Raw genomic sequence first — 57,671 nt, forward strand, 5'->3', positions numbered from 1 at the left:
GCTCGAGGCGGCGGTCCAGGTCGCTCTGCGTCCGCATCGCGACCAGGAGCGGCACGTCGAGGGTGCGGGCGACGTCGTCGGGGGTGATGCCCTGGCTCGGGCCGCGCACGACCAGGCCGACCGCGCAGGCGTGCTCCGCGAGCACCGCCGTGACGCGGGACGCCGCGGCGCAGGCCCGCACGTCGGCCGGGACGACGAGCACGGTGAGGTCGGCCCTGGCCAGGGCGGTCGCGCCGGCCTCGGTGGGCTGGCGCGGCACGTCGCACACCACGGTGTCGCCCGCGCGCCGGCCTGCGTCGATCACCGCACGCAGCCCGGCGGCTCCGGGGCCGGGCCCGGTCCGGTCGCACGAGAGCACCGACAGGGTGCGGTCGCCCATCGCGGGGAGCGCCTCGTGCAGCGCGGCGGCGGGGACCCGACCGTCCATCACCGACAGCTCGGGCCAGCGCACCCCCAGCACGTCCTCGGCGCCGAGGAGCAGGTCGAGACCGCCGCCGAGCGGGTCGCAGTCGAGCAACAACGTCCGGCGCCCGTCGCGAGCGGCGCGCAACGCGACGGCCGCGGCGAGGGTCGATGCGCCAGCGCCGCCGCACCCGCCGGTGACGGCCAGCACGGCTCCCGGTGGCCCGCCGCCCTCGCAGGCCTCGGTGAACGCCGTGACCATCCACAGCTCGCCCTCGGGCAGCTCGACGATGTTGGCCGCGCCCGCCCGCAACCCGAGCTGCCACGCGTGCGGCGGCGGCGTACCGGCCGTGACCAGCACGATGCCGTCGCGGCGGGGGAACGGGAACCGGGCGCACCGCTCCGCGGCGGCGACATCGACCACGACCATCGAGGCCGCGGCCCACTGGCGGCGGGCGTCGGTCGGGTCGATCGCGCGGTGGACCTCGGCACCCGCAGCGGCCGCGAGCCGCAGTACGGCGTCGAGCAGGTCGGGATCGTCGACCATCACCAGTGCCCGTCGCGCGTCCATGGCTTCGCACCTCCCGTCGGCGCCGTCGGGTGGCGGCGCGCTGTTCGTCGCCAAGCGTGTCGGCCGCGAGGCTCGTGAGGGGCGATGCACAGACGACTGTGGACAGCTCTGTGGAGTTGTGGACTGATCGTCGGCGAGGTGGGTGTGGACGGGCGGATCGTCGGTGGCGCCTGGCACGATGCCGCGGGGACCACCGGCCCGGGCGGCCCGCCACACCGCGGTGCACGAATCCCCGCCTGCGCCGCAACGGGATCCCCGCGCCGGCTCGCCCGGACATGGGACGACCCCCGCCAGGGGGGAGTGGCGGGGGTCGTCGTTGGGTTCAGCCCCGGGGGGTCGAGCTGAACCACGGGCCCGGCGCGCGGGCCGGGTCAATCGTAGCCGGATCCGGGCCCCGATGTGTGTTCCTCTCGGGGATGTGCTTCACCCCGTCGGCGGACGGTGCCGCGCGGCGTGACGCGGGGTCGTCACGTTCATCTGGCAAGCTCCCGCGACGTGCCGGGACCGCCTCCTCACGTGCCGACGTCGGCGGCCTTCTTCGACCTCGACAAGACGATCATCGCGGGATCGAGCGCGCTCGCGTTCAGCCGGCCGTTCCGCAGCCACGGGCTCATCGGCAGGCGGGCCGTCCTGCGCAGCGTCTACGCCCAGATGATGGTGCTCGCGTCGGGCGCGGACGCCGACACGATGGACATGCTGCGCAAGCGCATCACCGCACTGTGCGCCGGCTGGGAGGTCGAGCAGGTGCGGTCCATCGTGGCCGAGACCCTGCACGAGATCGTCGAGCCGCTGATCTACGCCGAGGCGGCGGACCTGATCGCGGAGCACCACGCGGCGGGCCAGGAGGTCGTCGTCCTCTCGGCGTCGGGGCTGGAGGTCGTGGAGCCCATCGCCGCGCTCGTCGGGGCCGACCGCTGCTTCGCGACGAGGATGACGGTGCGTAACGGCCGCTACACGGGCGAGATCGACTACTACTGCTACGGCGAGCACAAGGCCGAGGCGGCGCGGACCATCGCCGCCGAGTGCGGGTACCGGCTGGCCGACTGCCGGGCCTACTCCGACTCGATCACCGACCTCCCGCTCCTCGCCGCGGTCGGCCATCCGACCGTCGTGAACCCCGACCGGGCGCTGCGCCGGGAGGCGGAGGAACGTGGCTGGCCGATCCTGACGTTCGCCGATCCGGTGACGCTCGGCTCGCGGTTGCGGGTGCCGCGAGCGACGACGGTGGCGGCGGTCGGGGTCGGCGCGGTCGCTCTCGCGGGAGTCGGGCTGATCGGCCGCCGGTCGTGGCTGCGGACCCGGCGCTGAACAGCGCGAACATATCTTGATACTGACCGGAGCGTGTGCGGTGCAGCCGCCAACCGGGTTCCGTAGGACCCCCTTTCGTCACCCGGAGTTCGTCTCACGGTGCACCCGATCCGACCCTTGATGTGCCTGCCGTCACGCACTACAAATGAGGTCACGGACCCCGGTCGGCCAGGGGCGGTACGGCAGAGAAGTAACCGTCCCCCCCGAACGGGCTCCGGGCACGAGCGCCGGGCACTCCACGCACAGCACGCCGCGGGAGGCATGTCGTCGTGGGCCTGCGTACCGGGACGCCGGACGCCGAGGCCGGAGCACGACACGTAGTGCACGCCTGGATCCTGGATGGTCGTGCGAGGAGGGCGGTACCCGCGAGGGTGCCGCCTTTCTCATGTCCGGACCCCGACGGACCAGTGCCTGGCCAGCGGACCGGACCGGTGCCTGGTGGACCGGACCGAACCGGTGCGTGGCCGGCGGACCGTGCCGGGTCTCAAGCCCGCGACTCCGCGATGGACGTCGCTTCCCGCGCGCCCGCCTCCCACTGCGCGCAGCAGTGCAGCACCCAGGTTCCCACGCCCTCGGCGCCGCCTGCGGCGAACGCGGCCGCGGCGCTCCGGTACTCCGCGAGCCGGCGCAGGTGCCCGACCTCCGGCACCACGAGGGACTTGGGGTCCAGCCCCGACGCGGTGGCGGCCAGCCGCGCGGCGGCCCGGGCGACCACCCCGTCGGCGGTACCGAAGGGCGCGAGTGCGAGCAGCTCGCCGTGCACGACGGCGACGAGGACGGGCGCGGGCACGGCCGTCGCACCCGTCACGAGGTCGGCCAGCAGCGACAGCCGGTCACCGGTCCCAGGGCGCGGCCTGCCGAGCTCATCGGGATGGCGCGGCACGGGGACCAGGTCGGCGGCGGCCAGGACGTGCAGCCGGGCGAGCGCCTGCAACGGGGAGGACTTCCACACCGGTACGAGCCGGGCGTGCTCGTCGGCCACCCGAACGGCCCCGGCGAGCAACGGGTCGGATACCAGGTCGGAGGTCGTCGGCGTCAGCGGCGCCCCGTCGATCGCCGCCGACGCCCGCGCCCCGCGCAGCGCGCCCTCGGCGGCGTTCGCGGGGAAACCCCGCCGGTTGGCAGGATGGTTGTGCACGGCGACGACGGCGTCGCGGACCCGGCCGACGGCGTCGGAGACACCTGGCAGGGTGACGAGGGGGGCCAGCGGGTCGGCGGTCGGGGACGGTGCCACCGGCACATGCTGTCACCCGGCCCGGGCCGAACGGGTCACGCGGTGTGGTCCCTGTCCCGACGGACAGTGCGCCCCTGTCGTAACCGACGGTGCGTCGCGCGCCCGCGCGCACTACCGTTCGGCCCGATGACGGTGACGTCGTCCGCGGCCCGCTGCGCCCGGAGCGACGCCCGGAGCCACGAGGAGGACCTGAGGAAATGGCCGAGTCCGGCGCCACGTTGAGCAACCTTTCCCACGAGGACCGCACCTTCCCGCCGAGCGAGGAGTTCGCCGCCCAGGCGAATGCGACGGCGGAGTGGTACGACCGGGCCGACGCGGACCGCGAGGCCTTCTGGGCGGAGCAGGCCGACCGGCTGACGTGGTCGAAGAAGTGGGACTCCGTCCTGGAGTGGGACGCCCCGTTCGCGAAGTGGTTCGTCGGCGGACAGCTCAACGTCGCCTACAACTGCGTCGACCGGCACGTCGAGGACGGTCACGGCGACCAGGTCGCGTTCCATTGGGAGGGCGAGCCGGGCGACACCCGCACGATCACCTACGCGGACCTGCAGCGCGAGGTCTGCAGGACGGCCAACGCGCTCACCGAGCTGGGCGTGGGCAAGGGCGACCGGGTCGCGATCCAGCTGCCGATGATCCCCGAGGCCGCGTTCGCGATGCTGGCCTGCGCGCGGCTGGGCGCGCTGCACAGCGTCGTCTTCGGCGGGTTCTCGCCGAGCGCGCTGCGCTCGCGCATCGAGGACGCCGAGGCGAAGCTGCTCATCACCTCCGACGGCCAGTACCGCCGCGGCAAGCCGGCGCCGATGAAGGAGAACACCGACCAGGCGGTCGCCGACACCCCGACGATCGAGCACGTGCTCGTCGTGAAGCGGACCGAGACCGACGTGCCGTGGACCGAGGGCCGCGACGTGTGGTGGCACGACATCGTCGACCGGCAGCCCGACACCCACGAGTACGAGTCGTTCGACTCCGAGCACCCGCTCTACATCCTCTACACGTCGGGGACGACGGGGAAGCCGAAGGGCATCCTGCACACCTCGGGCGGCTACCTCACCCAGGCGGCCTACACCCACCACGTCGTGTTCGACCACAAGCCGGGCGAGAGCGTGTACTGGTGCACGGCCGACATCGGCTGGGTGACCGGGCACAGCTACATCGTCTACGGGCCGCTGGCCAACCGGGCGACGTCGGTGATGTACGAGGGCACGCCGAACACCCCGCACGAGGGCCGGCACTGGGAGATCGTGCAGAAGTACGGCGTCACGATCTACTACACCGCGCCCACGTTGATCCGCACGTTCATGAAGTGGGGCAAGGAGATCCCGGAGAAGTACGACCTCTCCTCGCTCAGGGTGCTGGGCAGCGTCGGCGAGCCGATCAACCCCGAGGCCTGGATCTGGTACCGGGAGAACGTGGGCCGCAACAACTGCCCGATCGTCGACACCTGGTGGCAGACCGAGACCGGGGCGATCATGATCTCGCCGCTCCCGGGCGTCACCGCGGCGAAGCCGGGCTCGGCGATGCGCCCGCTGCCGGGCATCAGTGCCGAGGTCGTCACCGAGGAGGCCGAGCCGGTCGGGCCCGGCGGCGGTGGGTACCTGGTGCTCGACAAGCCGTGGCCGGCAATGCTGCGCGGCATCTGGGGCGACGAGGAGCGCTACCGCGAGACCTACTGGTCGCGGTTCGCGAAGCAGGGCTACTACTTCGCGGGCGACGGCGCGAAGTACGACGACGACGGCGCGATCTGGCTGCTCGGCCGCGTCGACGACGTCATGAACGTCTCCGGGCACCGCATCTCGACGACGGAGGTCGAGTCCGCGCTGGTCTCCCACCCGACGGTGGCGGAGGCGGCGGTCGTCGGCGCGTCGGACCCGACGACGGGCCAGGGCATCGTCGCGTTCGTCATCCTGCGCGGCGGGGTCGCCCAGGACGAGGCGAAGGGCGCCGACGCCATCAAGGCGCTGCGCGACCACGTGTCCAAGGAGATCGGGCCGATCGCCAAGCCGCGCCAGATCATGGTCGTCGAGGAGCTGCCCAAGACCCGGTCCGGCAAGATCATGCGTAGGCTGCTGCGTGACGTGGCGGAGAACCGGGAGGTCGGCGACGTGACGACGCTCGCGGACTCGTCGGTCATGGATCTGATCTCGGCCGGCCTGCAGGAAGGAAAGGGCGACGACTGAGTCACGATGGCCGCTGGCGAGGCTCGGCTTCCTCACCATCGGCCTCTTCGACGGTGCGGACCCGGGGCCGGGACACGAGAACACGCTGCGGACGATCGAGCTGGGCGAGCAGCTCGGGTTCGACAGCGCCTGGCTCCGGCACCGTCATCTGCAGTACGGGATCTCCTCGCCCGTCGCCGTCCTCGCGGCGGCGTCACAGCGCACGCGGCGGATCGAGTTCGGGACCGCCGTGACGCCGCTGGGCTGGGAGAACCCGCTGCGGCTCGCGGAGGACCTGGCGACGGTCGACCTGCTCTCGGGCGGTCGGCTGAACCCGGGGGTGAGCGTCGGCCCGCCGCGCAACCTCGACGCGGTCCGCGAGGCGCTGTACCCGGGGGTCGACGAGGACTTCGGCGACGCGCGTCTCGTCCGGCTGCTCCGGCTCGTCGCGGGCGAGCGCGCGAGCACGTTCTCCGGCACCGAGGGGTTCGAGGTCTACTCCGAGCGGGTCGAGCCGCACTCGCCCGGGCTGCGGTCGCGGATGTGGTACGGCGCGGCGAGCCTCGGCTCGGCACGCAGGGCCGGCGAGCTGCGGATGAACCTGTTGACCAGCAGCGTCGTCCGTGCGGAGGGCAACGAGGCGGCGGGGTTCGCGGCCATCCAGCGGAGCCAGATCGAGGCGTTCCGCCAGGCGCATCCCGACGGCGAGGCCGCGCGGGTGTCGCAGGGGCTCGTCGTCGTCCCGACCGACTCGGCGACGTCCGAGCAGCGCGCGAAGTACGAGGCGTACGCCGCGGCGCGGACCCCGCGCACGGCGCGCCCGCAGGGGCCGGCGGGAATGCTGTTCGCCCGGGACGTCGTCGGCCCGTCGGAGTGGATCGCCGAGCAGCTGCAGGCGCACGCGGCCTTCCAGCTCGTCGACGAGGTCGTGTTCGCCCTGCCGTTCAGCTTCGAGCCCGAGGACTACGTCCAGATCCTCACCGACATGGCGACCAAGCTCGGTCCGGCGCTGGGCTGGTCCCCGGCCGGCTGAGCGGTCCGGACCCGCGGGCTCCTCGGGCTCAGCCCGCGGAGTGCAGCCGGGCCAGGAGCGCGTCGGCGTCGGTCGTCCGGAGCATGTCCAGCGCCATCCGCGCGTAGCGACGCCCGATCTCCGCGGGGGTGATCGGCCCGCCGGGCCGGTACCACTCCGGCAACGACGTGCACATCGACGTGATCGCGCGCGCCGACAGCTCGGGGGAGGCCGTGGTGAACGCGCCCTCGGCGACACCGGCCTCGATGCACGCCTCGAGGCGCTTGCGTTCGGCGTCGCGCAGCCCGCGGATGCGGGCGTCGTCCGCGGGTTCGAGCGAGCGCATCTCGGCGGCGAGGATCAGCGCGAACGCCCAGCGCTGTGCGTGGTACTGCGCCGTGCACTCGACGAGCAGTGCCACCCGCTCGGCCGCCGTCGTCCCCTCCTCGGCCGCGGCCCGGGTGCGCCACGCGAGGTCGGTCATCGCCTCGTCGAGCAGCCGGACCAGGATGTCGTGCTTGCTCGTGCAGTAGTGGTAGATGCCGGAGACGCTCATGCCCGCCGCGTCGGCGATCGTGCGGACGGTCGCGCCGTGGTAGCCGGTCTCGACGAACACGGCCAGCCCGGCCAGCAGCACGGGACCGATCGGGATGGGCTCGTAACGCCGCCAGTCGACGGCTCCGTCGGAGCGGGTGCCGAGCTGGGAGTAGATGCGCCGCAGCTCGTGCAGGTTGGTGGGCTCGGGCGGACCGTCCGCCGGGCCGGGTCCGGCGGGGAGGCTGACGTCGAGCAGGAGTTCCGGTGCGGTGCGGCCGAGCGCGGCCGCGATCTGCTGGAGCCGGGTGTAGGTGAGCTGGGTCTTGCCGTTCTCGACGGCGCTGACCGTCCCGGGACTGACGTCGATGCGCCGGGCCAGCTCGCGCAGCGACATCCCGGCCTCCAGGCGCGCCCGCCGGACGAGCGCCCCGGCGTCGGCGGGTGTGGTTGCGGACCTGGCGGCGGTGCCGCCTGCGGTCGCCCGGCCGGCGGCGTCCGGCGACTCGGGTGTCGCGTGCACCGTGCGACCGTAGTCGATCGTTCGGGTCGCCGCGTCCGGCTCGTCCGGTGGTGTCATCGCGTCGGGTCAGGCCGGCTGACCGAGGTGGAAGCCCCCGTCGCAGTGCACGGTCACCCCGGTCACGTAGTCGGAGTGTGGGGACGCGAGGAACAGGTAGGTGGGTGCGACGTCGGCAGGCTCGCCCGCCCGGTTGAGCGAGCGCGGCGGGAGTGCGCGGCCCGCCTGCAGGTCGGGGTAGTCGCGGGTGAGGGCGGTGACGGCGACGGGGCAGACGGCGTTGACGGTGATCTGGAAGGGGCCCAACGCCTTGGCCGCCGACCTCGTCAGCCCGAGGACGCCCGCCTTCATCGCGCTGTAGTGCGCGTTGGAGCCCTGCCCGCGCACGGCCGAGATCGACGCGGTGTTGACGATCTTGCCGTAGCGTCGTTCACGCATGCCGCGCGCGACGTGCTGGATCAGCACGAACGTGGAGCGCAGGTTGACCGCGTACATGGCGTCGAGCGAGTCGAGGGTGATCGCGTCGAAGTCGGTGCGGCCGGTGATGCCCGCGACGTTGGCCAGCACGTCGATGCGGCCCATGCGGTTCTCGATCCCGGTGACGGCCTCGATCGTCGCTGCGGCGTCGGAGAGGTCGAGCGGGACCCGGACGGTCTCCCCGCCGGCCTCGTCGATCCGGGCGGCGACGGCCTCGAGCCCCGCGGCGTCGCGGTCGACGAGGGCGACGCGTGCGCCTGCCGCCGCGTAGCGCACGGCCACCTCCGCGCCGATGCCGGCGGCGGCGCCGGTCACCACCGCGACCTTGTCTGCGAGCACGTCATCACCTCGTCGTGGAGCACGCTGAGTGTTCAGGCTATCTGAACATTGACTCTCGTGACCAGGGTCATGGTTTGGTAAATACAGCCTATTGACATGCGGGTGACCGGTGCCGCAACCTACGTCGCACACCGAGTGAGCGCACGACCGACGGAGCTGAACAGGCGCGCGGGGTGCGGTCGGCCGTCTGCGGAGCCAGGCGCGGCAGCCACCCGGTGCATCCACGACGGGCCCGGCGGACGGGCCTCGCAGCGGCTCGTCCCGAGGGGGAAACGGCGTGAAGTTCGGACTCTTCAACATCGGCATGTGGCACGAGTCGCAGAGCCAGGAAGAGGTGTTCCGCAACATCAGGGAGCAGGCAGTTCTCGCCGACCGGCTCGGCTACGACTCGGTCTGGCTGGGCGAGCACCACTTCTCCCGGCACGGCATCCTCGCCGACTGCCTCGTCCAGGCCGCCGCGATCGCGTCGGTCACCGAGAAGGTCCGCATCGGCACCGGGGTCGTCGTCCTGCCGTTCCACAACCCGGTGCGGCTCGCCGAACAGGCGGCCATGGTCGACATCCTCAGCGACGGCCGGCTCGACCTCGGCGTCGGCGTCGGTTACCAGCGTCGCGAGTTCAACGGCCTGAACATCCCGATCGACGAGGCCCGGGCCCGTTTCCGCGACAACCTCGACGTGGTCCTCAAGTGCTGGCGCGACGAGATCCTCGTGCACGAGAGCCCGTACAACACCTTCCGCGCCGAGGACGCGATCGAGGTCTTTCCGAAGCCCGTCCAGAAGCCGATGCCGCTGTACCAGGCCGTGTCGATCACCCCGGAGAGCATCGAGTTCGCCGCGAGCCGGGGTGTGCCGGTCATGGTGGGCGGCCCGACCGACGTGCTGGGCCTCGCGCCGCAGGTCATCGAGTACTGGCGCACCAAGATGGTCGAGCACGGCAACGACCCGACGGGCGTCGACATCCCGTGTGCGAAGGGCGTCTACGTCGCCGAGTCCGACGAGCAGGCCGCCGCCGACATCGCGGCCGTCGACGAGTTCTGGGACCTCAAGCTGCTGCAGAAGTTCGGGTCGCCGATCAGCCCGTCGGGCGAGCTGCCGCCCGGCTACGAGCGCTGGGCCAACCGCGTCAAGGAGCACGAGAAGAACGCCCTCGACCCGAACCGTGCCGGTACCCCGCCGCTGATCGGCTCGCTGGAGACGGTGCGCGAGAGGCTGCGGCAACTGCGCGACTCGGGCGTGAACTACATCTTCGGCCAGTTCGGCCTGCCCGGGATGCCCGAGGCGAAGATCCGCCGGTCCGTCGAGCTGTTCGCCGAGCTGTTCGAGGAGTTCCGCGACCCCGCCGACGCGCCTGCCGCCCAGGTCCACGTCCCCGCCTGACACCGGAGATCCGATGTTGCTCGAAGGGTCACTGTCGATCCTCTGCCCGTCGCAGCTGAACTTCCCCGAAGGGGTCGCTGTCGACGTCGACGGCGCCGTCTGGGCAGGTGGCGCGGCCGGTGAGGTCTACCGGATCACCGGCGACCTGTTCGTCGTGCCGCTGGTGAAGCTGTCGGGACGGCTGCTGGGCATCACGCCGGCGATCGGCGGCGGGGTGCTGGTGTGTGCGATGGACGAGCACCGCGTCGTGCGCGTCGAGGCCGACGGCACCGTCACTCAGGTCGGGCCCGGCGACATCCCGCTGCCCAACTGCACCGCCTACGACCAGCACGGCAACGTCTGGATCACCGACTCCGGCGAGTGGGTCGAGCGCGACGGCCGGGTGCTGCGCGTCGACGGCGACGGGAACTCGACGGTGGCGGCCGACGGGCTCGCCTTCGCGAACGGGCTCGCGTTCAGCGCGGACTGGTCGACGCTGTACGTGGCGCAGTCCGAGGACCGCGACGTCGTCGCGTTCGACGTGGCCGCCGACGGGACGCTGTCGAACAGGCGCGTCGCGATCTCGCGCGAGGCCCTGGGCGCGGCCGTCCCGGGTGACCCGCTCACCGACGGTGTCGCCGTCGACGAGGCCGGCAACGTCTACGTGACGCTGCCGCGGGCCGACCGGGTCGTCGTCGCCACCCCCGACGGGCGGGTCGAGGTCGTCTGCCTGGACGACGGTCCCGCCAAGGACACTGCCGAGATCGACCACGGTCAGGTGCTGCGCTCGCCGACCAACGTCGCGTTCGGCGGCGCGGACCGTCGCGATCTCTACGTGGCGAACCTGCGCACCCGGCACCTGGCCGTCGGCCGGGTGGCGGTGCCCGGCCTCGAGCTGCCCGGGCAACGGCGATGACGGGGACCGATGTGCGGTTCGGCCTCACCTACGCCTTCCGCAACCTCGACCCGGCCGAGGACCACCACCACTACCTGGGCCGCAAGCTCGACGAGATCGTGCACGCCGAGGAACTGGGCTTCGACGAGGTCCGCGTCGCCGAGCACCATCTGGTCGACGACGGCTACGTCCCCTGCCCGGTCGTCGCGGGGGCGGCGATCGCGGCCCGGACCAGCAGGATCGGCATCGGGCAGGGCGTGCTGCTCGCGCCCTTCTACCACCCGGTGCGGCTCGCGGAGGAGGCCGCGTTCGTCGACAACCTGTCGGGCGGGCGCTTCTCGCTGACGCTCGGCCTGGGCTACCGGGACGCGGAGTTCCGCGCCTACGGGTTGAGCCGCAGGGAGCGCGCGGCCCGGACGGCCGAGGTCGTGCAGGTCGTGCTCGCGTGCCTGTCGGGCGAGCCCGTCGACCACCGCGGCCGCTTCTTCGACCTCGACGGCGTGACGATCCGCCCGGCATCCCACCAGCGCCCGCGGCTGCCCGTCTGGGTCGGCGCGCACACCCGCCCGGCGATGGAACGCGCGGCGCGCCTGGGCGTCGACGGACTGATCGGCGTCGAGGCCGACCTGCCGATGTGGCAGGAGGTCAACGCCGAGCTGCGGCCCGGGCACCCGGTCCGGTTCGCCGCGCCGCTGACGGTGAACCTCGTCGCCAGCGACGACCCCGAGCGTGACTGGGCCCGCTACCGCGACCGGCTCGCGCACCCGATCCGCCAGTACGCGCAGTGGGCCGCCGCCGACGGCGACCTCGGGAAGGTCAACGAGCCGCGGTTCGGCGAGCAGCGGACCGACGCCGACCTCGCCCGCGTCACCCGGTTCGCGACGACCGAGGAGATCCTCGACGCCTACCTCGCGCGGCTCGACTCGTTCGTCCACTACGAGACGATCATGGTCGACGGCCTGTCGACCGAGCTCCCCGCCGAGGCGTCGCACCGCGCGCTCGAGCTGTTCGCCACCGAGGTCGCCCCGACCGTCCGCGCCCGCGTCGCCGCGCGGCGCGCCGAGCTGTTGTCGGTCGCCTGAGGGGAGTGACGAGACGATGAGCGTGATCGACCAGGTCGGCACCGAGCCGGCCGCGCCCGCCCCGCCCGGCCGGCCGGCGGCGAAGCGCGGCCATCCGTTCGGCCGCTACGTGCTGCGCCGCCTCGGGTCCGGCGTGCTGGTCATCGTCCTCGTGGCGGTGACGGTGTTCGTGGTGACGCGGGTGGCGTCGGACCCGGCGCGGACGCTCGCCGGCCCGGAGGCCACCCAGGAGCAGTACGAGGCCGTGCGCGCGAGCCTGGGACTCGACCAGCCGCTGCTCACCCAGTTCGTCGACTACGTCCGCGACCTCGCCGCGCTCGACTTCGGCATCTCCTACTGGCAGAACGTGCCCGTCTCGGGCCTGATCGCGACGTTCCTGCCCAACACGGTGCTGCTCGTCGTCGTCGCGATCCTGTTCGCGGTACTGGCGGGCATCCCGCTGGGCATCGCGGCCGCGCTGCGGCCCGGGAGCAACGCCGACCAGGCCACGGCCGCCTTCGCACTGCTCGGGCTCTCGCTGCCCCAGTTCTGGTTGGGCGCCATGCTGATCCTGCTGTTCGCGGTGACGCTCGGCTGGCTCCCGACGTCGGGCCAGGGCGGGATCGAGCACATCATCCTGCCCGCGATCACGCTCGGCCTGCCGAGCATGGGCCGCATCGCCCAGATCACCCGCACGACGATGATCGACGAGCTCGCCAGCCAGCACATCCTCGTGGCGCGGGCCAAGGGGCTCGGGGGCGGCTACGTCGTGTTCCGGCACGCCCTGCGCAACGTCATGGTCCCGGTGACGACGATCATCAGCTTCGAGACCGTCTACGCCCTGGCGGGCTACTCGGTGATCGTCGAGACGGTGTTCGCCTGGCCGGGCGTCGGGGCGCTTGCCATCCAGGCCCTCCAGCGTCAGGACCTCACGCTCGTGCAGGGCATCGTCTTCGTGATCGCGGTGGTCGTCGTGCTCTGGAACCTGCTGACGGACCTGGTGTACCGGGCCATCGACCCGAGGATCGAGCTCCGATGACCGCGACCGAGAGTCCCGTCGCCACGACGGCGGTGCCGCGCAGGCCGGCGACCGGCTGGTGGCGCTCGCTGCGCCAGGACCGGATGGCCTTCGGGGGCGCGGTCATCCTCGGCGTCCTGGCGGTCCTCGCGATCTTCGGGCCGCTGCTCGAGCCCGACGACCCCAATGCCACCGACCTCTTCGCCCGCTACGCCCCACCCGTGTTCGCGGGCGGCACCTGGGAACACGTCCTGGGTGCCGACGGCCTGGGCCGCGACGTGCTGTCGCGGGTCGTCGCCGGGGCGCAGATGACGCTGTTCATCGGCGTGTCCGTCGTGATCATCTCCGGGGTCGTCGGGGTCGCGCTCGGGCTGCTCGCGGGTTACCGCGGCGGCTGGGTCGACACCGTGATCATGCGCGTCGCCGACGCCCAGCTCGCCTTCCCCGGCCTGCTGCTGGTGTTGCTCGTGGTCGCGTTCGTCGGACCCAGCGTCGGCGTGATCATCGGCGTGCTGTCGTTGTACGGCTGGATGATCCACGCCCGGCTGGTCCGCAGCATGGTGCTGCAGCTGCGGCAGACGCCCGCGGTGCAGTCGGCAGAGCTCGTCGGCTGCCCGCTGCCGCGGATCCTGGTGCGCCACCTGCTGCCCAACCTGTACGCGCCCCTTCTCGCGCAGGCGATCCTGGAGCTGGCCCGCGTGGTACTGGCGGAGGCGTCGTTGTCGTACCTGGGCCTCGGACTGCAGCCGCCGCACGCGAGCTGGGGCCTGATGATCGCCGAGAACCAGGGCGCGGTCCGGCAGGCGTGGTGGCCGATCGTGTTCCCCGGCGTCGCGCTGGCGCTGACGGTGCTGGCGGTCAACCTCGTCGCCAACTGGCTGCGGGTGCAGACCGATCCGCAGCAGCGGGAGCGCCGCTTCGCGCGCCGGCTGTTCCGCACGCTCCCGGCCGCCGGTCTGAGCACCACGAGCACCGTGCGGGTGGGAGGCAAGAACCTGCTCGAGGTCGAGGACCTCGACGTCCGCTTCCACACCATGACCGGTGAGGTCGACGCCGTCCGCCACGGGTCCTTCTCGATCGCGCCCGGCGAGACCGTCGCGATCGTCGGCGAGTCGGGCTCGGGCAAGTCGACGACCGGCCTCGCGCTCATGGACCTGATCGGCCCGCCCGGCCGTGTGGAGCACGCGCGCATGACGTGGCGTGGCGAGCCGCTCACGGCGGAACGACTGCGGACGTTGCGGGGCAACGAGATCGGCATGGTCTTCCAGGACCCGATGACGAGCCTCAACCCGCTCGTGCCCATCGGCCGGCAGGTGGCCGAGGTGCTGGTGAAGCACAAGGGCATGCCGATGAAGGACGCGTTGGACCGGGCGGCGGAGCTGTTCGCGATGGTCGGCATCCCCTCGCCGCGCGAACGGCTGCGCCAGCTCCCGCACGAGCTCTCCGGAGGCCTGCGCCAGCGCGTGCTGATCGCGGCCGCGCTCGCGCCCGAGCCCGCCCTGCTCATCGCCGACGAGCCCACGACGGCACTCGACGCCACCATCCAGGCCCAGATCCTCGACCTGGTGACCGACCTGCAGGAGCGGCTCGGCGTCGCGCTGCTGCTGATCACCCACGACCTCGGCGTCGTCGCGCGGATCTCCGACCGCGTGATCGTCATGTACGGCGGCCGGATCGTGGAGGAGGCGGGCACGTTCGACCTGTTCGCCCGGCCGCGCCACCGCTACACCGAGGCCCTGCTGCGGGCCGTCCCGCGGCTCGAGGACCACCGCGGCCGGCTGCCGACGATTCCCGGCTACCCGCCGGGCCGGCGCGACGTCCTGCCCGGCTGCGCGTTCGCGCCGCGCTGCGCGCACGCGACGGAGACGTGCCGCACCGACGTCCCGGAGACGACGACCGACGCCCTCGGCCGCTTCGCGTGCTGGCACCCCTGGGAGGAGCAGTGACCCGGTCCGTGCAGCAGCCGATCACCAAGGACGTGACCTCTCCGCAAGAGCTCGTCGTGGTCGACGACCTCCACGTCCGGTTCCCGGTGTCGCAGGGCGTCGTGCACGCCGTGCGCGGGGTGTCGTTCACGATCGGGCGCGGCGAGACCGTCGCACTCGTCGGGGAGTCCGGCTCGGGCAAGTCGACGACCGGGTTCGCGCTGATCCGCCGCTACACCCCCGCCGAGGGCACGATCTCCTTCGAGGGCCGCGACATCACCGGCGTGAAGGGCCGTGAGCTGCGCAGGCTGCGGTCGGACATGCAGCTGGTGTTCCAGGACCCGTACGCGTCGCTGAACCCACGGATGCGGGTGCGCGACCTGGTCGCCGAGCCGCTGCTCGTGCACGGCCGCGCGAAGCCCGGTCCGGCGCTCGACGCCGAGGTCGGCGACCTGCTGGAGATGTGCGGGCTCCCCCGCGACGCCGCGCAGCGCCATCCCAACGCGTTCTCCGGTGGGGAGCGGCAGCGGATCGCGATCGCGCGGGCGCTGGCGCTGCGTCCCAAGCTGTTGGTCGCGGACGAGGTGGTCAGCGCCCTCGACGTCTCGATCAAGGCACAGATCATCAACCTGCTGGTCGAGCTGCAGCGCACCCATGGCCTCGCGTACCTGTTCATCTCCCACGACCTCGCGGTGGTGCGCAACGTCGCGCACCGCGTGATGATCATGTATGCGGGCCGGATCGTGGAGACCGGACCGACCGGGTCGATCTTCACCGCTCCGCGGCACCCGTACTCGGTCGCGTTGCTCTCGGCCGCGCCCGTCGCCGACCCGGTCGCCGAACGTGCCCGCGAGCGAGTCGTGCTCACCGGGGACGTGCCCAGCGTGCTCGACCCGCCCGCCGGCTGCCCGTTCCACTCCCGCTGCCCGCTGGTCGTCGACAGGTGCCGGGTGGAGGCGCCCCCGCTCGCCGACCGCGGCGACGGCCACCTCACCGCCTGCTGGCGGGCCGACGAGGTCGCGGCCCTGCCGGCCGCCCACACGCTCGACCGAGCCCCGGAAGGACACCCGTGAAGATCCAGAACGTCACGTCGACGCTGGTGCACGTGCCGATGCGCAAACCCGCGCGCTGGGCGACCGGCGGCCTCTCCCACGTCGGCGAGATGTACGTCCACGTCGAGACCGACGACGGCCCGAGCGGGCTGGGCTTCACCTACAACCATCCGGAGACCCGCGAGATCCTCGAGCAGCGCCTGCTGCCCGTCGTGCTCGGCCGCGATCCCTTCGACACCGAAGGCATCTGGCAGGACATGTACGACGCCGTGCACACGCTCGGCCACCAGGGACTGGTGTTCAACGCGTTGGCGGGCATCGACATCGCGCTGTGGGACCTCAAGGCCCGCGCCCTCGGGCTGCCCCTGTACAAGCTGCTCGGCGCGTGCCGCGAGTCCGTGCCCGTCTACGGCAGCGGCGGCTTCCTCAACTACTCGGTCGACGAGCTTGTCGAGGAGGCCACCGGGTTCGTCGAGCGCGGCATCCCGCGGATCAAGATGAAGATCGGTCTCGACGCCGGCCGCGACGACCGCGAGGACGTGCGTCGGGTCGCCGCCGTGCGCAGGGCGGTCGGGGAGGACGTCGAGATCTACGTCGACGCCAACGGGTCCTACCGGGCGAAGCAGGCCGTCGACGTCGCACGGCGGCTGGAGGACCTGCGGATCGGCTGGCTCGAGGAGCCGGTGCACGCGGCCGACCGCGAGGGCCTGGCCGCCGTCGCCGCCCGGACGAGTATCCCGCTGGCCGCCGGCGAGTTCGAGTACCACCTGTTCGCGTTCCGGTCGCTCATGGCCGCGGGGGCGATCGACATCGTGCAGGCCGACGTGGGTCGCGTCGGAGGCGTCACGCCGTGGCTGAAGATCGCCAAGCTCGCCGAGGCGTTCAACCTGCCCGTCGCACCGCACGCGTTCGACGTCGTGCACCTGCACCTGATGTGCGCGGTGCCCAACGCGTCCGTGCTGGAGCACCTGTCGATCTACGACGACCTGCCCTACCGGTGGCGTCCCGAGCCCCGCGACGGGATCCTCACCGTCCCCGCCGACCGACCGGGTCACGGCCTCGAGCTCGATGCCGAGCGCGTCGCCGCGAACCTGATGTGAGGCCGCGATGCGTCTGCTGAACCTCGCCGGGCGACCGGCCCTGGCCGTCGCCGGCGGTGGCGCCGTCGACGTCGCCACCGCCTCCGACGGCCGGTTCGGGCCCGGGTTCGCGTCGGTCTACGAGCGCTGGGACGACTTCCGTGCCTGGGCGTCCACCGTCGAAAGAGGAGCACATCCCGTCGTCGCCGTCGACGACGACCTGCTCGGCCCGCCCGTTCCGCGGCCCTCCCAGGTCTTCGCGATCGGCCTCAACTACCTCGCGCACGTCGCCGAGGGTGGCTCGGCGCTGCCCGAGCAGCCGATGGTGTTCACCAAGTTCCCGGCCTCGGTCACCGGCCCCCACGACGACATCGAGGTGCCGCCCGGCTCGGTCGACTACGAGGTGGAGCTCGTCGTCGTCGTCGGGCGGTGGACGCACAAGATCACCCCCGACCGGGCCTGGGCGCACGTCGCGGGCCTCACCGCCGGGCAGGACCTGTCCGAGCGGGAGCTGCAGATCCACGGCCCGGCGCCGCAGCAGCACAACCTCGCCAAGTCCCACACCGGCTTCTCGCCCATCGGGCCGGCGCTCGTGACACCCGACGAGTTCGCGGACCCCGACGACATCGGCCTGCGCACCGTCCTCAACGGCGTCGAGGTCCAGTCGGGCCGCACGTCGGACATGGTCTTCGGCGTCGCCGAGCTGATCTCGTACCTGTCCGGGTTCCTGCCGCTGCTGCCAGGCGACCTGGTCTTCACCGGGACGCCCGCGGGCATCGGCTGGACGCGCGACCCCAAGCTCCTGCTCGGCCCGGGCGACGAGCTCGTCACCGAGGTCGAGGGCATCGGTGAGATGCGCAACCGGTTCGTCGCGGGCTCGCCCGCGCCCGTATGGAAGGAGGCCGACCGTGCCGTCGTCTGACCGGTTCGCGGGTCGTGTCGCGATCGTCACCGGCGCCGGGCGGGGGATCGGCGCGGCCGTCGCGCTCGGGCTGTCGGCCGAGGGCGCCACCGTCGTCGCCAACGACGTCACCGCCGGCGCGCTCGCCGAGACCGTCGCCAAGGACCCGTCGATCATCGCCTCGCCGGGCGACATCGCCGACCCGGCGACGTCGGACGCGCTCGTCGCCGCCGCGCTCGACGCCGGCGGGCTGCACCTGATCGCCAACGTCGCCGGGGTGTTCACCTCGGCGTCGGCCGACGCCATCACCACCGAGGCGTACCGGCGGGACATGGGCGTCAACGTCGACGGCATCGTCCACCTGGTGCGCGCCGCCGCGCCCACCCTGATCGGGCAGCGCGGGGGAGCGATCCTCAACGTCGCCTCGACGGCCGGCTTCCGGGCCGTGCCCAACGCGTTCTCCTACGTCGTCACCAAGCACGCGGTCATCGGCATCACGCGGTCGCTCTCGACCGACTGGGCCCGCCACTCGATCCGGGTCAACGCGCTGTGCCCCGGACCGACGATGACCGAGATGACGGCGGAGTTCGCCCGCATGCACCCGGACCGGCACGCGCGTCGCATCGCGCGCATCCCGCTGGGCCGGGCCTGCGACCCCACCGAGCAGGCGGCGGTCGCGCTGTTCCTCTTGTCCGACGACGCGGGGTTCGTCACCGGCCAGGCCGTCACCGTCGACGGTGGCGGCGAGGCCATGCACTCGGGATACGACCTGCCGGCGTCATGACCGGCACTTCCTCGATCAACGCCCCAACGGAGAGGTGTTACTGGTGAGACGCAAAGTCGTACTGACCGCGGTCCTGGCGGCCGCGCTGGTGGCCGCGGGGTGCGGCGGGGGCGGGGGCTCCGGCGCGGGGACGACGAGCAGCCCGCAGGGGTCGCTCGCCGGCCCGGACCAGTCGATCGTCGTCGCGGGGGTGGAGCCCGCGCAGGTCGACTTCCACAAGAACGTCGACAATGGTGGCCGGCTGTCCCTCGGCGAGGTCTACGAGACGCTCTACATCGCCGACAAGTCCGGCCAGATCGTGCCGCTGCTCGCGGACGGCCAGCCCACCCGCGTCGACGACACGACCTACGACATCAAGCTCAAGACGGGTGTGACGTTCAGCGACGGCACCCCGTTCAACGCCGACTCGGCCGTCTTCTCGATCAACCGCGTCGTCAGCCCGGCGATCGCCACCCAGCTCGCCGACGTCTCGACGATCGCGGGTGCGGAGAAGATCGACGACACGACCGTCCGCGTCAAGACGAAGACGGCGTCGCCGCTGCTGGCCAACCGGCTCATGACGACGGCCATGTACCGGCCGACGACGACCGACCCGACCAAGCCCGACCAGATCATCGGCACCGGGCCGTACAAGGTCGTCAGCTACACCCCGGGCACCGGTACGAAGATCACCTACAACGAGAAGTACCGCGGCGAGAAGCCGCAGGTCACGAACGTCGAGGTGCGGTTCATCCCGGACGCGGGCACCCGCGTGCAGGCGATCAGCGCCGGCGAGGTCGACGTGGTCCCGGAGATCACGCCGCTGGAGGCGAAGGGTCTGCAGAACGTCGTCGCGACCTCGAAGCCGGCGTGGTCGGCGTTCGTCCGGCTCAACACGCTCACCGGCGGCACCGAGGACGTCAAGCTGCGGCAGGCGATGAACTACGCCGTCGACCGCGACGCCATCGTCAAGCAGGTCTTCGGCGAGCAGTACGCGTCGGCGTCCCAGTGCACGCCGTTGCCGATGGGCACCGGCGGCACCAGCTCGAACGTCAAGATGCCCTACACCTACGACCCGGAGAAGGCGAAGCAGCTCGTCGCCGAGGCGGGCGCGAACGGCCGCACGATCGAGATGATCAGCTCGTCCGGCGCGTTCACCGAGGACCGGGCCGTGGCCGAGATCGTCGCACAGAGCCTCAACAGCATCGGCCTGAAGATCAACCTGCAGTACCTGTCGCCGTTCTCGGTGTACTCCGCGCAGCTCATCAAGTCGCAGAACAACGCGCCGCCGATGACGTTCGCGGGCATGGTCGACAGCCGCTCGCACGTCGACCGGGCGCTGCAGAACTACTACTCGTCGTCGGGCCCGCCCAGCGCGTTCAACGACCCCGAGGTCGACACGCTGATCACCGAGGCCACCTCGGCCGCGGACCAGCAGGCCGCCCAGCCCGTCTACGACCGGCTGCTGCAGCGGGCGTGCGACGAGGCCGCATACATCTACCTCTTCGACTACAAGACGATCTTCGGCCTGTCGCCGCGGATCAAGTGGGAGCCGGGCGTGGACTCGTTCGGCTGGAACCTGCGCTACGACCAGATGCAGGTGTACGAGGACAGGTGACGGCCGGGTTCCGGGCCGGCGGGAGATCTCCCCGCCGGTCCGGACCGCTGTCCCGGAGCGCCCGGACGTCGCCCGAACGTCGCATCCACCAGGGGATCCGCCGCGTACCCTGTGTGAAGTGCCGCCGGTCGAGCCCCCGACCCCGATCGACGACACACCCACGCCCACGGCTGGAAGATCATCACGTCGGCGCTGGTGGTACGCGGGTGCGGCAGTGGTGCTCGTCGTCGTGGCCGCGCTGCTGGCCTGGTGGCTCGTCCCGGCCGGGCCACCGCCGCTGACCAGGGCCGACGTCGACCAGGCCGTGCAGAACGGGCTCACCAAGGCCCAGCAGGACGCCGCCGCCGCGCCCGCCGACGCCTCGATCGCCTACCGGACCATCGGCCCGTCGCTGGTCGTCGTGACCTCCGAGCGGCCGGGCCCGGCGTCCGTCGAGGGCCTGCTGGGCACCGGCGTCGTCGTCTCCGCGAAGGGCCAGGTGCTGACGGCCCTGCACGTCGTCGAGGGGGCCTCGCGCGTGCAGGTCACGTTCGCCGACGGCACGAAGTCCGACGCCGCGGTCGCGTCGGCCCAGCCCGAGAACGACATCGCTGTGCTGGCGGTGGCCCAGCTCCCGCAGGTGATCGTGCCCGCGGTGCTCGCGGGGACGCCCGACGTCGGCGAGACCGTGTTCGCCGTGGGGAACCCGCTCGGTCTCCAGGACAGTCTGTCCGCGGGTGTGGTCTCCGCGCTCGGCCGGACGATCACCGCACCCGGCGGGGTCACGCTGACGAACCTCATCCAGTTCGACGCCGCGGTCAACCCGGGCAACAGCGGGGGGCCGCTGGTGAACCGGGCGGGGCAGGTCGTCGGCATCGTCACCGGGCTCGCCAACCCGTCCGACCAGGACTTCTTCGTCGGGATCGGGTTCGCCGTCCCGATCGCCACCGCCGCCGGGGGCGCCGGCGGACCGCAGCAATAGGGGGAGCCGTGCCGGAGGAGACGAGCGGGCCGCTGGAGCAGACGCTCTACGAGGTCAAGAAGACCATCGTCGGGCAGGACGCGCTGCTCGAACGCATGCTCGTCGCGCTGCTCGCCCGCGGCCACCTGCTCGTCGAGGGCGTCCCGGGCCTCGCCAAGACGATGGCGGTCAAGGCGCTGGCCAACGCCGTCGGCGGGGAGTTCCAGCGGATCCAGTTCACGTCCGACCTGGTGCCGGCCGACGTCGTCGGCACCCGGATCTTCAACCAGCGCGAGGGCGGGTTCGAGGTCTCGTTCGGGCCGGTGTTCACCAACCTGCTGCTCGCCGACGAGATCAACCGCGCTCCGGCCAAGGTGCAGAGCGCGCTGCTGGAGGTCATGCAGGAACGACAGGTCACCATCGGACGGGAGAGCTTCCCCGCTCCCGACCCGTTCCTCGTGATGGCCACCCAGAACCCGATCGAGTCCGAGGGCACCTACCCGCTGCCGGAGGCCCAGCTCGACCGCTTCATGCTCAAGGTCCTCGTCGGTTACCCGAGCGCGACGGAGGAGTTCGTCGTCGTCGAGCGGATGACGACGCCGCCCGTGTCCACCACTTCGGTGCTCGATCTGGACACGCTGCGCGCGCACCAGCGCGCGACCGAGGCCGTCTACGTCGACCCGCAGATCATCGAGTACGCGGTGACGCTCGCCGCGGCCACCCGCGACCTGTCCGCAGCCGGACTCGGTGAGCTCGCGCGCTACGTCTCCTTCGGCGCGAGCCCGCGGGCGTCGATCAACATGGTGCTGGGGGCGAAGGCGCTGGCGTTCCTGCGCGGGCGTGACTACGCGCTGCCCGGCGACGTCCGGGAGCTCGCGCGCGACGTGCTGCGCCACCGCATCGTGCTCTCCTACGAGGCGCTGGCCGACGACGTCTCCGCGGACGACCTGCTCGACCGGGTACTGGCCGCCGTCGAGCAGCCGGAGGTCGAGCCCGTGCGGCGCACGGCCCCGGCGCCGTGACGAGCCCCCGCCCGCTCACCCCCGAGCGCGTGCTGCGCAGGCTGGAGTGGCGGGTGCTGCGCCGGCTCGACGGGCGGCTGCAGGGTGACCATCGGACCGCCTTCCGCGGCACCGGGATCGACGTCGCCGACCTGCGCGAGTACCAGCTCGGCGACGACCTGCGCCACATCGACTGGAACGTCACCGCCCGCACCGACGTGACGCACGTCCGCGAGTACCTGGAGGACCGCGAGGTCACCGCCTGGTTGGTGCTCGACGGCTCGGCCTCGATGGAGTTCGGGCCGATCGAGCGGCGCAAGCACCTCGTGCTCACCGAGGTGGCGACGGTCCTCGCGCAGCTGCTCTCGCGCGGCGGGAACCGAGTCGGCGCCCTGCTCTTCGACAGCACGTTGCGCGCGACGATCCCACCGGGGAGCGGGCGCAACCAGGTGCTGCGCATCCTGTCCCGGCTGCTGCGGCCGCACGACGGCGCACCGGGCGGGACCGACCTGGCGGGCGCGCTGCGGGCCGCGACTGGGATCCTGCGGCGGCGGAGCCTGGTCGTCGTCGTCTCCGACTTCCTCGCCGACGACGGCTGGCAGCGCCCGCTCGGCCTGCTCGCCCGGCGCCACGACGTGGTGGCCGTGCAGGTCGTCGACCCGCGCGAGTTCGAGCTGCCCGCAGCCGGGATGGTCTACGTCGAGGACGCCGAGACCGGTGAGGTCATCCTCGTCGACACCGGAGACGCGGAGTTCCAGGCCCGGCTGCGCGCCGTCGCCGAGCAACGGCAGGCCGCGCTGGCCGCCGACCTGCGCTCGGCCGGCCTGGACCTGCACACCGTCGGCACCGACGAGGACCTCGTCCGCGCGATGTTCCGGATCGCCCAGCTGCGCAGGCGGCGACGCTGATGTCGGGGATGACCTTCGCCTGGCCGTGGGCGCTGCTCGGGCTGCTGCTCGTGCCGCTCGTCGTCGTCGCGTACCTGCGGCAGCAGCAGGCGCGGGCGTCGCGGCGGGCGGCGCTGGCCGAGGTCGGGCTCGTCGCGCCCGCGCCGCGGTCGCCGTGGCGACGCCGGGTCCCCGTCCTGCTGTTCCTGCTCGCCCTCGTCGTGCTGCTGGTCGGGTTCGCCCGTCCCGAGGCGACGGTGCCGCAGCCGCGCCGGGAGGGCACCGTCGTGCTCGCCTTCGACGTGTCGGGGAGCATGGCCGCCACCGACATCGCGCCGACCCGGCTCGAGGCCGCGAAGGCGGCGGCGCGCGGGTTCGTGCAACGGCAGCCCGCGGCGGTGCGCATCGGGATCGTCGCCTTCGGGGCCACGGGCCTGGTCACCCAGCAGCCGACGTCCGACCGCGCGAGCGTCGTCGCCGCGATCGGCCGGCTGAGCCCGCAGGGCGGGACCGCGCTCGGCGGCGGCCTGCAGACGGCGCTCGGCGCGATCGTCGGCAAACCGGTCGTCGTGCCCGGGTCGGACCCGGGCGGCGGCCCCGAGCCGTCCGGCCCGGACCTGGGCTACCACGGGTCCGCGGCCGTCGTGCTGCTCACCGACGGGGAGAACACGGCGCAGCCCGATCCGCTGCAGGTCGCCGACATCGCCTCGACGGCCGGGGTGAAGGTCTACCCGATCGGGCTGGGCAGCCCCGCGGGCACGGTGCTGCAGATCGACGGCTTCCAGATCGCGACGAGGCTCGACGAGCCGCTGCTGCAGCAGGTCGCCGACCGGACCGACGGCAGGTACTTCGCCGCGTCCGACCCGGCCGCGCTCGCCGCGGTGTACGACGCCGTCGAGCTGGAGTGGACGGTGCAGGCCGAGCACATCGAGGTGACCGCGCTGTTCGCGCTCGCCGCCGTGCTCCTCGCGGTCGCCGGCGCGGGGCTGTCGCTGGCCTGGACCGGGCGGGTGGTGTGACGTGGGTCTGCAGTGGCCCTGGTTGCTGACGACGCTCCTGCTCGTCCCGCTCCTGCTCGCGCTGTACCTGTGGCAGCTGCGCAGGCGGCGCCGCCAGGCGGTCCGCTACTCCAGCCTCGCGCTCGTGCGGGCCGCCGCGCCGCGCCGGGCGGGCTGGAAACGGCACGCGGCGCCGGCCCTCGTGCTGGCCGCGCTCGCGTTCCTCGGCCTGGGGGCCGCGCGGCCGACCGTCGGGGTCGACGTGCCGGTGTCGCAGTCGGCCGTCATCGTCGCGCTCGACGTCTCGGGCTCGATGTGCTCGACCGACGTCGTACCGAACCGGCTGGCCGCGGCGCAGGAGGCGGTCCGCCGCTTCGTCGAGGAGCAGGACTCCGGCACCCGCATCGGGCTCGTCGTGTTCTCCGGGTTCGCGGAGCTCGCCGTGGCACCCACGACCGACCGCGACGCGATCACCCGGGCGCTCGACGGCCTCACGACCGGCCGCGGCACGACGATCGGCTCCGCGATCCTCAAGTCCGTCGACGCGATCTCCGAGATCGACCCCGATGTCGCGCCGTCCGATCCCGCCCCCGGCACGGTGCCGCCGCCACCGCGGGCGCCCGGCACCTACGCGCCCGAGATCGTCGTGCTGCTCACCGACGGCGCCAACACCACCGGCGTCACCCCGGAGGACGCGGCGAAGACGGCCGCCGAGCGCGGGGTGCGCGTGTACCCGATCGGCTTCGGCACCGATGAGCCGTCGTCGATGGTGTGTTCGGCCGCGCAGCTGGGGCGCAGCTCGGACGGCGCGTTCGGGGGCTTCGGCGGCTACGCGGGTCCCAGCGGCGGCAGCGGCGGCAGCGGTGGTGGCGGCGGTGGGCGCGGCTACCTCGTCGCCGACGAGGGATCGTTGCAGCAGGTCGCCGACACCACCGGCGGCCGGTACTTCGCCGCCGCCGACGCCGACCGGCTGCAGACCGTGCTCGCCGACCTGCCGCGCACCGTCGACATCCAGCACCGGGACGTCGAGATCAGCGTGTTCCTCGTCGGGCTCGCGGCGCTGGCGCTGCTCGCCGCGGGCTGGGCCGCCGCCCGGTGGACGGCCTTCCCGGACTGACCGCCGCCGGCGGCAGGGCATGCTGGCCGGGTGTCCGACGACGATCTCGTGGTGCGCCGGGGCTGGGTCGTGCCCGGCCGCGAGCTGCACTGGCGCTTCTCCCGCGCCTCCGGACCCGGCGGGCAGGGCGTGAACACGACGGACTCGCGCGTCGAGCTGTCCTACGACCTCGCCGCCGCACCCGGCGTTCCCGAGCATCTGCGCGACCGCGCGCTGCGCCGGCTCGGGCACCGGCTCGTCGACGGGGTGGTGACGGTCGTCGCGTCGGAACGGCGCAGCCAGCTGCGCAACCGCGAGGCCGCCAGGGAACGGCTCGCGGCGCTGCTGCGCGAGGCGTCGGCCCCCGACCCGCCGACGCGGCGCCCCACCAAGCCGTCGGCCGGGGCGAGGCGGCGCAGGCTCGACGCCAAGACGAGGCGCGGTGCGATCAAGAAGCTCCGCGGCAGGCCCGACGAGTAGGTATCGTGGTGCCCGGTGTGCCGGGAAGTCTGGTCGGCGTGTCGTTCGCGACCTCGCAAACCACCCGATCGGAGCCGGAACCGCCGTGATCGTCCGCCGCCTGAAGGCCAGCCTCGGCGAGCCCGTCTCCGAGCTCGCCCGCTACCTGCGCACCGAGACCGTCGGCGGGATCATCCTGCTCGCGGCCACGGCCGTCGCCCTGATCTGGGCGAACTCGCCGTGGCGTGACACGTACACCGCGGTGCGCGACACCCGGATCGGCATCCCGGCCCTGCACCTCGACCTCACCGTCGCGCAGTGGGCGACCGACGGCCTGCTCGCGGTCTTCTTCTTCGTCGTCGGGCTGGAGCTCAAGCGCGAGCTGGTCGTGGGGGAGCTGTCGTCGACGCGGCGGGCCCTGCTCCCGGTCGCCGCCGCGCTCGGCGGGATGGTCGTGCCCGCGGGAGTGGCGCTGCTCGTCGGCCGCGGGGCGCCGGGGATGGAACAGGCGTGGGCCATCCCCGTGGCGACGGACATCGCGTTCGCGCTGGGGGTGCTGGCGCTCGCCGGATCGTCGTGGCCCTCCACGGCGCGCATCTTCCTGCTGGGCCTCGCGGTCGCCGACGACCTGGGCGCGATCCTCGTCATCGCGATCGTGTTCTCGGCCGGCATCGACGCGGTCGCCCTGCTCGTCGCCGCGGCGGCCGCCGCGGCCTACTGGTTCCTGCAGCGCAGGAGGGTGCGCGCCTGGTGGCTCTACGTACCCCTCGCGCTGGTCATGTGGGCGGCGCTGCACGAGGCCGGGGTGCACGCCACGATCGCCGGCGTCGCGCTCGGCCTGCTGACCCGGGTGCGGCCCGACCCCGGCGAGGAGCACGCCCCGGCGATCCGGCTCGAGCACCGGTTGCAGCCGTGGTCGGCGGGCGTCTGCGTCCCCCTGTTCGCGCTGTTCGCCGCGGGGGTCCCGCTGGGCGCGCAGGCGCTGCGCACCGTCGTCACCGATCCGGTGCCGCTCTCGGTGATGGCCGGCCTGCTCGTCGGGAAGGTCGTCGGCATCTTCGGGGTGTCGACGCTGGTCACCCGCCTGGTGCCGGCCGCGGCGCCGCGCGGCCTCGGGCGCCGCGACATGCTCGCCGTCTCGATGCTCGGCGGGGTGGGCTTCACCGTCAGCCTGCTGATCGCCGAGCTCTCGCTCGCCGACCTGCCGGCGACGGCCGAGGCCGCGAAGGCGGCGGTGCTGCTCGCCAGCACGGCCGCCGCGTTGATCGCCGCCGCGATGCTCGCGCGGCGGGGCCGCGTCCACAAGCGAGCCCGTCCTCCCGGCTAGGCGCCACGTCTCCGTCTCGTCACGACCGGATGACGGGCGCGCCTGAACGGGCACCGCCCATGCGCGCGTGGCACGATGGGTTCCCGATCACGACCGGTCACCGGGCCCCCGAGCCCCGATGGCCGTCGCCGACGATCGGTCACGAGCACGGCACGACGAGCACAACATCGATCGCGCACGACATCGATCGAGCACGACACTGACCCAGCAGGACAGAAGAAGGGGACCCGCGGTGGCCAGCCCGACCAACACCGGCGGCACGGACGTTCCGCCTGTGCTGCCCTCGATCCCGCTGTCCGCCGACCCGGTCCGGCCGGAGGACCAGTCGGTCGGCGGCCTCGTCAAGGACGTCACGACGCACCTGTCGTCGCTGGTCCGCTCCGAGGTGGAGCTGGCCAAGGCGGAGGTGACCTCCGAGGTCAAGAAGGGGGTGCAGGGCAGCATCTTCTTCATCGTCGCGCTGACGATCGTGCTGTTCAGCCTGTTCTTCTTCTTCTTCGCCCTCGCCGAGCTGCTCGCCATCTGGCTCAACCGGGCGGCCGCCTTCGCCATCGTCTTCGGCCTGATGATCCTCGTCGCGGGCCTCTTCGCCCTGCTGGGCTACCTGCGCGTGCGCAGGATCCGCAAGCCGGAGCGGACGATCTCGAGCCTCAAGGACACTGCGCAGGTCCTCGGCAGCCGCGGGCGACCGGGCGAGAACACCCCCGAGCTGACCTGACGGGTGGCCAGACGGCGGGGACCGGACCCGTCGGTCGTCCGGGTCCCGGGGCCGTGGACCCACCGTGACGTCTCGGCCAACGGCATCAGGCTGCACGTCGCCGAGAGCGGCACCGGCCCGCTCGTCGTGTTGCTGCACGGCTTCCCGGAGACCTGGTGGACGTGGCGCCACCAGCTGCCGGACCTCGCCGCGGCCGGGTACCGCGTCGTCGCCGTCGACCTGCGCGGATACGGCGACTCCGACAAGCCGCCGCGCGGCTACGACCTCTGGACGCTCGCAGGCGACGTCGCCGGACTGATCCGGGCGCTCGGCGAGGAGCGCGCCACCGTCGTCGGCCACGGGTGGGGCGGGCTGATCGGCTGGACGCTCACGGCCCTGCACCCGCGGCAGGTGCGCGGGCTCGTCGCCGTCGGCGCACCGCACCCGCTCGCGCTGCGCCGTGCCGTCTGGCGCGATCCGGCGGGCCAGGGCCGGGCGACGGCCTCCTACGCGCTGGGGTTCCAGCTGCCGCGGTTGCCCGAACGATCCCTGCGTGCCGACGACGGCGCGCGGGTCGAACGGCTGATGCGCGCGTGGGCCGGCGCCGGGTGGGCGGCCACCGACGACTTCGCGCAGGCCGTGGCGCACAACAGGTCCGCGATCCGGATCACGACGGTCGCGCACTGCTCGATGGAGTACTACCGCTGGGCGTGGCGCTCCCAGCTGCGGGCCGACGGCCGCCGTTTCGCCGCCGCGGTGGCCCGGCCCGCCGACGTCCCCGTGCTGCAGGTCCACGGGGCCGACGACCCCTGCCTGCTCGCCTCGACCGCGCGCGGATCCGCGCGCTGGGCCGGTCCGGCACTGCGCACCCACGTGCTCGACGGCGTCGGCCACTTCCCGCACGAGGAACAGCCGAATGCCGTCACGGCCGCGCTGCTGCACTTCCTCCGCTGATGTACCTCCGGCCGGCGGCCCCTGCGAAGGCTGCTGCCATGCCGGTCGTGACGTCGACGAACCGGCAGCCCGGGAAAGCGGCATGGAATCGGCGTGCATCCACGGTGAAGAAGCCACGGGTGAAGGCTGCGTGGCTCCAGTACCGTAAGGCGAGCGGCAGCGGTGCCGTGGCGACCGCGGCAGGCAGCGGGATGGCACGGGATGCGAGTGCGACCCGCGAGGCAGCCCTTCCCACGCTCGGTGGCAGCGGCCGAACCGTTCGACCGCAGAGCCGGGCCACCAGGCCCACGAGGTCTGCGACCTCGTGGGGCGGCCCGTCGGCCACCAGGTAGGGCCCGTCGTCGGCCTGCTCACGGTTGTGCTCCGCGAGGACGTGGAGCGTGAGGTCTGCGACGTCGCCGGTGTGGAGCAGGCTCAGGTCGGCGGTGAACGGGAGCACGCCGAGCACGGGCGTGGACGCGACGCGTCGATAGAAGGCCAGGAACGAGTCGGCCCGGAACCCGGGGCCGTAGAGGAACGGCAGCCGGAGGACGGTGTGGGATACGCCGCTGGCGGCGAGCAGTCGTTCGCACGCCAACTTGGCCGCGCCGTACCCGGTTGTGGGCTGCGGCATGGTGTCGTCGGTGAGCGGTCGTGGTGGGCCCGTGGTGCCCTGGTCGACGGCGGAGATTGTGCTCGCGAAGACGAAGCGCCGGAGTCTCCCGGTCCGCATCACGTCCACCGCGCGGCGCAGCGGAACCAGGTTCTCCCGTTCGGCGATCTCGCGGGATGCTCCGTGGTCGCGCAATGCCGCGAGCCACAGAACGTAGTCGGCTTCGACGAGGATGTCGTGCCATTCGTCGTCGCGCAGATCGGCCACGACGTCGGCGTGGGTCGCGGTTCCGAGGTGAAGACCGCCGGGTGCCTGCTCCGGTCGGCGCTGCACCGAAACGACGCGCCCGGGAAAGACGTCCCGGAGTCGCCGGACGACGGTCCGCCCGAGAAACCCGCCGCCGCCGGTGACGAGAACGGTGCGACCGGTGAATTCGTCGAGATCGGGTGGCGCCGTCATGCGTCGGGTGTCTTCGCCGGTGCGGTGGCATACGGCTCGGAGAAGGCGCGCCGTATCCGGACGTACTCCTTGGCCCGCTCGCGTACAGCGTCGCGCCGAGTCGTCACCGTGATGTGGTCGACGACCATGTCCGGCTCGGTGAAATGGAACTCCGCGGCGACGTCGTCGCCGTACACGAAGAAGTCGCGGCGCGGCGCCGAGACGCTCTCGTCGAGGCCGTCGAGCAGGACGATCCGAATCTCGGAGAACTCCGACTGTCGGTCGAGGATCGGGCGAACCCGCTCGAGATGCGCGACGTCACGCAGCATGTATATGCGCTCGATCGTGAGGCCCTTGTCGTGCGCCTCTCGGTTCAGTTCCTCGTACTGCCTGCCGTACTTGCGCGCCCAGTACTCACCGCCCGCGAGGTGGCTCGTCGCCGACAGTTTGTCGCCGGTCCGCGCCGATGCGAGCAGCCCTTCCATGAACTCCATGAACTCCGACGGCGAGCAGTTGACGCCGCCGCTGTTGAGGTCGGTCACCCGCTCTGCGAATGCAGTGGCCGTCCCGTCGAGCAGCGCTCGTGCGTGAGGGTTTCCCGATTTGATGATCTCGCGTGCGCTGTCGAGTGCGCGGTCGATCTCCGCGGTCCGCAACAGGCCGCGCAGCGGGTCCGCGGCCTTCTCCGAGTTGTACAGCAACCGGTGGCTGACGATGACGAGTTCGAGGACGAGGGCGCTGAGAATCGCAGCGAGCTCACCAGTGATCTTCGTCGCCCACAGGACGACGCCCACCCCGAGAGAGATCACCACGGAAATGGCCGGGAACGGAATCTGCCGATACCACCGTGTCCGCGTGCGTGTCATCGACTCACATCCTCGGATCGGAACCGACTCGGCGCACATCTCCTGTCGCAATGGTGACGGCGTCGACGAGCGCCGGCACGTCTCTCAGGGAGATGCCGTGGTCCCCGGGTACGGTCGTCGCGGGCAACGACGCCCGTCGATAGCGGCGGAGCAGCGTTCGTTCCCGGTCACCGGCAATGAGCGTCAGGCGGTCGGAGAGGCCTGCCGGCGTCGGCGGTGCATCTGCGAGCGCGACGAGTCGAGCGGTGAGCCGGCGGGCGACGAGTCCGGGGTCGTCGTAGAGCCGTTCTCGCTCCCGCTTGAGCGCCGCGGCGTCGGTGACCTGGCGCTCGGAGAGCGTGAAGAACAGCGGCCCGACAAGTCGCGCAACGGTGTCGGGCCTACGCGCGGCAAGGCGGAGAAGTCGGCGCTCGATGGTGGGAAGTGGTCGGTAGGACACGAGCGTGAGCGAAGAAATCGATGCGGATGCCGCCTCGTCCAGAGCCAGCGCGACGTGTGCGCCGAAGGAGATTCCCACTACTGCCACCGGTTCTGCGGAGGAGAATCGCGCGACCTCCAACTCGCGTAGCCAGTGGTCGATGTGGGTCGACCATCGAGAACACGGTCGAGACGTGAAGTCGACGTGACTCGCGGTGTGGACAGCTCGAATCGAACCGAGTCCGGCGACCAGATGGCGGTGGAAGCGGGGGTGTCCGCCGATTCCTGGAATGATCAGCATCGGGGGGCGTTCTGGGGGCTTGTCGGCCATGCGCATTCGACCCCGTGTTCGCCTCGGGTTAACCTGGCAACGATACGTTTTACCGCGTCGTCGGGCATTTGATGTCACTGCTGATCCCGCTTTCACCCGGTTGGCCCAGGTGTCTCGGAATCAGTCCGGAACGGAGTGTCGCCTGTGCGAATCGTCGTCATCGGCGCCGGAGTGGTCGGGCTGGCCACGGCGGCCGCGCTGCGCGACCGCGGCGCCGACGTCGTGTGCATCGAGGCCGATGCGCCGATGTCCCAACGGTCACGTGGCGCTTCGCGCATCTTCCGGCTCGCGCACGGCGATCCGGAGCTCGTGGCCCTCGCAGCCGCAGCGATGGAGGTCTACGGCGAGTGGGCGGAACGCGCCGGCGCTCCCATGATCGGCTCCGAGCAGACCGTCGTCGCGGGACCCGACGTCGGTGAGTGGTCCGCCGCGATGGCAGCGGCAGGCGTCCCGTTCGACGTCACCGACCGTGCGCCCGGCCTTCCGGTCAGATCGTTGCCGGGGCCGCTGCTCGTCGACCCCTCCGGCGGAGTGATCGACGCGCAGGCCGTCGGGCGCCACCTCGTCGACCGGGTCGGCGGCGCGCTCGTCATCGGCACGGTGACGGAGATCGGCGAGACGCCCGGCGGGGTGCGCGTCCGCACCGCACTGAACAGCTACGATGCCGATTCGGTGGTGATCGTCGCCGGTGCGGGGACCGTGTCGCTCGCCGCGAGCGCAGGCATCGACCTCGGCGCTCCGCTGCGTCACCACGTCCGGTTCACCTTCACCCGCGACGAGCCCGCGACGGGCCAGGTCGCGCCGTGCCTGATCGACCGCACCGAGTCGTGGCGTCCGGACTTCACCAGCTACCAGCACCGCACGGCGCCCGGCCGCTGGGCGGTCGGGGCGCACCTCGCGCATGAGGCGGTGGCCTGGGAAAAGGGCCGGGACGCCGTCGTCGACCTGTCGCGTCGGCTCACGTCCCAGTACGTGCGCCAGTGCCTGACGGGCGTAGGCACCGTCGCGGTGGAAGAGCTGTACTGCGACGTCGCGGCAGGCTGGGGCGACGGCTACCGCATCGCGCGCCGGGGGGCAGTGCTCGCCATGGCCGGGGACAATCTCTTCAAGCTCGCTCCCGTGCTCGGCGGTGCCCTCGCCGAGGCCGCACTGAGCGGCGGGACACCGCCCGGCGTCGGTGAGCCCGCATCCCCGTGATCACCTGGTGAACGCACGGTCCCGGATCGCCATGGCGGCGCGGGGAAAGTCGGTGATCACGACGCCGACCCGGGCATCCCCGAGCAGTTGGGCGAGTCTGCGAGGGTCGTTGACCGTCCAGAGCATCACGAGGATGCCCGCGGCCGCGCAGCGGCGGAGCAGCGTGCCCGTGACCAGTCGGTGATTGATCGCGATCGCGTCACAGCCCGCGCCGACGATCCGACGCACGGAGCAGTCCTCCCGTGCGTCCGGCCTCGATCGGCGCCCGAGGCCCCCGCGAATCCGTTGGCCGAGCGAGAGGACGGTCGCGACCTTCGGCTCGATCGCGCGTACTTCCGCCAGCGTGGTCTCCGTCACGGAGCTGATCATCAACTGCTCGGGACCGCAGACGCCGAGCGCCTCGCCCACGACGTCCGCGGCATCGGGCACCTTGAGATCGAGTTGCGCGATGGCATGTGGCGTCACGAGGCGCAGGACGTCGCGCAGCAGCGGCACCTCGAAACCGGCGACCGCGACCAACTCCGGGTAGCTGACCTCGGAGATCCTCGGGCCGCCGCCGGTCACCCGTTCGTCGTGATGGGTGACCAGCCTGCCGTCGGCACAGCGTCGCACGTCGAGCTCCACGTACTCGACGCCGAACCGGATCGCCGCGGCGAACGCGTCCGAGGTCTGCGCGCGCCCCGACTCGACACCGCCGCGATGTGCCGAGATCGCCGGCCGGCACGGGTCGTGTCGAGGGTTGCTGATCATGGCTCGAACGCTAGGAGCGCGGTGTGACCGGGCCACCGCATCGAGATGACGCGAGGGTGAGGAGTCGGCACACGTCGGACGGCTCTAGGCTTGCCGACCGTGCGAGTCCTGGTGATCGGCTCTGGAGCCCGTGAGCACGCCATCGTCCTGAACCTGGCGTCCGACCCCGCGGTCACGGCACTGGCGTGCGCGCCCGGCAACGCGGGCACCGCCGCCGTCGCCGAGCAGCACGGCGTCGACGCGGTCGACCCCGAGGCCGTCGTGGCACTCGCCCGCGACTGGTCGGCCGATCTCGTCGTCATCGGGCCGGAGGTTCCGCTGGTCGCGGGCGTCGCCGACGCCGTGCGCGCCGCGGGGTTCGACTGCTTCGGCCCGAGTGCCGCCGCCGCGCGGATCGAGGGCTCCAAGAGCTTCGCCAAGGACGTGATGACCGCCGCGGGGGTGGCCACCGCGAGCTGCGAGATCGTCGACAGCCCGGCGTTGCTCGACGCGACGCTCGACCGCTTCACCCCGCCCTACGTCGTCAAGGACGACGGGCTGGCCGCCGGCAAGGGTGTCGTCGTCACCTCCGAGCGCGAGGTCGCCCGCGCGCACGCCTCGACGCTGCTCGACGGCGGGCACCCCGTCCTGCTCGAGTCCTTCCTCGACGGGCCCGAGGCGTCGCTCTTCTGCCTGGTCGACGGCTCGACCGTCGTGCCGCTGGTCCCGGCGCAGGACTTCAAGCGCGTCGGCGACGACGATTCCGGCCCCAACACCGGCGGCATGGGCGCCTACGCCCCGTTGCCGTGGGTCGACGAGGCGACGGTCGCCGACGTCGTGGCGCGGGTGGTACAGCCGGTCGCCGACGAGATGGTGCGCCGCGGGGTCCCGTTCTCCGGGCTGCTCTACGCCGGGCTCGCCATGACCTCGAACGGGCCGTCGGTGATCGAGTTCAACTGCCGGTTCGGCGACCCGGAGACCCAGGTCGTGCTCGCCCTGCTGCGCACCCCGCTCGCCGGGCTGCTGCGCGCGGTCGCGACGGGGTCGCTGGCCGACGTCCCGCCGCTGGAGTGGGCCGAGGGCTCGGCCGTCACCGTCGTGGTGGCCGCGGACGGCTACCCCGGCCCGCCGCGGGTGGGCGACGTCATCACCGGCGCCGAGGCCGAGGGTGTGCTGCACGCCGGCACCCGCCGCCGCGACGACGGCGCCGTCGTCTCCGCCGGTGGGCGGGTGCTCTCGATCGTCGGGACCGGTCCCGACCTCGACGCCGCCCGTGCCGACGCCTACCGCCGGCTCGCGGGGGTCAACCTCCCGGGCTCGCACCACCGCACCGACATCGCGGCCAAGGCGGCCCGCGGCGAGGTCGCGATCCCGGCCCGCGCCTGACCGTCCTCCGCGCGCAACCTGACGGTCGTCGGGAGGCGCATTCGCAGCAGTGAGGTTGCGGCCGGGTTGGTCGCGCGCAACCTCAGGGTGGGTCGTCGCGGGCGCGGATCAGGACCGTGAGGTTGCGGCCGGATCGTCGCGGCGGGGGCGGATCGCCCGCAACGCCTGGCGCAGGGCCGCGACCAGCGCGGACCGGTCGGCAGTACGCGTGCACAGCGAGAGCGGGCAGGGCTCGACGTCGGACACCGGGACGAACACCACCCCGGGGTGACGGTGGCTGTCGGCCACGAACCCGCCGGTGATCGCGATCGCCTGACCGGCGGCGACGACCTCGAGCAGCTCGTCCATCGTCCGCACCGACGGTCCGTAGCGCACGGGCACGCCGCTGGGCCGAGGGTCGCACGCCCACCAGCGCACCCACACCGGATCCAGCTCGTCCCCGGTGACGTGCGGTTCCCCGTCGAGTTCCGCCAGCGCGACGGCGCCGCGGCCCGCGAGCGGGTGGCGCACCGGCAGCGCGACGACCCGCGGCTCGTGACGCACCAGGTCGAAGCGCAGCCCGGCGCGGTCGGTGACCGGCGGCCGCACGAGGGCGGCGTCGACGGTCCCGTCACGGACCGATGCGGCCTGTCGGTCCCACGGCAGCTCGACGAGCCGCACGACCGCCTCGGGCTCCTCACGACGCAGCTCGTCGATCAGGCCGCGGACCTGCGGGCCGGCCGACGCGGTCATGAACCCGATCCGCAGGGTCGTCGCCAGCTCGCGGCGGTACCGGTCGACCGCGGCCACCGCGCGGTCCGCGGCCGCGAGCGCCTCCCGCGCCTCGGCCAGGAACCGGGCACCTGCCTCGGTGGGGCGCACCGGATGGGTGGAGCGGTCGACCAGCTCGGCGCCGACGGCGCGTTCGAGCTTGCGGACCTGCTGGCTCAACGCGGGCGCGCTGACGTAGAGCCGGGCGGCGGCGCGGCCGAAATGCCCCTCGTCGACGACCGCTACGAGGTAGCGGACGAGATGCAGGTTGAGGTCCACGCGACGCCTCCCACGCCGAGGATAGCGCCGGGCTCGCCGCGGACGATGCCCGCTGAGCTGCGCTGTTAGCCGATGGGTTCATGCCGGGTGGGCGCCTTTGTCATGGACCCGCCGCGTCCGGTGCGGCGATGGTGAGCCGTCCCGACCGACGTGAGGAGCCCACCGTGAGCCGATACGAGCACGACTTCACCCACATGTTCGCCGGCCTGGAGAAGCAGATCGCCGACACCGACAATCCGCGGCACCGGGCGATCCTGAAGAACTACCGGATGCACGGCCTGCTGGAGGTCGCCGGCCGCTACGAGGAGCTGCTCGCCCCCGACATGACCGTCGAGCAGCCGCACTACCGCCTCCACGAGGGCGGCCAGTCGCTGATCCTCGACGGCATGGACCAGGTCACGGCGTTCTATGCGTCGCTCGTCGCCGCGAACGCGCTGGTCATGTGGGTCAACCGGCAGGCGATCGCCGTCCACGACCACGGCTTCTCGGGCGAGGTCGAGTTCCGCCAGTTCGTGCCCGGCGCGATGCTCGGCGAGAGCGTCTTCGGCTCCGTGCAGGCCGGCGAGGACCCCGACGACGTCTACCTGCTCACCCGCACCCTGGCGTTCGTCTGGCCCTACGACGAGCGCGGCCGGCTCATCGGCGAGCACGTCTACGAGGACGGCGCGTCGCGGCGGATCGAGAAGCCCGACCCTGCCGACGTCATCACCGCCGCGCGCGCCGCCGAGCTGCTCGCCCCGGAGATCGCCAGGGAGATCGCCTGACGTCGGGCCCGCCGCGACGGCCCACCGGGTGTGGCCGATATCAGCCGGTTCGCCTGCGCGTACCCGGCGCGGCGTCTCCTAGGCTCGGGGCGTGACCGGACCGCGCCCGGAGGCCCTTCGCTCCCAGATCCCGCCCTTCCACGTCATGGACGTCTGGCAGGCCGCGGCGGAGCGGGCCCGCAGCCACGGCGACCTCGTCAACCTGTCGGCGGGCCAGCCGTCGACACCGGCGCCGAAGGCCGTCCGGGCGGCCGCCGCGGCGGCCCTGGAGACCGAGGTGCTGGGCTACACCGTCGCGCTGGGCATCGAGCCGCTGCGCGAGGCGATCGCCGGGCACTACGCGCGGACGTACTCCCTCGACATCGACGCCGACGACGTCGTCGTCACCACCGGCTCGTCGGGCGGGTTCCTGCTCGCGTTCCTCGCGGCCTTCGACGCGGGCGACCGGGTCGCGCTCGCCCGGCCCGGCTACCCCTGCTACCGCAACATCCTGACGGCGCTGGGCTGCGAGGTCGTCGAGCTGCCGTGCGGACCGCAGACGCGGTTCCAGCCCACGGTGGCCATGCTCGAGGAGCTCGACGAGCCGGTCGCCGGGCTGATCGTCGCGAGCCCGGCCAACCCGACGGGCACGGTGCTCGACCCCGCCGAGCTCGCCGCGCTGGCCGCGTGGTGCGAGGGCAACGGTGTCCAGTTCGTCAGCGACGAGATCTACCACGGAATCGGCTACCCGGGCTCGCCCGCGACGACGTGCGCGTGGTCGACCTCCCGGGAGGCGATCGTCGTCAACTCGTTCTCGAAGTACTTCTCGATGACGGGCTGGCGGCTGGGCTGGCTCGTGGTGCCGCCGCGGCTGCGCCGGGCGGTGGACCGGCTGACGGGCAACTTCACGGTGTGCCCGCCCGCGCTGCCGCAGCACGCCGCGCTGGCGGCGTTCGCGCCCGAGTCCTATGTCGAGGTCGACGCGCACGTGGAGCGGTACGCGCACAACCGCGCCCTGCTGCTCGACGGGCTGCGCGGGCTCGGCATCGACAGGCTCGCCCCGGCCGACGGCGCGTTCTACGTCTACGCGGACGTGTCGCACCTGGCCGAGGACTCCATGGCGCTGACCTACCGGCTGCTCGCCGAGACCGGGGTGGCGGTCGCGCCGGGCGTCGACTTCGACCCCGTCGACGGCGGGCGCTACATCCGGTTCTCGTTCGCGGGCGGTACCGACGACATCACGGAGGCCCTGCGGCGTCTGCAGGCCTGGCTCTGACGGTCGCCGCCGGAGTGCCGGCCGCACAGCTCTGACGTGCGGCTATCGTCCGGAAACCATGGACGAGCCGCGCATCGCCGCCTGGGACCGCAGGGTCGACCGGCCGTTGACCGGGCTGGCCGTGGTGTTCCTCGCGGTCTACACGTGGCAGGTGCTGCAGCGTTCGCTCTCGCCGGGCGCGCACGAGGCGCTCGACGTCGTGCTCACCGTGGTGTGGGTGCTGCTGGGCGTCGATTACCTCGTGCGGATCGCGCTGGCCCGGCGGCGCCGGCGCTACGTCGGCACGCACGTGCTCGACCTGCTGATCCTGCTCCTGCCCGTGCTGCGCCCGCTGCGCGCGCTGCGGGTCGTCACGGTGATCGGGGTGCTCAACCGGCAGTTGCGTGACGACTTCCGCGGCCGGGTCGCCGTCTACGTCGTCGGGACGGTGACGCTCGTCGGGTTCGTGTCCGCGCTCGGCGTCCTCGACGCCGAACGCGACGCCCCGGCGCGACGATCACGACGTTCGGCGAGGCGCTGTGGTGGACGATCACCACGATCTCGACGGTCGGCTACGGCGACCGCTATCCGGTGACGTTCGAGGGCCGCGTCGTCGCGGCGACGCTGATGATCGCGGGCATCGCCCTGCTCGGTGTGGTGACGGCGTCGATCGCGAGCTGGTTCCTGGCCAACATCCGCAGCACCGCGGCCGAGGCCGCACGGATCACCGAGGACGAGCTGCGCGCGACGTCGGCGCAGCTGACCGAGGTCCTCGCCGAGCTGCGCGCCGTCAGCGGTCGGCTCGCCGAGCTGGAGCGCGACCGGCCGACCCGGCCGTCCGCCTGAGCGACCGGTGCCCCGCGGGCGGCCCGGCGGGTGCGTGCCCCGCCGCCGGTCCGCGCCCGCGTTCGACGGGCCCGATCCGCTCGAGCGCGGCGGCGATGTCGTCGTCGGTGAGGTCGGCGTGGGTCATCAACCGGACCTTGCCGGCCATCGGCGCGACGAGTACCCCGGACTCCTCGAACCGCGCGAGGGTCCCCGCGAGGTCGGCGACGCCGACCAGCACGATGTTCGTCTCCGGGTCCTGCACCTGCCAGCCGCGTTCGCGCAGACCGGCGGCGAGGGTGGCCGCCCGCTCGTGATCGTCGGCGAGCCGGTCGACGCGATCGAGCGCGACGAGCCCCGCCGCCGCGAGGACACCGCCCTGGCGCACCCCGCCGCCGAGCATCTTGCGGAGCCGGCGGGCCTCCTCGGTGAACTCGGCCGAGCCCGCGACCAGCGACCCCACCGGCGCGCCCAGGCCCTTGCTCAGGCACACCTGCACCGTGTCGGCGCCGACCGTCAGCGCGGCGGGCGGGACGCCGAGCGCGACCGCGGCGTGCCAGAGCCGGGCCCCGTCGAGGTGGACGGCCAGGCCCGCGGCCCGAGCGGCGGCCGCGACGGCGGCATGCTCCTCCGGTGCGGTCACGGTGCCGCCCGCGGCGTTGTGGGTGTTCTCCAGGCACAGCAGGCTGGTGCGCATCGTGTAATAGGGCCCGGGCCCGCCCGCGGCGCGGCGCACCGCGTCGGGGGTGATCTTGCCGGGTCCGCCGTCGTGCTCCAGCGGGCGCGGCATACCGCCTGCCAGCCAGGCCGCCGTCCCGAGCTCGGCCTCGAGGACGTGCGCGCCCGCCGGGGCGAGGAACGCGTCGCCGCGGCGCAGGTGCGCCATCAGCGCGATCAGGTTGCCCATCGAGCCGGACGGCGTCCACAGCGCGTCGGCGGCGCCGAGCATGCCCGCGACCCGTTCCTCCAGTGCACGCATCGTCGGGTCGCGGTCCAGCACGTCGTCGCCGACCTCGGCGGCGGCCATGGCGGCGCGCATCTGCTTCGTCGGCTGCGTGACGGTGTCGGAGCGGAGGTCGATCGGACCGGACTCCGGCTTCGCGCGGCGGGCACGGGAGGTGGGTCGCACGATTCGGATTCAAGCATCCGGCGACGCTGCGGTCGTATCCGTATCACGAGATGGTCACGGAGTTGCTCTTTTCGGGTGATGTTCGACGGGGCCTGCAACGGTGTGCACCGGGTCGACCGTCTCGAACATGTCGCGAGCGGACGAACCAGGCAAGGACCGCACGAGCCGGCAGAAGGGAGCCGCGTGGACGCGTCCGACGAGCGCGAGTTCGCGGAGTACTTCGGCGCGCGCCGCGACGCCGTGCGCCGCACCGCGTTCCTCATGTGCGGGGACTGGCACCGCGCCGACGACCACGCCCAGGCGACCTTCGTCGCGCTGCACCGGCACTGGCGGCGCATCCGCGGCCGCGACGACGAGCGGGTCCTCGACGCGTGGGTCCGGCGGACGCTGATGCGCACGGTCGTCGACGAGACGCGCCGGCCCTGGCGACGCGAGCGGTCCGCTCCCGAGGTCCCGGAGCCGGCCGCACGCGAGCAGGACGCGGGGGACGCCGTCGCGACCCGGGCGGCGCTCGTGACGGCGCTGCGCGCGGTGCCACCGCGGCAGCGCGCCGTCCTCGTCCTGCGGTTCTTCGACGACCTCGACGTCGCGGCCGCGGCAGCCGCACTCGGCTGCTCGGAGGGGACGGTCAAGAGCCAGACCGCGCACGGGCTGGCGGCGTTGCGCGCCGCGCTCGGCAACGGGATCGACGACCTGCGACCGGCGAGCTGAGGAGGAGGCGGAGATGGGTGAGCTGTCCGACGACGAGCTGACCGGCATGCTGCGCGCCGCCGGGCCCGTCGAGGCCCCGCCGGCCGCGTTCGGCGTCGACGACGTCGTCCGGGCGTCCCGGCGGGCCGGCACGCGGCGGCGCAACGCGATCGTCGGAGGTGCCGCCGCGGCCGTCCTGGTGCTGGGTGGGGTGACGGTCGGGATCGCCGCGACCGGAGGCGGGGGCGGGCAGGAGACGGCGACGTCGTCCGCCGCCGGCGGCGGCGCGCCGGGTTTCGGGGAGGCCGCGGCCCCTGCCGTCCCGCCGCCCGCGGCCGACGCCGGCTGCGTCCCGATGCAGGACCCCGGGCTGCGCACGCTGCTCGACGCGGCGTTGCCGCAGGTCGCGGGCGCCAAGGAGGCCGCGGTGCCGATGGTCTGCAAGCCGGGCGGCGGCCGCGAGGTGCACCTGGAGGTCGACGACGGGCCCGCGCACGGCGTGCTCGCCGTCGTGTTCACCCCCGCCGGGGAACCGGTGGAGGACGGTCTGCCCGTCGGCTGGGCCCGGGCCGGGGCGCCGACGGCGTCGGGCGGGTACGTGGCCGTCACCTCGACCGCGGACGCCGACTCGGGCGCGATCCCGTTCGAGGCGCAGCTCGCGAGTGTGGCGTCCGTACTGGCCGCGCAGCTCTGACCGGTGAGTGGCGGCCGTGGCCGGTAACGCCGCTCAGGAGGTGAACGCATAGGATTCGTGCACGTGATCCCCAACGTGCTGGCCTCCCGCTACGCGAGCCCGGAGCTGGTCAGGCTCTGGTCGCCCGAGTACAAGATCGTGCTGGAGCGCCGGCTCTGGATCGCGGTGCTGCGCGCCCAGCGCGACCTCGGCGTCGACGTCCCCGAGCAGGCGATCACCGACTACGAACGGGTCGTCGAGCAGGTCGACCTCGACTCGATCGCCGCACGCGAGCGCGTCACCCGCCACGACGTCAAGGCGCGCATCGAGGAGTTCAACGCGCTCGCCGGCCACGAGCACGTGCACAAGGGGCTCACCAGCCGCGACCTCACCGAGAACGTCGAGCAGCTGCAGATCCGGCTGTCGCTCGACCTGGTCGCCGACCGGACCGTCGCGATCCTCGCCCGGCTGGCCCGGCGCGCCGCCGAGTACGCCGAGCTGGTCATGGCCGGGCGCAGCCACAACGTCGCCGCCCAGGCCACGACGATGGGCAAGCGCTTCGCCTCGGCGGCCGACGAGCTGCTCGCCGCCTACGACCGGCTCACCGACCTGCGGGGCCACTACCCGTTGCGCGGCATCAAGGGCCCGGTCGGGACGGCGCAGGACATGCTGGACCTGCTCGACGGCGACTCCGCCCGTCTCGCAGAGCTCGAGGGCCGGGTCGCGTCGCATCTGGGGTTCGCCCGCACGTTGACCAGCGTGGGCCAGGTCTACCCGCGCTCGCTCGACCACGAGGTCGTCTCCGCGCTCGTGCAGCTCGCGGCCGGCCCGTCGAGCCTGGCGACGACGATCCGGCTGATGGCCGGCGCCGAGCTCGCCACCGAGGGCTTCAAGCCCGGCCAGGTCGGGTCGAGCGCCATGCCGCACAAGATGAACACCCGCTCCGCGGAGCGCATCAACGGGCTGATGGTCGTGCTGCGCGGCAACGCCGCGATGGCCGCCGAGCTCGCCGGCGCGCAGTGGAACGAGGGTGACGTCTTCTGCTCCGTCGTGCGCCGCGTCGCGCTGCCCGACGCCTTCTTCGCCCTCGACGGCCTCTACGAGACCGCGCTGACCGTCCTCGACGAGTTCGGCGCCTACCCGGCCGTCATCGCCCGCGAGCTCGACCGGTACCTGCCCTTCCTCGCGACGACCAAGGTGCTCATGGCCGCCGTCCGCGCCGGCGTGGGCCGCGAGACCGCGCACGAGGTCATCAAGGAGCACGCCGTCGGCGTCGCGCTGGCCATGCGGGAGAAGGGCCAGACCGAGAACGACCTGATCGCCCGCCTGCAGAACGACGAACGCCTCGCCCTGCCCGCCGGGACCCTCGACGGGCTGCTCGCCGACCCCCTGTCGTTCACCGGCGCCGCGGGCGCCCAGGTGGCCGCCGTCGTCGCCCGCGTCGACGAGATCACCGCCGCGCACCCCGAGGCGGCCGCCTACACCCCCGGAGCGATCCTGTGAAGCTGCTGCACTCGGGCAAGGTCCGCGACGTCTACTCCGTCGAGAACGAGGCGGGCGGCGACGACCTGCTCCTCGTCGCCTCCGACCGGCTCTCGATCTACGACGTCGTCCTGCCGACGACCATCCCCGACAAGGGCGCACTGCTCACCGCGCTGTCGCTGTGGTGGTTCGACCGGCTCACCGACCTCGTGCCCAACCACGTCATCTCCGCGACCGACGTCCCGCCGGAGTTCGCCGGCCGCGCGATCCGGTGCCGACCGCTGCAGATGCTGCCCGTGGAGTGCATCGCCCGCGGCTATCTCACCGGGCTGGGGCTCAAGGAGTACGAGAAGCAGGGCACCGTCTCGGGCATCGAGCTGCCGCCGGGGCTCGTCGAGGGCTCGAAGCTGCCCGAGCCGATCTTCACCCCGACCACGAAGGCACCCGTCGGCGAGCACGACGAGTTCATGACGTTCGACGAGGTCGTCGCCACCGTCGGTGCCCCGACGGCCGAACGCCTGCGCGCGCTGACGCTCGCCGTCTACTCCCGGGGCGCGTCGATCGCCGCGGAGTCCGGGATCCTCGTCGCCGACACCAAGCTGGAGTTCGGGCTCGACCCCGCCGGCGAGATCGTCCTCGGCGACGAGGTCCTCACGAGCGACTCCTCCCGGTTCTGGCCGGCCGACCAGTGGCAGCCCGGCCGCCCCCAGTTCTCGTTCGACAAGCAGTACGTGCGGGACTGGTCGGCCACGCTCGACTGGGACCGCACGCCGCCCGGCCCCGAGGTTCCCGTCGACGTCGTCGCCGCGACGCGGGCGCGCTACGTCGAGGTCTACGAGCGCATCACCGGCAGCACCTGGGGTTCCTGAACCGTTCGTCGGCGGCGGGGTGCGGGGTTCACCCGCCGTGTGGCGCCATGGGGGCATGACCCGCCTCGTCGTGTCGCTGTCCGGGCTCACCGCCGACCCCCGCTCGCTCGACCGTGCTGCCGCGCTGGCCGCCGCCCTCGACCTGCGCGGGGTCCCGCTGTCGCACCTGTTCCGGCCGCGGCTGCGTCGCGACGCGCCCGATCCCGGCGTCGTCGCCTGGTTGGGCGCCCGTCGGGGGGCGGGCGACGCGATCCTGTTGCACGGCTTCGACCACACGCCCGATCCGATCGGCGCGTGGCAGGCCTCGCCCGTACGGTTGGGCCGGCGCGCCGAGTTCGCGCTGCTCCCGCGGCACGAGGCCGGGCTCCGCGTGATCGCCGCCCGCCGGGCCGCCCACGCGGTCGGGCTCGACAGCGACCTCTTCGCACCGCCCCGCTGGCTCGCCTCGTCCGGGACGATCGCGGCGTTGCGCGACAACGCTTTCGCCCTCTGCGCCGACGACACCGCCGTCCGTGCCCTGCAGCGGGGAACGACGACCGGCTCGCGGGTCCTGGGGTTCCGCGCGTCGGGCGAGCGACGGGCCGACCGGCGCGCCGCCGAGAGCTGGCGCTGTCGGTTGCTGGTCGCGGAGGCCGGCCGGGTCGCCCGGCGCGGCGGGCTCGTCCGGATCGGGCTGCGCGCCAAGGATCTGCGCCGGCCCGAGCGGGTCGCCGCCGCGTTGACGGCGGTGGACGCGGTCCTGGCCGCCGGCGCCCGGCCGCTCACCTACGCGGAGGGTCTGCACGCGGGCGCGGCCTGATCGACTCCTGCGCCAGGGCCGGCGATCCGGGGTCGAGCCGCCCACCGGGTGATCACCGTTGTAGGGACATGGGGACGCAGACTGCGCGCGTGTCCCGGTTGCGACGATCACCGGGTGGGGCTGAGGTGCCGGGGGGCGCGGATGGTGATCGTCGTGCGAGGGACGTGGGGTCGCAGGGAGCGGTCAGGTCGCTGGTCCGGCAGGTACGGCCGGCGGTCCGGGGCCCGCTGCATCTCGTGTGGTGGACAGGGCTGTGCGTCGTGATCGCTGAGTTCGGGACGTGGGCGAACGAGGTTGCGCTCAGGTCCCTGGTTCGCCGATCACGTGAGAAGGGTGCAGGGGCTGGTTGCTTCCTGCTAGGTCGTGATCACCGGTTGCGGGACATGGGCGCTCCTGGTGGGCGCTCATGTCTCTGGTTCGGCGATCACCCAGGTCTCGCTGGCCCCGCGACGCGTCCAGCTGGCCCCGCGGGGTCGGTCCCAGCCGCGGGCACGCGAGCCGCGGCGAGGTCAGCCGGCGGGCTCACCCGGAGGCGGGGTTCAGCCAGGGCAGGGCCACGAGCGGCTGGGCCCACCAGGGCGCCCACGAGCAGCAGGCGAGCCCGGTCTCGCGGCGAGCAGAGCCGGGCGGACCGTCAGACCTTGGTCGCGGCCTCGCGCTCGAGGACCTGGAGCGTCGTGCCGGCCGGGCCGAGGGCCTCGAACAGCCCGTAGTGCATGGCCGGGCGGGCGAGGACGGCCTCGTGGATCGGCACGGCGGTGCGGGGGGCGACGGCACGCAGGTAGTCGACCGCATCGGCGAGTTTGAGCCAGGGCGCGCCGGTCGGGAGCAGCAGGACGTCGAGCTCGCCGGGCGGCTCGGTGAAGGAGTCGCCGGGGTGCAGGACCGTTCCGTCGATCAGGTAGCCGTTGTTGGGCACGATCGGGATGTCGGGGTGGATGACCGCGTGGTCCCCGCCGACGACGTCGATCGACGCGCCCGCGACGGTGAACGACTCACCCGGCGCGACGACCTCGTGCGTGTAGTCGTGCAGTGTCGTCACGGTGCCGACGTCGACGATCAGCCGGGCTTCCGGGTTGGCCGCCAGCAGTGGTGCCAGCCGGTCCTCGTCGAGGTGGTCGGCGTGCTGGTGGGTCACGAGGATCGCGTCGAGGCCGCCGAGCCTCTCGAAACCCGATGAGAAGGTCCCCGGGTCGATGAGCAGCCGTGCCGCTCCGGTGTCGACGAGCACGCACGCGTGGCCGAAGTGGGTGATCTGCACGGCGACACTCTGCTCCCGCCGCGGCACGCTGCGCCAGCGGACGGACCCGATACGGGGCCTGGGCGTCGGCAGCGTCACAGCTCCGCCCCGCGATATCACCGCAGGTGGCGATGATCGGCCCAATTCGTCACCGTACGCTTGGGGCGTGGCGCGAGTGGTCGTTGACGTGATGCCCAAGCCCGAGATCCTGGACCCGCAGGGCCAGGCGGTGACGCGTGCGTTGGCCCGGATCGGCATTTCCGGGGTCGCCGACGTGCGCCAGGGCAAGCACTTCGAGCTGGAGGTCGACGACGGCCTCGACGACGAGACGCTGCACCGGATCGCGGGCGACCTGCTGGCCAACCCGGTGATCGAGGACTGGACGGTGACCCGGGTATGAGCGGCGCGGGTATGCGCATCGGTGTGGTCACCTTCCCCGGCACGCTCGACGACGTCGACGCGGCCCGTGCGGCCCGGCGGGCGGGCGCCGAGGCCGTGGAGCTCTGGCACGGCGACCACGACCTGCGCGGCGTCGACGCCGTCGTGGTCCCGGGCGGCTTCTCCTACGGCGACTATCTGCGCGCGGGCGCGATCGCGAGCCAGGCGCCGATCATGCGGGAGGTCGTCGACGCGGCCGGGCGCGGGATGCCGGTGCTCGGCATCTGCAACGGTTTCCAGATCCTCTGCGAGGCGGGCCTGCTGCCGGGGGCGTTGGTGCGCAACGCCGGGCTGCACTTCGTCTGCCGCGACCAGGCGCTGCGCGTCGAGTCGACGTCGACGGCGTGGACCGGTGGGTTCACCGCGGGCCAGGAGATCGTCGTCCCGCTGAAGTCGGGCGAGGGGCGCTACGTCGCCGATGCCGCGACGCTCGCCGAGCTGGAGGCCGAGGGCCGGGTGGTGTTCCGCTACGTCGGCGGCGCGCCCAACGGCGCGATGGCCGACATCGCCGGGGTCGCGTCGGCCGACGGGAGGGTCGTCGGGCTGATGCCGCACCCCGAGCACGCCATCGACACCCTGACCGGGCCCACGACCGACGGGTTGGGGCTCTTCACGTCGGTCATCGGGGCGGCCGCGGCGGCCTGACCGGCGTCCCGGGTCGAGCCGAGCGGGACCTTCGGCTCTAGGCTGTCGCGACCGCACCATGCGCGACCACCGCCGGAGGAGGAGCACGATCACGTGACGCGCGTCCTTCCCGCCGAGACGGCCCGCCGGGTGCTGCTCGTCGAGGACGACCCGGGCGACGCGTTCCTGGTGCAGGAGCTGTTGTTCGAGGTCGATCCCGAGGTGGACCTCACGATCGCCGGGTCGTTGGCCGAGGTGCTGGAACGCGAGCTGTGGGCGGCCGCCGACTGCATCCTGCTCGACCTCAACACCCCGGGCACCACCGGTGGTCTCGACAGCCTGCGGCAGCTGTTGCGGGCCGACCCGAGCGCCGCGGTGTGCGTCCTCACCGGTCTCGACGACGAGCACCTCGGCATCGCGGCCGTCGGGATCGGGGCGCAGGACTACCTGGTCAAGGGCAAGGCCGACGGCGCGGTGCTGATCCGCGCGATCCGGTACGCCATCGAACGCAGGCGCGCCGAGGCCGGCCTGGTGCGCCTGCGCGAGGAGCAGCTGGCCGCGGCCGAGTCGGTCCGTCTGGAGCGCGGCCTGATGCCGACGCCGCTGCTCGCGGGCTCCGGCGTCGCGGCCAGGACGTTCTACCGGTCGGGCCGGACGCGTTCGGTCATCGGCGGCGACTTCTTCGACGCGGTGCGCGACCCGCGCGGCCGGGTGCACGCGATCGTCGGCGACGTCTGCGGCCACGGTCCCGACGAGGCGGCGCTCGGTGCGCTGCTGCGGGTGTCGTGGCGCGCGCTGGTGCTGGCGGGGGTCGACGAGTCGCAGGTGCTGCCGAACCTGCAGGAGGTGCTGGTCAGCGAGCGGCACGACGCCCGGCTGTTCACCACCGTCTGCACGGTCGCGATCGCCCCGAACGGCTCGGACAGCTCCGACGGCTCCGACGGTGCCGGCGGGGCGCTGGTCCGGTTGGCAGGGCACCCGCCGCCCGTCCTGCTCGGGCCGCCGCCGCGGACCGGCCCGCCGCCCGTCGGGCTGCCGCTGGGTATCGACCCGGCCGCGACGTGGCAGGCGGCCGAGATGTCGCTCGACGCGGGCTGGTCGCTGCTGCTCTACACCGACGGCCTCATCGAGGGCCGTGGTCCCGTCCCCGACGAGCCGTTGTGGGAGGAGGGGCTGCTGCGGCTGCTCGAGACCCACGCCGCGACCCCGCTCGACGAGCTGCCCGGCAGGCTCGTCGAGCTGGCCGAGGGCTTCAACGGCGGTCCACTCGCCGACGACGTCGCGATCCTGCTGCTGTCCGGGGAGCGCCTGTCGTGACGGACCCGACGACCGACCCGGCGTCAGGCGCGACGACCGATCCGGCGACCGACCCTGTCGATGCCGGCTCCGCCCTGCCCCGCGGCGGCACCGCCCCGGCCCCGGACCCCGGCGCCCTCCGCAGGCGGCGGACGCGCCTCCGGGCGCCGCGGGTCACGATGCGGGTGGACCGGGACGCCCGGGTCGCCGAGCACAGGCGATGGCCGCTCGCACGCATCTTCGGCGCCGTGGCGCTGGTCGCGCTGGTGCTCGCGGTCATCGCGGCGATCATCGGCACGATCTCGCTGGTGCGGCTCAACGACGCCCGCGCCGACCTGCTCGACGAGATCGGCCCGGCCGTACGGGCCGGGCAGTCGTTGGAGACCGCACTCGTCGACCAGGAGACGGGCGTGCGCGGCTTCCAGCTCAGCGGCCGTGACGAGTCGTTGGCGCCGTACGCGTCCGGGACGGCGGCCGAGCGCGACGCCGTGTCGATGATGCGGTCGCTCGATCCGGTGGTTCCCGGCCTCGGCGCGCACGTCGACGTGGTCGAGAACGCGGCCGCCGCGTGGCGGAGCGGGTACGCGGAGCCGACCATCGCGGCGGTCCGTGCCGGCGGGCCGGGCAACACCGTCGTCGCCGACGGCGGCCGCAGCCTCTTCGATCCCGTCCGTGGGGCGACGGACGCCCTGCAGGCCGACCTCGAGCAGCAGCGCCTCGCGGCCAGGGAGCGGCTGGACACGGCCGCGCGGTTCGTGAGCGCGGTCGGGATCGTCGTCGCGGCCGTCGCCGTGTTGTTCCTGATCGCCACGGGGATCGTGCTGCGCCGGGCGGTGCTGCGGCCGATCTCGCGGCTCGCGGCCCAGGTCCGCGGTGTCGTCTCGGGCGACGTCAGCAACCGCGTCGAGAGCAGCGGGCCACGGGAGATCGTCATGCTCGGCGACGACGTCGAGGCGATGCGGGCGCACATCGTCCGCCAGCTCGACCGCGCCAGGGAGAGCGCCCAGCGGCTCGACGAGCAGACCCGCGACCTCGAACGCTCCAACCGCGACCTCGAGCAGTTCGCCTACGTCGCGAGCCACGACCTGCAGGAGCCGTTGCGCAAGGTCGCGAGCTTCTGCCAGCTGCTGCAGCGCCGCTACGGCGACAAGCTCGACGAGCGCGGCGACCAGTACATCGAGTTCGCCGTCGACGGCGCCCAGCGGATGCAGCGCCTGATCAACGACCTGCTGGCGTTCTCCCGCGTCGGCCGCACGACGGCCGGCTTCACGACGCTGAACCTGGCCGACGTCGTCGCGGCGGCAGCCGACCAGCAGGAGACACCCCGCGCCGAGGCCGGGGGTGAGATCGTCGTCGAGGGCGAGCTGCCGACGGTCCAGGGCGACCGCCAGCTGCTGGTGCAGCTGTTCGCCAACCTCATCGGCAACGCGATGAAGTTCCGCAGATCCGACGAGCCGCCCGTCGTGCGGATCAGTGCCGCACCGGCGGGCGAAGCCGCCGAGGGCTGGGAGATCGCGGTGTCGGACAACGGGATCGGCATCGAGCCCGAGTACGCCGACAAGGTCTTCGTGATCTTCCAACGGCTCCACGGGCGCGACGTCTACACCGGGACGGGGATCGGCCTGGCACTCGCGAAGAAGATCGTCGAGTTCCACGGCGGGCGCATCTGGGTAGACACCGGCGCCCGGCCCGAACCGGGCACCACCATCCGGTTCACACTCGTCCCGCCGCGCCGCAGCGGATCCGAGAGCGCGGCCGGAACCGACGACACCGTGCCGGGCAGCGCCGGCCGGGAGGGAACCGCATGACAGACGACATCCGGGTCATCAACGTGCTGCTCGTCGAGGACGACCCCGGCGACGTGCTGATGACCAGGGAGGCGTTCGACGAGTACCTGCACAACCGGCTCGACGTCGTCACCGACGGTGCGGAAGCCCTGTCGTACCTGCGCAACGAGGGGCAGTACGCCGACGCCCCGCGCCCCGACCTGATCCTGCTGGATCTCAACCTGCCCCGGCGCGACGGCCGCGAGGTCCTGGCCGAGGTGAAGGCCGACCCCGGCCTGTCGGCGATCCCGGTGATCGTGCTGACGACGTCGCAGGCCGAGGAGGACGTGCTGCGCAGCTACCAGTTGCACGCCAACGCCTACGTCACCAAGCCGGTGGACTTCGACCGGTTCATCGACGCGATCAAGCAGATCGACCACTTCTTCGTCAGCGTCGTCCAGCTGCCCGGCGCTCGCGACTGAGGATCACCCGGTCGGGCACGCTCGTCGTCCCCGTCCCACGCCGCGTGCGCGCCTGGACTGCCGCGGCCGGACCAGGACGAGGAGGCGCGGTGGCGGGTCCTCGTGCCCGGTGGCCGATGGGCGTCGCGGCGGCACTGACGGCGGTGCTCGTGTGCGCGGACGTCGACGCGCTCAAGGTCACACGGCTGCGCAGGGCCGAGGCCGACATCGGCGAGGAGGGCTCGCCGACGTGGTCGGGCAGGCCGTCGTCGTCGACACGCGCAACCTCCTCGACCCGGCGGTCGTCGGTCTCGCCGGCTTCCGCTGGACCGGCCTGGGCGCGCGGCAGCCGGCCCTCCGGTGAGGCCCGTCTCGGTCGCCCCAGGTCGCGCGCGCACGTTGACTACCCTGGTGGCGTGACCGGGACCGTTCCCCAGCTGGACACCGTCGACTCCGTCGAGCGCGCCGCGGCGACCCCCGGGCAGCCGCAGCCCTATCGCGAGCTCGGCCTCAAGGACGACGAGTACGCCCGCATCCGGGACATCCTCGGCCGCCGCCCGACCGACGCGGAGCTGGCGATGTACTCGGTGATGTGGAGCGAGCACTGCTCGTACAAGTCGTCGAAGGTGCACCTGCGCTACTTCGGCGAGACCACCACCGACGAGATGCGCGCCAAGATGCTCGCGGGCATCGGCGAGAACGCGGGCGTCGTCGAGATCGGCGACGGCTGGGCCGTGACGTTCAAGGTGGAGTCGCACAACCACCCGTCGTACGTGGAGCCCTACCAGGGCGCGGCCACCGGCGTGGGCGGGATCGTCCGCGACATCATGGCGATGGGCGCCCGCCCGATCGCGGTGGCCGACCCGCTCCGCTTCGGCCCGGCCGACGCGCCCGACACGGCGCGCGTGCTGCCCGGCGTCGTGGCCGGCGTCGGTGGCTACGGCAACTGCCTCGGCCTGCCCAACGTCGGCGGTGAGGTGGTGTTCGACGCGAGCTACGCGGGGAACCCGCTGGTCAACGCGCTGTGTGTCGGCTCGATGCGGGTGGAGGACCTGCACCTCGCCTTCGCGTCGGGCACCGGTAACAAGATCATCCTGTTCGGCGCCCGCACGGGTCTCGACGGCATCGGCGGCGTCTCGGTGCTGGCCAGCGAGACGTTCGCGGGCGACGACGGCGGCGGCCGCAAGAAGCTCCCGAGCGTCCAGGTGGGCGACCCGTTCACCGAGAAGGTCCTGATCGAGTGCTGCCTGGAGCTGTTCCACGCGGGGCTCGTCGTCGGCATCCAGGACCTCGGCGGCGCGGGCCTGTCGTGCGCGACGAGCGAACTGGCGAGCGCGGGCGACGGCGGCATGGCCGTCGACCTCGACGCGGTGCCGCTGCGCGCCGAGGGCATGACGGCCGCGGAGATCCTCTCCAGCGAGTCGCAGGAGCGCATGTGCGCGGTCGTGCGGCCGGAGGACGTCGCGGCGTTCATGGCCGTCTGCGCCAAGTGGGACACCCTCGCGACCGTCATCGGCGAGGTCACCGAGGGCGACCGGCTGCGGATCACCCACCGCGGCGAGACCGTCGTCGACGTGCCGCCGCGGACCGTCGCCCACGACGGCCCGGTGTACGAGCGCCCCGTCGAGCGGTCCGCCACGCAGGACGCGCTGCTGGCCGACGGCCCCGAGCGGCTGCCCCGGCCCGCCGCGCCGACCGAGCTGCGGGCGGAGATCCTGCGGATGGCCGCGAGTCCGAACCTGTGCAGCCGGGCCTGGGTCACCGAGCAGTACGACCGCTATGTCCGCGGCAACACCGCGTCGGCCCAGCCGGCCGACACCGGCGTCGTGCGCGTCGACGAGGAGACCGGCCGCGGCATCGCCGTCTCCACCGACTGCAACGCCCGCTTCGCTGCGCTCGACCCCTACACCGGTGCCCAGCTCGCGCTCGCCGAGGCCTACCGCAACGTCGCCGTGTCGGGCGCGGTCCCGGCGGCGGTCACCAACTGCCTGAACTTCGGCTCGCCCGAGGACCCCCACGTCATGTGGCAGTTCTCGCAGGCCGTGCGCGGCCTGGCCGACGGCTGCGCCCAGCTGGGCATCCCCGTGACCGGCGGCAACGTCAGCTTCTACAACCAGACCGGCGACCGCGCCATCCTCCCGACGCCGGTGATCGGCGTGCTCGGGGTGCTCGACGACGTGGCCCGCCGCGTCCGCAGCGGCTTCACGGGCGACGGCGACGCGGTCGTCCTGCTCGGCGAGACCCGCGACGAGCTGGCCGGCAGCGAGTGGGCGCACGTCGTGCACGGCCACCTGGGCGGCCGGCCGCCCGTCGTCGACCTCGCGGCCGAGCAGCGGCTCGCCGCCCTGCTCGCGGCCGCGGCCACCGACGGGGTGCTCACCGGCTCGCACGACCTCTCCGACGGCGGGCTGGCGCAGGCGCTGGTCGAGGCGGTCCTCGTCGGCGGCCACGGCGCCGAGATCGACCTGCCCGACGAGCTGGACCCCTTCGTCGCACTGTTCTCCGAGTCGGCAGGCCGCGTGCTCGTCACGGTCGCCGACGGTGACGCCCTGCTGGCCCGGGCGGCCGAGGCCGGCGTACCGGCGCGGCGGATCGGCACGACCGGCGGCTCCGGCCTGCGGATCGGCACGCTCGCGCCGCTGGGCGCCGACGAGCTGCGCGAGGCGTGGGAGGGGACGCTGCCGGGGCTGTTCGGTGCCTGACGCGGTCGACCTCTGGCTGGACGGCGGCGACGCACCCGACCGCGCGACGCTCAAGGCGGCCGTCAAGGCCACATTGGCGAGCCTCGCCGAGCGCGCGCCCGGCCGCACCGTCGAGGTGCGGGTGCCGCCGTTCGGGGCCGTCCAGTGCGTGGCCGGTCCGCGGCACACCCGCGGGAACCCGCCCAACGTGATCGAGACCGACGCACGGACATGGCTCGCGCTCGCGCGGGGTACCCTGACCTGGCGTGATGCGGTTCACACGGGTGCAGTCTCGGCCTCCGGATCGCGGGCACCCGAGGTGGCGGCACTGCTCCCACTGCGCTGACGCGGAGTGACGCTCAGGTCACCTGGACGGATGATCCGCGACACCCACCGGTGGTCAAAAGCCCATCGGGGGCCGAAGATTGCGCGCGCGGAGTACGCGATCTCGCGGTCGTCCCGCGCTGGGCGACGGAGGTGACGGGCATGGTGGTGGCACGGCTGCCCGGCCCGCACGACCGCTCGTTCCCGGAACCACGCGGCCTGCGCCCGGTCGAACCGGTCGCCATCGGGGGACAGAGCGGTGACCCCGTCGCCAGCCTCGCCGAACGCTGGGCCGACCTGCTGCCCGCCCTCGGCCGCCCCACGCTCGCCCAGCTGCGGACGCTGTTGCGGCGGCTGTCCGCGGTACTGCGCGCCGACCCCTTCTGGCCGCCCGCCGCCCGGCGGATCGGCGCGTCGTTCTACCACTGCGGCCCCGGGACCCGGCCGCTCGGCGCCGGCGGACCCTATCCCGAGGAGCTGCTCCCGCCGACGCTGGGGCTGCTGCGCAGCGACGCCCAGGCCATGATCGGCACCGCCGGGCCGGACGGCGTCCGCCGGCTGCTCGTCGCACTCGACCAGCTCGTCGCCGGCTACCTGGCCGCGGCCCGGGAGCGCGCCGAGAGCGAACGCCAGGACCTGCTGACCGCGACCCGGTGGCCGCCCGAGGACCTGCAACGGGTCCTGACCGACGGCGACCTGCACTACCGGGCGCTCTACCTGCGCGGCCGCGTCGGCATCGCGGTCGGCAGCCTCTCCGGCGACGTCATCGACGTCAACCCCGCGCTCTACCGGCTGCTCGGCGCCGACGTCCGCCCGGAGCTGCCGCACGCCGCGGCCGACTTCGTGCACCCCGACGACGTCGAGACGTTCGTCGAGGCCTACCACCGGGTCGCGTCGGACTCCGGTCCCGACAGCGCCGAGATCGACGTGCGGCTCGTCCGGCCCGACCGGCTCGTGGTCTGGGCCCGGCTCAGCACCACCCTCGTGCGCAACGACCGCGGCGAGCCCGACCGGATCCTCGCCGTCGTCCAGGACGTGTCCGAACGGCATCGGCTGCGCTCGCGGCTCGAGCTGGCCGCGACCCAGGACCGGCTCACCCGGCTGCCCAACCGGGCGTTCGCCGAGCAGCAGCTGCGGCAGGCATTCAGCCCGGGCGCGGCGCGGCGCGTCGGACTGTGCGCGGTCGACGTCGACGGCTTCCGGGCGGTCAACGACAGCCTCGGGCACGCGGTCGGCGACCGCCTGCTCTCGGCCGTCGCCGGGCGGCTGCAGATGGCCGCGGGCGACCATCTCGTCACCCGGACGGGCGGGGACGACTTCGCGGTCCTCGTCGTCGACACCGCCGGGCCCGACGACGTGAAGGTCCTCGCCGACCGGCTCCTCGACGCGTTCGGCCCCCCGTTCCAGCTCGGCGAGCGCTCGCTGACGGTCACGGCGAGCATCGGTGTCAGCGAGGCGCCGACGGCCACGACGGTGCCCGAGGAGCTCATGCGCGCCGCCGACGTCGCGCTGTCGTGGGCGCGGGCCCAGGGCGGTGGCCGGCGCGTCGCCTACGACCCCGAGCGCGACGCGGGCGAGGCCGCCCGGTTCACGCTGCTCGCGGGCCTGCCCGAGGCCGTGGAACGCGGCGAGTTCCGGCTCGCGTTCCAGCCGCTGGTCCGCCTCGCGAGCGGCAGGCTGTGCGGCACCGAGGCGCTCGTGCGCTGGCAGCACCCCGTCGAGGGGCTGCTCGGGCCGGGCCGGTTCATCGAGCTGGCCGAGCGCAGCGGCGCCATCGTCGCGCTCGGGGACTGGGTGCTCGGCGAGGCCTGCCGGCAGGCGGCGGCCTGGTACGCCGAGCTCGGCGAGCAGTCGCCCTACGTCAGCGTCAACGTCTCCCCGGTGCAGCTGGTCGCCCCGGGCTGGCTCGCCGGGGTGCGGAAGATGCTCGCGGAGTCCGGGCTCCCGGCCGAGAAGCTGCAGCTGGAGATCACCGAGCAGGCGGTGCTGGGCGACGAGGCCGTGGCGCTCGACGTCCTCGGCGCGCTGCGCAGCGAGGGCGTCCGGCTCGCCCTCGACGACTTCGGCACCGGCTGGTCCAGCCTCGCCTGGCTGCGCAGGCTCCCGGTGCACGCGCTCAAGATCGACGGCTCGTTCATCGACGGGCTGCGCCACCCCGACCCCGATCCCATGGACGAGAGCATCGTGCGCGCGCTCGTCGAGCTGGCCCACGCGCTCGGCCTGGAGGTCACCGCCGAGTGGGTGGAGACGCGCGTGCAGGCCGAGCGGCTGGAGCGGCTGGGCTGCGACCTCGGACAGGGTCGCTGGTTCGGTGACGCGGGTCCCGCGGCATGGGTTCCCGACCTCTCCCGGCGTACGATCGGTTAACGGTGTTGCCTGCCGTCAGCCGAGGAGAGTGTGTGCGTTGAGTTCCGTTCGGAACGAGCACCCTGCCCCCCACCCCGACTCCCACCAGCCCGACCCTGAGGGCGACGACGTCCCCCACGACGAATGTGGTGTCTTCGGCGTGTGGGCGCCCGGCGAGGAGGTGTCGAAGCTCGCCTACTACGGCCTGTTCGCCCTCCAGCACCGCGGCCAGGAGTCTGCGGGCATCGCGGTGTCCGACGGGCACCGGATGGTCGTCTTCAAGGACCTCGGCCTGGTCAGCCAGGTGTTCGACGAGCAGACGCTCTCGTCACTGCGCGGGCACCTCGCGGTCGGGCACAACCGCTACTCGACGACCGGGTCGAGCACCTGGGAGAACGCCCAGCCGACGTTCCGGACCACGGCCACCGGCAGCGGCGTCGCACTCGCCCACAACGGCAACCTCGTCAACACCGCCGAGCTGCGCGACGAGGTGAGTACCCGCGGGATCGACGCGAACGCGGTCCGCGCGACCACCGACTCCGACCTCCTCTGCGAGCTGATGGCGGCCGACGCGGCCGACACCGGGCTCGAGGAGGCGGCGCTGCGCGTGCTGCCGCGGGTGCGCGGTGCGTTCTCCCTCGTCTTCGCCGACGAGCGCACGCTCTACGCCGCACGCGACCCGCACGGCGTCCGCCCGCTCGTGCTGGGCCGCCTCGAGCGCGGCTGGGTCGTCGCGAGCGAGACCGCGGCGCTCGACATCGTCGGCGCGTCGATGGTGCGCGAGGTCGAGCCGGGCGAGCTCATCGCCATCGACGCCGACGGGATGCGCAGCAGTCGGTTCGGCGTCCCCGAGCCCAAGGGCTGCGTCTTCGAGTACGTCTACATCGCGCGCCCGGACACGACGATCTCCGGCCGGTCGGTGCACGCCACCCGCGTCGAGATCGGCCGCAGGCTCGCCCAGGAGAGCCCCGTCGAGGCCGACCTGGTCATCCCGGTCCCGGAGTCGGGCACCCCGGCCGCGATCGGCTACGCCCAGGGCTCCGGCATCGCCTACGGGCAGGGCCTGGTCAAGAACTCCTACGTCGGCCGGACCTTCATCCAGCCGTCGCAGACCATCCGCCAGCTGGGCATCCGGCTCAAGCTCAACCCGCTGCGCGACGTCATCCGCGGCAAGCGGCTCGTCGTCGTCGACGACTCGATCGTGCGCGGCAACACCCAGCGCGCGCTGGTCCGGATGCTGCGCGAGGCCGGTGCCCTCGAGGTCCACGTCCGCATCGCGTCGCCGCCGGTGCGCTGGCCCTGCTTCTACGGGATCGACTTCGCGACCCGCGCCGAGCTGCTCGCGAGCGGCCTCGACGTCGAGGGCGTGCGCCGCTCGATCGGCGCCGACACCCTCGGCTACGTGTCCGTCGACAACATGGTCGCGGCCACCGAGCAGCCCCGCTCCCGGCTCTGCTGCGCCTGTTTCGACGGCGACTACCCGATCGCGCTGCCCGACGAGGCGCGCCTGGGCAAGCACCTGCTCGAGCAGCTCGCCGACGACGACGTCACCGCCGGGCTGTCCGCCGCGACGACGCCGTCGGACGATGCCGCGCCGCTCACCGTCGGCTACGGTGCGGCGGAGGCCCTGCGCAGGCCCTGACCGCCCGTCCCCGCGATCCGGGGGCGGCCGCGGGATGGTGACCCCGTCGCCCGGGGCTCGACCTCCCGGGCGTCGACCGGCCATGATGATCCGGTCGTGCGATCCCGGCCGCGGTCCGGTCCTGGCGACGGCGCCGCGCCCGAGATGCGACGGGTGGCCGACACGGTCCGCCGGCGGCCCGGGTCCCGCACGACGCAGACCCCGGCCACCGCGCGTGGCCGTGCACGACGAGGTCGCCTCCGGCGACCCCGACCGACCAGGCCGCTCCGGCGGTCGTGGCCTGCCCGCAGGCCCGACCCACCGGCCACGACCACGAGGCCGCGCCCCGGCCCCGACAGGAGTTGTCACCCCCATGCCGCCCACCCCGACCGTGCCCGAGGACAACGTGCAGGACCGCGAGGAGTCGCCGCGGGCCAGCTACGCGTCGGCGGGCGTCGACATCGAGGCGGGCGAGCAGGCCGTCGAGGCGCTGCGCCCGCACGCCGAGCTGGCCTCCCGGCCGGAGGTCCTCGGCGGCATCGGTGGGTTCGCGGGGCTGTTCGCGCCGAAGCTGGGCCGCTACGCCGAGCCCGTGCTCGCCGCGTCGACCGACGGCGTCGGCACCAAGGTCGCGGTCGCCCAGGCGATGGACAAGCACGACACGATCGGCCTCGACCTGGTCGCGATGGTCGTCGACGACCTCGTCGTCTGTGGCGCGGAGCCGCTGTTCCTGCAGGACTACATCGCCGTCGGCAAGCTGGTGCCCGAGCAGGTCGCGACGATCGTCAAGGGCATCGCCGAGGGGTGCAAGCAGGCCGGCTGCGCGCTGCTGGGCGGTGAGACCGC

The 57,671-nt window shown here is 73.1% G+C and carries 54 protein-coding genes (2 of these 54 only partly in view); 43 read left to right on the forward strand and 11 right to left on the reverse strand.

Translation table 11 applies throughout. The features are described from left to right. Positions 1-973 carry the 5' portion of a septum site-determining protein Ssd gene (ssd, locus tag PSD17_RS34180; RefSeq protein ID WP_339126254.1) on the reverse strand. 107 nt of this gene lie to the left of the window's left edge, so the window shows 973 of its 1,080 coding nt (coding positions 1-973); its start codon is at positions 971-973; its stop codon lies beyond the left edge, outside the window. 495 nt (positions 974-1,468) lie between these two features. Here ssd and PSD17_RS34185 point away from each other — a divergent pair, with 495 nt between their 5' ends. Then, a complete protein-coding gene (locus PSD17_RS34185; RefSeq protein ID WP_445261050.1) occupies positions 1,469-2,281 on the forward strand; it encodes an HAD family hydrolase in 813 nt (270 codons plus the stop codon). Between the two features lie 484 nt (positions 2,282-2,765). Here PSD17_RS34185 and PSD17_RS34190 read toward each other — a convergent pair whose 3' ends face one another. After that, positions 2,766-3,521, reverse strand: a complete 756-nt coding sequence (locus PSD17_RS34190; protein ID WP_339126256.1) for an oxidoreductase — start codon at positions 3,519-3,521, stop codon at positions 2,766-2,768. Between the two features lie 191 nt (positions 3,522-3,712). On the opposite strand from PSD17_RS34190, the gene acs reads away from it, so the two are divergent. Further along, the gene (gene acs, locus PSD17_RS34195) at positions 3,713-5,689 is read left to right on the forward strand and encodes an acetate--CoA ligase (protein ID WP_013672620.1); all 1,977 of its coding nucleotides are present in this window, start codon (positions 3,713-3,715) and stop codon (positions 5,687-5,689) included. A gap of 13 nt (positions 5,690-5,702) precedes the next feature. Next, a complete protein-coding gene (locus PSD17_RS34200; RefSeq protein ID WP_103380466.1) occupies positions 5,703-6,701 on the forward strand; it encodes an LLM class flavin-dependent oxidoreductase in 999 nt (332 codons plus the stop codon). Between the two features lie 28 nt (positions 6,702-6,729). Here PSD17_RS34200 and PSD17_RS34205 read toward each other — a convergent pair whose 3' ends face one another. Both PSD17_RS34205 and PSD17_RS34210 read right to left on the reverse strand, forming a co-directional pair. Continuing rightward, positions 6,730-7,737, reverse strand: coding sequence for a helix-turn-helix domain-containing protein (locus PSD17_RS34205; protein WP_199796486.1), 1,008 nt, complete (start codon positions 7,735-7,737; stop codon positions 6,730-6,732). A 66-nt stretch (positions 7,738-7,803) separates the two neighbouring features. Continuing rightward, entirely contained in the window at positions 7,804-8,550 is a 747-nt protein-coding gene (locus PSD17_RS34210; RefSeq protein WP_158703273.1) for an SDR family NAD(P)-dependent oxidoreductase, read from the reverse strand. Positions 8,551-8,827: 277 nt separating this feature from the next. On the opposite strand from PSD17_RS34210, the gene PSD17_RS34215 reads away from it, so the two are divergent. The 19 genes from PSD17_RS34215 to PSD17_RS34305 all read left to right on the forward strand — a co-directional run bounded on the left by PSD17_RS34215 (position 8,828) and on the right by PSD17_RS34305 (position 28,578). Further along, the gene (locus PSD17_RS34215) at positions 8,828-9,928 is read left to right on the forward strand and encodes an LLM class flavin-dependent oxidoreductase (RefSeq protein WP_103380464.1); all 1,101 of its coding nucleotides are present in this window, start codon (positions 8,828-8,830) and stop codon (positions 9,926-9,928) included. Between the two features lie 13 nt (positions 9,929-9,941). Then, positions 9,942-10,823 carry an SMP-30/gluconolactonase/LRE family protein gene (locus PSD17_RS34220; protein WP_339126257.1) on the forward strand — a complete coding sequence of 294 codons (882 nt, stop codon included), beginning with the start codon at positions 9,942-9,944 and terminating at the stop codon, positions 10,821-10,823. Further along, positions 10,820-11,884 carry an LLM class flavin-dependent oxidoreductase gene (locus PSD17_RS34225; protein WP_103380462.1) on the forward strand — a complete coding sequence of 355 codons (1,065 nt, stop codon included), beginning with the start codon at positions 10,820-10,822 and terminating at the stop codon, positions 11,882-11,884. The genes PSD17_RS34220 and PSD17_RS34225 overlap by 4 nt, the downstream gene beginning before the upstream one ends. 16 nt (positions 11,885-11,900) lie before the next feature. Beyond that, the gene (locus PSD17_RS34230) at positions 11,901-12,902 is read left to right on the forward strand and encodes an ABC transporter permease (protein WP_339126258.1); all 1,002 of its coding nucleotides are present in this window, start codon (positions 11,901-11,903) and stop codon (positions 12,900-12,902) included. Then, on the forward strand, positions 12,899-14,827 hold the full coding sequence (locus tag PSD17_RS34235; RefSeq protein WP_339126259.1) for a dipeptide/oligopeptide/nickel ABC transporter permease/ATP-binding protein: 1,929 nt from the start codon (positions 12,899-12,901) through the stop codon (positions 14,825-14,827). The genes PSD17_RS34230 and PSD17_RS34235 overlap by 4 nt, the downstream gene beginning before the upstream one ends. Next, the gene (locus PSD17_RS34240; RefSeq protein WP_339126260.1) at positions 14,824-15,879 is read left to right on the forward strand and encodes an ABC transporter ATP-binding protein; all 1,056 of its coding nucleotides are present in this window, start codon (positions 14,824-14,826) and stop codon (positions 15,877-15,879) included. The genes PSD17_RS34235 and PSD17_RS34240 overlap by 4 nt, the downstream gene beginning before the upstream one ends. Beyond that, positions 15,876-16,958: a mandelate racemase/muconate lactonizing enzyme family protein gene (locus PSD17_RS34245; RefSeq protein ID WP_339126261.1), complete on the forward strand. Its 1,083-nt coding sequence runs from the start codon at positions 15,876-15,878 to the stop codon at positions 16,956-16,958. Before PSD17_RS34240 ends, PSD17_RS34245 begins: the two co-directional genes overlap by 4 nt. Before the next feature lie 7 nt (positions 16,959-16,965). Next, positions 16,966-17,859: a fumarylacetoacetate hydrolase family protein gene (locus PSD17_RS34250; RefSeq protein WP_339126262.1), complete on the forward strand. Its 894-nt coding sequence runs from the start codon at positions 16,966-16,968 to the stop codon at positions 17,857-17,859. Continuing rightward, positions 17,846-18,622, forward strand: a complete 777-nt coding sequence (locus tag PSD17_RS34255; protein ID WP_339126263.1) for an SDR family NAD(P)-dependent oxidoreductase — start codon at positions 17,846-17,848, stop codon at positions 18,620-18,622. The genes PSD17_RS34250 and PSD17_RS34255 overlap by 14 nt, the downstream gene beginning before the upstream one ends. 43 nt (positions 18,623-18,665) lie before the next feature. Continuing rightward, positions 18,666-20,219: an ABC transporter substrate-binding protein gene (locus PSD17_RS34260; RefSeq protein ID WP_339126264.1), complete on the forward strand. Its 1,554-nt coding sequence runs from the start codon at positions 18,666-18,668 to the stop codon at positions 20,217-20,219. A 214-nt stretch (positions 20,220-20,433) separates the two neighbouring features. Next, positions 20,434-21,180: a S1C family serine protease gene (locus tag PSD17_RS34265; RefSeq protein WP_339126265.1), complete on the forward strand. Its 747-nt coding sequence runs from the start codon at positions 20,434-20,436 to the stop codon at positions 21,178-21,180. Between the two features lie 8 nt (positions 21,181-21,188). Continuing rightward, positions 21,189-22,181, forward strand: coding sequence for an AAA family ATPase (locus PSD17_RS34270; RefSeq protein ID WP_103380455.1), 993 nt, complete (start codon positions 21,189-21,191; stop codon positions 22,179-22,181). Next, complete coding sequence (locus tag PSD17_RS34275) at positions 22,178-23,068, forward strand: DUF58 domain-containing protein (protein WP_339126266.1); 891 nt, start codon at positions 22,178-22,180, stop codon at positions 23,066-23,068. The genes PSD17_RS34270 and PSD17_RS34275 overlap by 4 nt, the downstream gene beginning before the upstream one ends. Positions 23,069-23,076: 8 nt before the next feature. Then, entirely contained in the window at positions 23,077-24,066 is a 990-nt protein-coding gene (locus tag PSD17_RS34280; RefSeq protein ID WP_339126267.1) for a vWA domain-containing protein, read from the forward strand. A gap of 1 nt (position 24,067) precedes the next feature. After that, a complete protein-coding gene (locus PSD17_RS34285; RefSeq protein ID WP_339126268.1) occupies positions 24,068-25,162 on the forward strand; it encodes a vWA domain-containing protein in 1,095 nt (364 codons plus the stop codon). Positions 25,163-25,192: 30 nt separating this feature from the next. Then, positions 25,193-25,621, forward strand: a complete 429-nt coding sequence (gene arfB / locus PSD17_RS34290; RefSeq protein ID WP_103380451.1) for an alternative ribosome rescue aminoacyl-tRNA hydrolase ArfB — start codon at positions 25,193-25,195, stop codon at positions 25,619-25,621. Positions 25,622-25,706: 85 nt separating this feature from the next. Then, positions 25,707-26,927, forward strand: coding sequence for a Na+/H+ antiporter NhaA (gene nhaA, locus PSD17_RS34295; protein WP_339126269.1), 1,221 nt, complete (start codon positions 25,707-25,709; stop codon positions 26,925-26,927). Positions 26,928-27,159: 232 nt separating this feature from the next. Then, a complete protein-coding gene (locus PSD17_RS34300; RefSeq protein ID WP_013672628.1) occupies positions 27,160-27,645 on the forward strand; it encodes a phage holin family protein in 486 nt (161 codons plus the stop codon). A 3-nt stretch (positions 27,646-27,648) separates the two neighbouring features. Beyond that, positions 27,649-28,578 (forward strand): alpha/beta fold hydrolase, encoded by a 930-nt coding sequence (locus tag PSD17_RS34305; RefSeq protein WP_339126270.1) that lies wholly within the window; start codon positions 27,649-27,651, stop codon positions 28,576-28,578. On the opposite strand, the gene PSD17_RS34310 is transcribed toward PSD17_RS34305, so the two are convergent. The 3 genes from PSD17_RS34310 to PSD17_RS34320 all read right to left on the reverse strand — a co-directional run bounded on the left by PSD17_RS34310 (position 28,547) and on the right by PSD17_RS34320 (position 31,222). Next, positions 28,547-29,629: an NAD-dependent epimerase/dehydratase family protein gene (locus PSD17_RS34310; RefSeq protein ID WP_339126271.1), complete on the reverse strand. Its 1,083-nt coding sequence runs from the start codon at positions 29,627-29,629 to the stop codon at positions 28,547-28,549. The genes PSD17_RS34305 and PSD17_RS34310 overlap by 32 nt on opposite strands. Then, positions 29,626-30,417, reverse strand: a complete 792-nt coding sequence (locus PSD17_RS34315) for a hypothetical protein (RefSeq protein WP_339126272.1) — start codon at positions 30,415-30,417, stop codon at positions 29,626-29,628. Before PSD17_RS34315 ends, PSD17_RS34310 begins: the two co-directional genes overlap by 4 nt. A 61-nt stretch (positions 30,418-30,478) precedes the next feature. After that, the gene (locus tag PSD17_RS34320; RefSeq protein ID WP_339126273.1) at positions 30,479-31,222 is read right to left on the reverse strand and encodes an alpha/beta hydrolase; all 744 of its coding nucleotides are present in this window, start codon (positions 31,220-31,222) and stop codon (positions 30,479-30,481) included. 135 nt (positions 31,223-31,357) lie between these two features. On the opposite strand from PSD17_RS34320, the gene PSD17_RS34325 reads away from it, so the two are divergent. Next, entirely contained in the window at positions 31,358-32,419 is a 1,062-nt protein-coding gene (locus PSD17_RS34325) for an NAD(P)/FAD-dependent oxidoreductase (RefSeq protein WP_339126274.1), read from the forward strand. Here PSD17_RS34325 and PSD17_RS34330 read toward each other — a convergent pair whose 3' ends face one another. Continuing rightward, on the reverse strand, positions 32,420-33,169 hold the full coding sequence (locus tag PSD17_RS34330; protein ID WP_339126301.1) for a glycerophosphodiester phosphodiesterase: 750 nt from the start codon (positions 33,167-33,169) through the stop codon (positions 32,420-32,422). Between the two features lie 99 nt (positions 33,170-33,268). On the opposite strand from PSD17_RS34330, the gene purD reads away from it, so the two are divergent. Then, positions 33,269-34,534, forward strand: a complete 1,266-nt coding sequence (purD, locus tag PSD17_RS34335) for a phosphoribosylamine--glycine ligase (protein ID WP_339126275.1) — start codon at positions 33,269-33,271, stop codon at positions 34,532-34,534. A 108-nt stretch (positions 34,535-34,642) separates the two neighbouring features. Here purD and PSD17_RS34340 read toward each other — a convergent pair whose 3' ends face one another. Further along, positions 34,643-35,563: a LysR family transcriptional regulator gene (locus PSD17_RS34340; RefSeq protein WP_339126276.1), complete on the reverse strand. Its 921-nt coding sequence runs from the start codon at positions 35,561-35,563 to the stop codon at positions 34,643-34,645. Positions 35,564-35,727: 164 nt separating this feature from the next. On the opposite strand from PSD17_RS34340, the gene PSD17_RS34345 reads away from it, so the two are divergent. The 4 genes from PSD17_RS34345 (at position 35,728) to PSD17_RS34360 (ending at position 38,407) form a co-directional block, all read left to right on the forward strand. After that, positions 35,728-36,327, forward strand: a complete 600-nt coding sequence (locus PSD17_RS34345; protein ID WP_339126277.1) for a hypothetical protein — start codon at positions 35,728-35,730, stop codon at positions 36,325-36,327. 145 nt (positions 36,328-36,472) lie between these two features. Next, entirely contained in the window at positions 36,473-37,582 is a 1,110-nt protein-coding gene (locus PSD17_RS34350) for a pyridoxal phosphate-dependent aminotransferase (protein ID WP_049803281.1), read from the forward strand. Between the two features lie 58 nt (positions 37,583-37,640). Next, positions 37,641-38,156 (forward strand): hypothetical protein, encoded by a 516-nt coding sequence (locus PSD17_RS34355; RefSeq protein WP_339126278.1) that lies wholly within the window; start codon positions 37,641-37,643, stop codon positions 38,154-38,156. Next, positions 38,120-38,407: a potassium channel family protein gene (locus tag PSD17_RS34360; RefSeq protein ID WP_339126302.1), complete on the forward strand. Its 288-nt coding sequence runs from the start codon at positions 38,120-38,122 to the stop codon at positions 38,405-38,407. The genes PSD17_RS34355 and PSD17_RS34360 overlap by 37 nt, the downstream gene beginning before the upstream one ends. Here the strand turns inward: PSD17_RS34360 and PSD17_RS34365 are convergent. Then, entirely contained in the window at positions 38,352-39,515 is a 1,164-nt protein-coding gene (locus PSD17_RS34365) for a threonine aldolase family protein (protein ID WP_103380443.1), read from the reverse strand. The two genes, PSD17_RS34360 and PSD17_RS34365, sit on opposite strands and share 56 nt — an antisense overlap. 183 nt (positions 39,516-39,698) lie before the next feature. Here PSD17_RS34365 and PSD17_RS34370 point away from each other — a divergent pair, with 183 nt between their 5' ends. The 5 genes from PSD17_RS34370 (at position 39,699) to PSD17_RS34390 (ending at position 44,028) form a co-directional block, all read left to right on the forward strand. Next, positions 39,699-40,226, forward strand: coding sequence for a SigE family RNA polymerase sigma factor (locus PSD17_RS34370; RefSeq protein WP_013672636.1), 528 nt, complete (start codon positions 39,699-39,701; stop codon positions 40,224-40,226). 13 nt (positions 40,227-40,239) lie between these two features. Beyond that, positions 40,240-40,899 (forward strand): hypothetical protein, encoded by a 660-nt coding sequence (locus tag PSD17_RS34375; RefSeq protein ID WP_103380442.1) that lies wholly within the window; start codon positions 40,240-40,242, stop codon positions 40,897-40,899. Between the two features lie 63 nt (positions 40,900-40,962). Further along, entirely contained in the window at positions 40,963-42,381 is a 1,419-nt protein-coding gene (purB, locus tag PSD17_RS34380; protein WP_013672638.1) for an adenylosuccinate lyase, read from the forward strand. Further along, positions 42,378-43,229 carry a phosphoribosylaminoimidazolesuccinocarboxamide synthase gene (locus tag PSD17_RS34385; protein ID WP_103380440.1) on the forward strand — a complete coding sequence of 284 codons (852 nt, stop codon included), beginning with the start codon at positions 42,378-42,380 and terminating at the stop codon, positions 43,227-43,229. Before purB ends, PSD17_RS34385 begins: the two co-directional genes overlap by 4 nt. Positions 43,230-43,284: 55 nt before the next feature. Further along, the gene (locus PSD17_RS34390) at positions 43,285-44,028 is read left to right on the forward strand and encodes a DUF2334 domain-containing protein (RefSeq protein WP_339126279.1); all 744 of its coding nucleotides are present in this window, start codon (positions 43,285-43,287) and stop codon (positions 44,026-44,028) included. 634 nt (positions 44,029-44,662) lie between these two features. On the opposite strand, the gene PSD17_RS34395 is transcribed toward PSD17_RS34390, so the two are convergent. After that, positions 44,663-45,289 (reverse strand): MBL fold metallo-hydrolase, encoded by a 627-nt coding sequence (locus PSD17_RS34395; protein ID WP_041760324.1) that lies wholly within the window; start codon positions 45,287-45,289, stop codon positions 44,663-44,665. Between the two features lie 145 nt (positions 45,290-45,434). Here PSD17_RS34395 and purS point away from each other — a divergent pair, with 145 nt between their 5' ends. The 10 genes from purS to purM form a co-directional block, all read left to right on the forward strand. Next, entirely contained in the window at positions 45,435-45,668 is a 234-nt protein-coding gene (purS, locus tag PSD17_RS34400; RefSeq protein WP_013672642.1) for a phosphoribosylformylglycinamidine synthase subunit PurS, read from the forward strand. Beyond that, positions 45,665-46,351 carry a phosphoribosylformylglycinamidine synthase subunit PurQ gene (gene purQ / locus PSD17_RS34405; RefSeq protein WP_013672643.1) on the forward strand — a complete coding sequence of 229 codons (687 nt, stop codon included), beginning with the start codon at positions 45,665-45,667 and terminating at the stop codon, positions 46,349-46,351. The genes purS and purQ overlap by 4 nt, the downstream gene beginning before the upstream one ends. A gap of 93 nt (positions 46,352-46,444) precedes the next feature. Beyond that, on the forward strand, positions 46,445-47,647 hold the full coding sequence (locus tag PSD17_RS34410) for a PP2C family protein-serine/threonine phosphatase (protein WP_339126280.1): 1,203 nt from the start codon (positions 46,445-46,447) through the stop codon (positions 47,645-47,647). After that, complete coding sequence (locus PSD17_RS34415) at positions 47,644-49,434, forward strand: sensor histidine kinase (RefSeq protein WP_339126281.1); 1,791 nt, start codon at positions 47,644-47,646, stop codon at positions 49,432-49,434. The genes PSD17_RS34410 and PSD17_RS34415 overlap by 4 nt, the downstream gene beginning before the upstream one ends. Next, positions 49,431-49,874: a response regulator gene (locus tag PSD17_RS34420; RefSeq protein WP_013672646.1), complete on the forward strand. Its 444-nt coding sequence runs from the start codon at positions 49,431-49,433 to the stop codon at positions 49,872-49,874. Before PSD17_RS34415 ends, PSD17_RS34420 begins: the two co-directional genes overlap by 4 nt. A gap of 395 nt (positions 49,875-50,269) precedes the next feature. Next, on the forward strand, positions 50,270-52,555 hold the full coding sequence (gene purL, locus PSD17_RS34425) for a phosphoribosylformylglycinamidine synthase subunit PurL (RefSeq protein WP_013672647.1): 2,286 nt from the start codon (positions 50,270-50,272) through the stop codon (positions 52,553-52,555). After that, positions 52,548-52,880, forward strand: coding sequence for a sterol carrier family protein (locus PSD17_RS34430; protein ID WP_013672648.1), 333 nt, complete (start codon positions 52,548-52,550; stop codon positions 52,878-52,880). Before purL ends, PSD17_RS34430 begins: the two co-directional genes overlap by 8 nt. 140 nt (positions 52,881-53,020) lie before the next feature. Continuing rightward, on the forward strand, positions 53,021-55,225 hold the full coding sequence (locus PSD17_RS34435) for a putative bifunctional diguanylate cyclase/phosphodiesterase (protein ID WP_013672649.1): 2,205 nt from the start codon (positions 53,021-53,023) through the stop codon (positions 55,223-55,225). Between the two features lie 37 nt (positions 55,226-55,262). Then, positions 55,263-56,846, forward strand: coding sequence for an amidophosphoribosyltransferase (gene purF / locus PSD17_RS34440; RefSeq protein ID WP_103380435.1), 1,584 nt, complete (start codon positions 55,263-55,265; stop codon positions 56,844-56,846). 352 nt (positions 56,847-57,198) lie between these two features. Then, on the forward strand, positions 57,199-57,671 hold the start of the coding sequence (gene purM, locus PSD17_RS34445; RefSeq protein WP_013672651.1) for a phosphoribosylformylglycinamidine cyclo-ligase. 652 nt of this gene lie beyond the right edge of the window; the window shows 473 of its 1,125 coding nt (coding positions 1-473); the start codon lies at positions 57,199-57,201; the stop codon falls past the right edge of the window.

Source organism: Pseudonocardia sp. D17 (genome assembly GCF_036984265.1).
Lineage (GTDB): Bacteria > Actinomycetota > Actinomycetes > Mycobacteriales > Pseudonocardiaceae > Pseudonocardia > Pseudonocardia benzenivorans.

Coding starts and splice junctions, on each gene's coding strand:
- acs (WP_013672620.1), top strand. CDS start 3,713: ATGGCCGAGTCCGGCGCCACGTTGAGCAACCTTTCCCACGAGGACCGC.
- PSD17_RS34220 (WP_339126257.1), top strand. CDS start 9,942: ATGTTGCTCGAAGGGTCACTGTCGATCCTCTGCCCGTCGCAGCTGAAC.
- PSD17_RS34225 (WP_103380462.1), top strand. CDS start 10,820: ATGACGGGGACCGATGTGCGGTTCGGCCTCACCTACGCCTTCCGCAAC.
- PSD17_RS34230 (WP_339126258.1), top strand. CDS start 11,901: ATGAGCGTGATCGACCAGGTCGGCACCGAGCCGGCCGCGCCCGCCCCG.
- PSD17_RS34235 (WP_339126259.1), top strand. CDS start 12,899: ATGACCGCGACCGAGAGTCCCGTCGCCACGACGGCGGTGCCGCGCAGG.
- PSD17_RS34250 (WP_339126262.1), top strand. CDS start 16,966: ATGCGTCTGCTGAACCTCGCCGGGCGACCGGCCCTGGCCGTCGCCGGC.
- PSD17_RS34280 (WP_339126267.1), top strand. CDS start 23,077: ATGACCTTCGCCTGGCCGTGGGCGCTGCTCGGGCTGCTGCTCGTGCCG.
- PSD17_RS34310 (WP_339126271.1), bottom strand. CDS start 29,629: ATGACGGCGCCACCCGATCTCGACGAATTCACCGGTCGCACCGTTCTC.
- PSD17_RS34320 (WP_339126273.1), bottom strand. CDS start 31,222: ATGGCCGACAAGCCCCCAGAACGCCCCCCGATGCTGATCATTCCAGGA.
- PSD17_RS34330 (WP_339126301.1), bottom strand. CDS start 33,169: ATGATCAGCAACCCTCGACACGACCCGTGCCGGCCGGCGATCTCGGCA.
- PSD17_RS34350 (WP_049803281.1), top strand. CDS start 36,473: ATGGACGTCTGGCAGGCCGCGGCGGAGCGGGCCCGCAGCCACGGCGAC.
- PSD17_RS34355 (WP_339126278.1), top strand. CDS start 37,641: ATGGACGAGCCGCGCATCGCCGCCTGGGACCGCAGGGTCGACCGGCCG.
- PSD17_RS34375 (WP_103380442.1), top strand. CDS start 40,240: ATGGGTGAGCTGTCCGACGACGAGCTGACCGGCATGCTGCGCGCCGCC.
- PSD17_RS34390 (WP_339126279.1), top strand. CDS start 43,285: ATGACCCGCCTCGTCGTGTCGCTGTCCGGGCTCACCGCCGACCCCCGC.
- purQ (WP_013672643.1), top strand. CDS start 45,665: ATGAGCGGCGCGGGTATGCGCATCGGTGTGGTCACCTTCCCCGGCACG.
- PSD17_RS34420 (WP_013672646.1), top strand. CDS start 49,431: ATGACAGACGACATCCGGGTCATCAACGTGCTGCTCGTCGAGGACGAC.
- PSD17_RS34435 (WP_013672649.1), top strand. CDS start 53,021: ATGGTGGTGGCACGGCTGCCCGGCCCGCACGACCGCTCGTTCCCGGAA.